Origin of the sequence: Variovorax sp. OV700, from assembly GCF_900099805.1 — a bacterium.
GTDB lineage: Bacteria > Pseudomonadota > Gammaproteobacteria > Burkholderiales > Burkholderiaceae_C > Variovorax.
This window is the reverse complement of sequence record NZ_FNDR01000008.1, coordinates 169,217-224,142: the sequence shown is the minus strand read 5'-3', so window position 1 is coordinate 224,142 and position 54,926 is coordinate 169,217. Positions and strand designations below refer to the sequence as shown.

At 65.1% G+C, this 54,926-nt stretch carries 58 protein-coding genes (2 of these 58 running past the window's edge); 8 read left to right on the top strand and 50 right to left on the bottom strand.

Annotated elements, in window-relative coordinates; genetic code table 11:
- The 3 genes in view from pdxA to BLR24_RS19770 are tightly spaced (each overlapping or abutting the next) and all read right to left on the bottom strand, a layout consistent with a single transcriptional unit that may run on beyond the window.
- Positions 1–115, bottom strand: partial view of a 4-hydroxythreonine-4-phosphate dehydrogenase PdxA gene (pdxA, locus tag BLR24_RS19780; RefSeq protein WP_093019986.1) — the 5' portion only. The gene continues 950 nt to the left of window position 1, outside the view; 115 of the gene's 1,065 nt are visible here — the first part of the coding sequence; its start codon is at positions 113–115; its stop codon lies beyond the left edge, outside the window.
- Positions 112–885, bottom strand: a complete 774-nt coding sequence (locus BLR24_RS19775; protein WP_093019984.1) for a Nif3-like dinuclear metal center hexameric protein — start codon at positions 883–885, stop codon at positions 112–114. The genes pdxA and BLR24_RS19775 overlap by 4 nt, the downstream gene beginning before the upstream one ends.
- Complete coding sequence (locus BLR24_RS19770) at positions 882–2,225, bottom strand: MFS transporter (protein WP_093019982.1); 1,344 nt, start codon at positions 2,223–2,225, stop codon at positions 882–884. The genes BLR24_RS19775 and BLR24_RS19770 overlap by 4 nt, the downstream gene beginning before the upstream one ends.
- 282 nt (positions 2,226–2,507) lie before the next feature.
- Between BLR24_RS19770 and BLR24_RS19765 the strand changes: the two genes are divergently transcribed.
- Positions 2,508–3,668 carry a trypsin-like peptidase domain-containing protein gene (locus BLR24_RS19765; RefSeq protein WP_093019980.1) on the top strand — a complete coding sequence of 387 codons (1,161 nt, stop codon included), beginning with the start codon at positions 2,508–2,510 and terminating at the stop codon, positions 3,666–3,668.
- A 4-nt stretch (positions 3,669–3,672) separates the two neighbouring features.
- On the opposite strand, the gene tatC is transcribed toward BLR24_RS19765, so the two are convergent.
- The 9 genes from tatC to BLR24_RS19720 all read right to left on the bottom strand — a co-directional run bounded on the left by tatC (position 3,673) and on the right by BLR24_RS19720 (position 8,541).
- Positions 3,673–4,482: a twin-arginine translocase subunit TatC gene (gene tatC / locus BLR24_RS19760; RefSeq protein ID WP_093019978.1), complete on the bottom strand. Its 810-nt coding sequence runs from the start codon at positions 4,480–4,482 to the stop codon at positions 3,673–3,675.
- 78 nt (positions 4,483–4,560) lie between these two features.
- Positions 4,561–5,019 carry a Sec-independent protein translocase protein TatB gene (tatB, locus tag BLR24_RS19755; protein ID WP_093019976.1) on the bottom strand — a complete coding sequence of 153 codons (459 nt, stop codon included), beginning with the start codon at positions 5,017–5,019 and terminating at the stop codon, positions 4,561–4,563.
- A 13-nt stretch (positions 5,020–5,032) separates the two neighbouring features.
- On the bottom strand, positions 5,033–5,284 hold the full coding sequence (gene tatA / locus BLR24_RS19750) for a Sec-independent protein translocase subunit TatA (protein WP_093019974.1): 252 nt from the start codon (positions 5,282–5,284) through the stop codon (positions 5,033–5,035).
- Positions 5,285–5,346: 62 nt separating this feature from the next.
- Positions 5,347–5,706 (bottom strand): histidine triad nucleotide-binding protein, encoded by a 360-nt coding sequence (locus tag BLR24_RS19745; RefSeq protein ID WP_093019972.1) that lies wholly within the window; start codon positions 5,704–5,706, stop codon positions 5,347–5,349.
- Positions 5,696–6,085, bottom strand: coding sequence for a DUF4870 family protein (locus BLR24_RS19740; RefSeq protein ID WP_093019970.1), 390 nt, complete (start codon positions 6,083–6,085; stop codon positions 5,696–5,698). Before BLR24_RS19740 ends, BLR24_RS19745 begins: the two co-directional genes overlap by 11 nt.
- Before the next feature lie 11 nt (positions 6,086–6,096).
- Positions 6,097–6,477 carry a phosphoribosyl-ATP diphosphatase gene (locus tag BLR24_RS19735; protein ID WP_093019968.1) on the bottom strand — a complete coding sequence of 127 codons (381 nt, stop codon included), beginning with the start codon at positions 6,475–6,477 and terminating at the stop codon, positions 6,097–6,099.
- Positions 6,474–6,863, bottom strand: a complete 390-nt coding sequence (hisI, locus tag BLR24_RS19730) for a phosphoribosyl-AMP cyclohydrolase (RefSeq protein ID WP_093019966.1) — start codon at positions 6,861–6,863, stop codon at positions 6,474–6,476. The genes BLR24_RS19735 and hisI overlap by 4 nt, the downstream gene beginning before the upstream one ends.
- A gap of 31 nt (positions 6,864–6,894) precedes the next feature.
- Positions 6,895–7,680: an imidazole glycerol phosphate synthase subunit HisF gene (gene hisF, locus BLR24_RS19725; RefSeq protein ID WP_093019964.1), complete on the bottom strand. Its 786-nt coding sequence runs from the start codon at positions 7,678–7,680 to the stop codon at positions 6,895–6,897.
- A 24-nt stretch (positions 7,681–7,704) separates the two neighbouring features.
- Positions 7,705–8,541 (bottom strand): D-hexose-6-phosphate mutarotase, encoded by an 837-nt coding sequence (locus tag BLR24_RS19720; RefSeq protein WP_093019962.1) that lies wholly within the window; start codon positions 8,539–8,541, stop codon positions 7,705–7,707.
- A gap of 190 nt (positions 8,542–8,731) precedes the next feature.
- Here BLR24_RS19720 and BLR24_RS19715 point away from each other — a divergent pair, with 190 nt between their 5' ends.
- Positions 8,732–10,039 (top strand): dicarboxylate/amino acid:cation symporter, encoded by a 1,308-nt coding sequence (locus tag BLR24_RS19715; protein ID WP_093019960.1) that lies wholly within the window; start codon positions 8,732–8,734, stop codon positions 10,037–10,039.
- Positions 10,040–10,047: 8 nt separating this feature from the next.
- Positions 10,048–10,968, top strand: coding sequence for an amino acid ABC transporter substrate-binding protein (locus tag BLR24_RS19710; RefSeq protein WP_093019958.1), 921 nt, complete (start codon positions 10,048–10,050; stop codon positions 10,966–10,968).
- 19 nt (positions 10,969–10,987) lie between these two features.
- Here BLR24_RS19710 and hisA read toward each other — a convergent pair whose 3' ends face one another.
- The 32 genes from hisA to BLR24_RS19550 form a co-directional block, all read right to left on the bottom strand.
- Positions 10,988–11,731 carry a 1-(5-phosphoribosyl)-5-[(5-phosphoribosylamino)methylideneamino]imidazole-4-carboxamide isomerase gene (gene hisA, locus BLR24_RS19705; RefSeq protein WP_093019956.1) on the bottom strand — a complete coding sequence of 248 codons (744 nt, stop codon included), beginning with the start codon at positions 11,729–11,731 and terminating at the stop codon, positions 10,988–10,990.
- A gap of 63 nt (positions 11,732–11,794) precedes the next feature.
- Positions 11,795–12,451, bottom strand: coding sequence for an imidazole glycerol phosphate synthase subunit HisH (hisH, locus tag BLR24_RS19700; protein ID WP_093019954.1), 657 nt, complete (start codon positions 12,449–12,451; stop codon positions 11,795–11,797).
- Between the two features lie 19 nt (positions 12,452–12,470).
- Entirely contained in the window at positions 12,471–13,094 is a 624-nt protein-coding gene (gene hisB / locus BLR24_RS19695; RefSeq protein ID WP_093019953.1) for an imidazoleglycerol-phosphate dehydratase HisB, read from the bottom strand.
- Positions 13,091–14,179, bottom strand: a complete 1,089-nt coding sequence (hisC, locus tag BLR24_RS19690; protein ID WP_093019951.1) for a histidinol-phosphate transaminase — start codon at positions 14,177–14,179, stop codon at positions 13,091–13,093. Before hisC ends, hisB begins: the two co-directional genes overlap by 4 nt.
- Complete coding sequence (locus BLR24_RS19685) at positions 14,176–14,547, bottom strand: hypothetical protein (RefSeq protein WP_093019949.1); 372 nt, start codon at positions 14,545–14,547, stop codon at positions 14,176–14,178. Before BLR24_RS19685 ends, hisC begins: the two co-directional genes overlap by 4 nt.
- 4 nt (positions 14,548–14,551) lie before the next feature.
- Positions 14,552–15,376, bottom strand: a complete 825-nt coding sequence (locus BLR24_RS19680) for a hypothetical protein (RefSeq protein WP_093019947.1) — start codon at positions 15,374–15,376, stop codon at positions 14,552–14,554.
- Between the two features lie 37 nt (positions 15,377–15,413).
- Complete coding sequence (gene hisD, locus BLR24_RS19675; protein ID WP_093019945.1) at positions 15,414–16,736, bottom strand: histidinol dehydrogenase; 1,323 nt, start codon at positions 16,734–16,736, stop codon at positions 15,414–15,416.
- Positions 16,737–16,754: 18 nt separating this feature from the next.
- A complete protein-coding gene (gene hisG / locus BLR24_RS19670; protein WP_093019943.1) occupies positions 16,755–17,405 on the bottom strand; it encodes an ATP phosphoribosyltransferase in 651 nt (216 codons plus the stop codon).
- The gene (gene murA, locus BLR24_RS19665; protein WP_093019941.1) at positions 17,402–18,691 is read right to left on the bottom strand and encodes a UDP-N-acetylglucosamine 1-carboxyvinyltransferase; all 1,290 of its coding nucleotides are present in this window, start codon (positions 18,689–18,691) and stop codon (positions 17,402–17,404) included. Before murA ends, hisG begins: the two co-directional genes overlap by 4 nt.
- A gap of 43 nt (positions 18,692–18,734) precedes the next feature.
- Positions 18,735–18,977, bottom strand: coding sequence for a BolA family protein (locus BLR24_RS19660; protein ID WP_055803616.1), 243 nt, complete (start codon positions 18,975–18,977; stop codon positions 18,735–18,737).
- A gap of 17 nt (positions 18,978–18,994) precedes the next feature.
- On the bottom strand, positions 18,995–19,750 hold the full coding sequence (locus BLR24_RS19655; protein WP_093020184.1) for an ABC transporter permease: 756 nt from the start codon (positions 19,748–19,750) through the stop codon (positions 18,995–18,997).
- A 5-nt stretch (positions 19,751–19,755) separates the two neighbouring features.
- Positions 19,756–20,703 (bottom strand): ABC transporter ATP-binding protein, encoded by a 948-nt coding sequence (locus BLR24_RS19650; RefSeq protein ID WP_093019939.1) that lies wholly within the window; start codon positions 20,701–20,703, stop codon positions 19,756–19,758.
- Positions 20,704–20,791: 88 nt separating this feature from the next.
- A complete protein-coding gene (locus BLR24_RS19645) occupies positions 20,792–21,064 on the bottom strand; it encodes an STAS domain-containing protein (protein ID WP_093019937.1) in 273 nt (90 codons plus the stop codon).
- A gap of 4 nt (positions 21,065–21,068) precedes the next feature.
- Positions 21,069–21,728 (bottom strand): MlaC/ttg2D family ABC transporter substrate-binding protein, encoded by a 660-nt coding sequence (locus BLR24_RS19640; protein ID WP_093019935.1) that lies wholly within the window; start codon positions 21,726–21,728, stop codon positions 21,069–21,071.
- 173 nt (positions 21,729–21,901) lie between these two features.
- On the bottom strand, positions 21,902–22,648 hold the full coding sequence (locus BLR24_RS19635) for an MlaA family lipoprotein (protein ID WP_093019933.1): 747 nt from the start codon (positions 22,646–22,648) through the stop codon (positions 21,902–21,904).
- On the bottom strand, positions 22,645–23,142 hold the full coding sequence (gene mlaD / locus BLR24_RS19630; RefSeq protein ID WP_093019931.1) for an outer membrane lipid asymmetry maintenance protein MlaD: 498 nt from the start codon (positions 23,140–23,142) through the stop codon (positions 22,645–22,647). The genes BLR24_RS19635 and mlaD overlap by 4 nt, the downstream gene beginning before the upstream one ends.
- A 37-nt stretch (positions 23,143–23,179) precedes the next feature.
- Positions 23,180–23,962, bottom strand: coding sequence for a lipid asymmetry maintenance ABC transporter permease subunit MlaE (mlaE, locus tag BLR24_RS19625; RefSeq protein WP_093019929.1), 783 nt, complete (start codon positions 23,960–23,962; stop codon positions 23,180–23,182).
- On the bottom strand, positions 23,959–24,816 hold the full coding sequence (locus tag BLR24_RS19620) for an ABC transporter ATP-binding protein (RefSeq protein ID WP_093019927.1): 858 nt from the start codon (positions 24,814–24,816) through the stop codon (positions 23,959–23,961). The genes mlaE and BLR24_RS19620 overlap by 4 nt, the downstream gene beginning before the upstream one ends.
- A 65-nt stretch (positions 24,817–24,881) precedes the next feature.
- On the bottom strand, positions 24,882–26,360 hold the full coding sequence (locus BLR24_RS19615) for a glutamate synthase subunit beta (protein ID WP_093019925.1): 1,479 nt from the start codon (positions 26,358–26,360) through the stop codon (positions 24,882–24,884).
- Positions 26,361–26,397: 37 nt separating this feature from the next.
- Entirely contained in the window at positions 26,398–31,164 is a 4,767-nt protein-coding gene (locus tag BLR24_RS19610; RefSeq protein WP_093019922.1) for a glutamate synthase-related protein, read from the bottom strand.
- A 182-nt stretch (positions 31,165–31,346) separates the two neighbouring features.
- The gene (locus BLR24_RS19605; RefSeq protein WP_093019920.1) at positions 31,347–32,042 is read right to left on the bottom strand and encodes a transposase; all 696 of its coding nucleotides are present in this window, start codon (positions 32,040–32,042) and stop codon (positions 31,347–31,349) included.
- Between the two features lie 33 nt (positions 32,043–32,075).
- Positions 32,076–32,960, bottom strand: a complete 885-nt coding sequence (locus BLR24_RS19600) for a class I SAM-dependent methyltransferase (protein WP_093019918.1) — start codon at positions 32,958–32,960, stop codon at positions 32,076–32,078.
- Complete coding sequence (locus BLR24_RS19595) at positions 32,957–33,532, bottom strand: DUF1415 domain-containing protein (protein ID WP_093019916.1); 576 nt, start codon at positions 33,530–33,532, stop codon at positions 32,957–32,959. Before BLR24_RS19595 ends, BLR24_RS19600 begins: the two co-directional genes overlap by 4 nt.
- The gene (locus BLR24_RS19590; RefSeq protein ID WP_093019914.1) at positions 33,529–34,794 is read right to left on the bottom strand and encodes an MFS transporter; all 1,266 of its coding nucleotides are present in this window, start codon (positions 34,792–34,794) and stop codon (positions 33,529–33,531) included. The genes BLR24_RS19595 and BLR24_RS19590 overlap by 4 nt, the downstream gene beginning before the upstream one ends.
- 61 nt (positions 34,795–34,855) lie before the next feature.
- Positions 34,856–35,986, bottom strand: a complete 1,131-nt coding sequence (locus BLR24_RS19585) for a deoxyguanosinetriphosphate triphosphohydrolase (protein WP_093019912.1) — start codon at positions 35,984–35,986, stop codon at positions 34,856–34,858.
- Between the two features lie 22 nt (positions 35,987–36,008).
- Complete coding sequence (gene aroB, locus BLR24_RS19580; RefSeq protein WP_093019910.1) at positions 36,009–37,121, bottom strand: 3-dehydroquinate synthase; 1,113 nt, start codon at positions 37,119–37,121, stop codon at positions 36,009–36,011.
- Between the two features lie 33 nt (positions 37,122–37,154).
- Positions 37,155–37,703 carry a shikimate kinase gene (locus BLR24_RS19575; RefSeq protein ID WP_093019908.1) on the bottom strand — a complete coding sequence of 183 codons (549 nt, stop codon included), beginning with the start codon at positions 37,701–37,703 and terminating at the stop codon, positions 37,155–37,157.
- Between the two features lie 23 nt (positions 37,704–37,726).
- Positions 37,727–39,871 (bottom strand): type IV pilus secretin PilQ, encoded by a 2,145-nt coding sequence (gene pilQ / locus BLR24_RS19570; protein WP_093019905.1) that lies wholly within the window; start codon positions 39,869–39,871, stop codon positions 37,727–37,729.
- Positions 39,868–40,413 carry a pilus assembly protein PilP gene (locus BLR24_RS19565; protein ID WP_093019903.1) on the bottom strand — a complete coding sequence of 182 codons (546 nt, stop codon included), beginning with the start codon at positions 40,411–40,413 and terminating at the stop codon, positions 39,868–39,870. Before BLR24_RS19565 ends, pilQ begins: the two co-directional genes overlap by 4 nt.
- Positions 40,410–41,090 carry a type IV pilus inner membrane component PilO gene (locus tag BLR24_RS19560; protein ID WP_093019901.1) on the bottom strand — a complete coding sequence of 227 codons (681 nt, stop codon included), beginning with the start codon at positions 41,088–41,090 and terminating at the stop codon, positions 40,410–40,412. Before BLR24_RS19560 ends, BLR24_RS19565 begins: the two co-directional genes overlap by 4 nt.
- 6 nt (positions 41,091–41,096) lie before the next feature.
- Positions 41,097–41,717, bottom strand: coding sequence for a PilN domain-containing protein (locus BLR24_RS19555; protein ID WP_093019899.1), 621 nt, complete (start codon positions 41,715–41,717; stop codon positions 41,097–41,099).
- On the bottom strand, positions 41,714–42,793 hold the full coding sequence (locus tag BLR24_RS19550) for a pilus assembly protein PilM (protein WP_093019897.1): 1,080 nt from the start codon (positions 42,791–42,793) through the stop codon (positions 41,714–41,716). Before BLR24_RS19550 ends, BLR24_RS19555 begins: the two co-directional genes overlap by 4 nt.
- A gap of 238 nt (positions 42,794–43,031) precedes the next feature.
- On the opposite strand from BLR24_RS19550, the gene BLR24_RS19545 reads away from it, so the two are divergent.
- Positions 43,032–45,440, top strand: coding sequence for a penicillin-binding protein 1A (locus tag BLR24_RS19545; protein ID WP_093019895.1), 2,409 nt, complete (start codon positions 43,032–43,034; stop codon positions 45,438–45,440).
- 11 nt (positions 45,441–45,451) lie between these two features.
- Here the strand turns inward: BLR24_RS19545 and cyaY are convergent, their stop codons facing one another.
- Complete coding sequence (gene cyaY, locus BLR24_RS19540; protein ID WP_093019893.1) at positions 45,452–45,784, bottom strand: iron donor protein CyaY; 333 nt, start codon at positions 45,782–45,784, stop codon at positions 45,452–45,454.
- Positions 45,785–45,847: 63 nt separating this feature from the next.
- On the opposite strand from cyaY, the gene BLR24_RS19535 reads away from it, so the two are divergent.
- Both BLR24_RS19535 and lysA read left to right on the top strand, forming a co-directional pair.
- Positions 45,848–46,087, top strand: coding sequence for an LPS translocon maturation chaperone LptM (locus BLR24_RS19535; RefSeq protein ID WP_093019891.1), 240 nt, complete (start codon positions 45,848–45,850; stop codon positions 46,085–46,087).
- Positions 46,084–47,361: a diaminopimelate decarboxylase gene (lysA, locus tag BLR24_RS19530; RefSeq protein ID WP_093019889.1), complete on the top strand. Its 1,278-nt coding sequence runs from the start codon at positions 46,084–46,086 to the stop codon at positions 47,359–47,361. The genes BLR24_RS19535 and lysA overlap by 4 nt, the downstream gene beginning before the upstream one ends.
- 10 nt (positions 47,362–47,371) lie before the next feature.
- On the opposite strand, the gene BLR24_RS19525 is transcribed toward lysA, so the two are convergent.
- From BLR24_RS19525 to BLR24_RS19505, 5 genes are all read right to left on the bottom strand, one after another.
- Entirely contained in the window at positions 47,372–48,031 is a 660-nt protein-coding gene (locus tag BLR24_RS19525; protein ID WP_093019887.1) for a protein-methionine-sulfoxide reductase heme-binding subunit MsrQ, read from the bottom strand.
- Between the two features lie 28 nt (positions 48,032–48,059).
- A complete protein-coding gene (msrP, locus tag BLR24_RS19520) occupies positions 48,060–49,070 on the bottom strand; it encodes a protein-methionine-sulfoxide reductase catalytic subunit MsrP (protein ID WP_093019885.1) in 1,011 nt (336 codons plus the stop codon).
- A 117-nt stretch (positions 49,071–49,187) separates the two neighbouring features.
- A complete protein-coding gene (ccsB, locus tag BLR24_RS19515; RefSeq protein ID WP_093019883.1) occupies positions 49,188–50,504 on the bottom strand; it encodes a c-type cytochrome biogenesis protein CcsB in 1,317 nt (438 codons plus the stop codon).
- Entirely contained in the window at positions 50,501–52,678 is a 2,178-nt protein-coding gene (locus BLR24_RS19510; RefSeq protein WP_093019881.1) for a cytochrome c biogenesis protein ResB, read from the bottom strand. Before BLR24_RS19510 ends, ccsB begins: the two co-directional genes overlap by 4 nt.
- Before the next feature lie 117 nt (positions 52,679–52,795).
- Positions 52,796–53,464, bottom strand: a complete 669-nt coding sequence (locus BLR24_RS19505) for a c-type cytochrome (protein ID WP_093019879.1) — start codon at positions 53,462–53,464, stop codon at positions 52,796–52,798.
- A gap of 70 nt (positions 53,465–53,534) precedes the next feature.
- Here BLR24_RS19505 and yihA point away from each other — a divergent pair, with 70 nt between their 5' ends.
- Complete coding sequence (gene yihA / locus BLR24_RS19500) at positions 53,535–54,284, top strand: ribosome biogenesis GTP-binding protein YihA/YsxC (RefSeq protein WP_093019877.1); 750 nt, start codon at positions 53,535–53,537, stop codon at positions 54,282–54,284.
- A 79-nt stretch (positions 54,285–54,363) separates the two neighbouring features.
- Positions 54,364–54,926 carry the 5' portion of an alpha/beta fold hydrolase gene (locus tag BLR24_RS19495; RefSeq protein ID WP_093019875.1) on the top strand. The gene runs 349 nt beyond the window's last position, so the window shows 563 of its 912 coding nt (coding positions 1–563); the start codon lies at positions 54,364–54,366; its stop codon lies off the right edge, out of view.

Here is a 54,926-nt window from a genome sequence, read left to right as displayed (position 1 = left end):
TGGCGTCGGGTGCCTCGCGGAAGGCCTTGGCAATGATTTCCGGCCCGATGCCCGCGGGATCGCCGAGCGTGATGGCGACGGGAGCGGCGGGAGCGATGGAAGCCTGTCCGGTCATGCGGGATTGTCGATGTCGATGAACTCGTGCTTCAGCCCGAGCTGCGCCGCCACGTGCCCGGCCACCGCCTGGGCGCCGTAGCGCTCGGTGGCATGGTGCCCGCACGCGAGGAAAGCGACGCCCATCTCGCGGGCATAGTGGGCCTGCGGCTCGGAGATCTCCCCGGTGATGAAGGCATCGGCACCAGCGGCGATGGCAGCCTCGAAGTAGCCTTGGGCGCCGCCCGTGCACCACGCGATGTTCTTGATGGGGCGATGCGCCGTGTCCACGAGGGTGACGGGCCGCTTAAGAATCTTTTCCGCGTGTGCGGCCAGTTCCCTGGCACTGGCAAAGCTTTCTCCGTTGTCGCGCGCGCCAAGAAAACCGAGCTCCTGGTCGCCGAAGCGCCCGGTCGACCCGGCATGCGCGAGCAACCCGAGTTGCAGCCCGAGCTGCGCGTTGTTGCCGAGTTCGGGGTGCGCATCGAGCGGCAGGTGATAAGCGAACAGGTTAACGTCGTCGCCCAGCAGCAAGCCCAGGCGCTGCTTCATCCAGCCAGTGACGCAGCCGTCCTGGCCGCGCCAGAACAGGCCATGGTGGACAAAGATTGCATCGGCCTCCGCATGAATGGCGGCCTCGATCAGCGCGCGGCTCGCGGTGACGCCGGAAACGATCTTCCGCACCACGGTGCGGCCCTCGACCTGCAGGCCGTTCGGTCCGTAGTCCTTGAAGCGCGAGGGCGCAAGAAGCAGGTCGAAGGCATGCAGCAATTCATGGCGGGTGGTGCTCATCGCGACATTGTCGCGCTCCCATCTGCGTTGCGCATGGCATGGCCGCGTGCCGCGAGTGGCCACAGGGCCAACAGGAATCCCAGCCCCGCCAGCACGGCGACGTAATGCGCCGGCGCCATCGTGTCATGCTGCAGCCAGAGCGTGAGGATGACGGGCGTGAGGCCGCCGAACACGGCATACGACATGTTGTAGGCAAACGAGAGCCCGGTGAAGCGCACCGGCGCCGGGAACGCGCGCACGCCGGCGATCGGCACCGTGGCAATGGTGCCCACGAAGAGCCCCACCAGGCCGTAGTGCCAGAACAGCGTGGCCGGCGTGCCGGGCAGCCCTGTGTAGAAGAGGTAGGCCGTCGCGAACAGCCCGCCCCAGCCGATGAGCATCACCGCGCGCGTGCCGATGCGGTCGCTGGCCCAGCCGACCAGCACGCAGCCGATGGTCAGGGTCAGCGTGGCGAGCGCATTGGCTTCCAGCGCCAGGGCCGCCGGAATGTGGTGCACCTTCTGCAGGTAGGTGGGCGTGTACAGCACCACCACCACGATGGCGGCCGACAGCACCCAGGTCAGCAGCGCCACGTAGACGCTGGCCGCGCGGTGCTCGCGCAGCACGGTGCGCAGCGGCAGCTCGCGCGCCACCGCCTTGCGGCCCGCCAGTTCCCTGAAAACCGGCGTCTCGTGCAGGAAGCGGCGCAGGTACACCGAGACGAGGCCGAACACGCCGCCCAGCACGAAGGGAATGCGCCAGGCAAAACCGCTCACCTCCGCCGGCGAATAGTGGCGGTTGATGGCCACGGCCACGAGCGATCCCAGCAGGATGCCGCCGGTGATGCCCGAGGTCAGCGCGCCGATGCCGAAACCGTAGCGCGGCGCGGGCACGTGCTCGCCGACGAACACCCACGCGCCGGGCATTTCGCCGCCGATGGCCGCGCCCTGCAACACGCGCATGGCCAGCAGCAAAAGCGGCGCCGCAATGCCGATGCTGGCGTAGGTCGGCAAGAGGCCGATGACCAGCGTGGGCGCCGCCATCAGGAAGATCGACAGCGTGAACATGCGCTTGCGCCCGAGCAGGTCGCCGAAATGCGCAATGACGATGCCGCCCACCGGCCGGGCCAGGTAGCCGGCGGCAAAAATGCCGAAAGTCTGGAGCTGCCGAAGCCAGTCGGGCATGTCGGCGGGAAAGAACAGTGCGCCCAGCACCGTGGCAAAGAACACGTAGATGACGAAGTCGTAGAACTCCAGCGTTCCGCCGAGCGCGGAGAGGCCCAATGTCTTGTAGTCGCGCGCATCGAGCGCGCGGGCCGGCATCGGCTGGGCACCGTCCGGGGAAATTGCGTGAGAAGTCATGGCTGGCAGGAAGGTCGTTGCCGCACGCCGGCCGCAGAAGGATCGATGCGGAAGGCGGCGTGCCGGCGAAACACCTGGCCGCGTGAGCCGGGTAGGCGATGCGGAAGGCCGGAGTTCGGAGCCGTGTGGGCTTGCAAAGCGATGCTAAGGGTTATCCCTTATTGGCGCTGGCGACCTTTGCCAATCTCGACCGCGTCGCGCGGTTTATGGCAATTTGCGGTTGAGGGACAATGGGCCGTGGCGCCGCGTGGGCGGCGTGTCCTCTTCGTTCAATCTAGTTTCATGAAACGCACCTGGCTGCTCTTTGCCCAAGCCGTGACCGTCCTGCTGGCGGCCTACTTCGTCGTTGCAACACTCAAGCCCGAATGGATCAACCGGCGGGCCAGCTCCTTGGGCGGCGTGGTGTCGATCGTCGAGGCACCGCCCGGCGCCTCGTCCGTACCGGTCGCCGGCAGCCTGAGCGCGGCGGCCAAGAAAGCGTCGCCGGCAGTGGTGAGCATCAACACCAGCAAGGCCGCGCAACGCCATCCGCGCAGCAATGACCCGTGGTTCCGGTTCTTCTTCGGCGACCAGGGCGACCAGCCCCAGGTCGGCTTGGGCAGCGGCGTGATCGTGAGCGCCGAGGGCTACGTGCTCACCAACAACCACGTGGTCGAAGGCGCAGACGAGATCGAGGTCACGCTCAACGACAGCCGCCACACGCGCGGCAAGGTGATCGGCACCGACCCGGACACCGACCTGGCCGTGCTCAAGATCGAAATGGACAAGCTGCCCGCGATCGTGCTGGGCAATTCGGACGAGCTTCAGGTGGGCGACCAGGTTCTGGCCATCGGCAACCCCTTCGGCGTGGGCCAGACGGTCACCAGCGGCATCGTCTCGGCACTGGGGCGCAACCAGCTCGGCATCAACAATTTCGAGAACTTCATCCAGACCGACGCGGCCATCAACCCCGGCAATTCGGGCGGCGCGCTGATCGACGTCAACGGCAACCTGCAGGGCATCAATACGGCCATTTACTCCCGTTCGGGTGGCAGCATGGGCATCGGCTTCGCGATTCCAGTCTCGATGGCCAAGATCGTGCTCGAAGGCATCGTGAAAGAAGGCCAGGTGCGCCGCGGATGGATCGGCGTGGAGCCAAACGAACTCTCGCCGGAGCTGGCCGAGACCTTCGGCGTGAAGGCGAATGCCGGGGTCATCATCACTGGCGTTCTGCAGAACGGCCCCGCAGCCAAGGCCGGCATCCGGCCGGGCGACGTGATCACCTCGGTCGGCGACAAGAAGACCGACAGCGTGCAGGCCCTGCTGACTGCCGTAGCCGGCCTGAAGCCCGGCAGCTCCGCGCGTTTCGCGCTGCAGCGCGGCACCGACAAGATGGAACTGGACGTGACCCCGGGCCTTCGGCCCAGGAGCCCGGTGCGGCAGATGCCGAACCAGCCCGAATGATCGATCAGGAAGACGCCGAGGAATCGGCGCTTTCTTCCTCTTCCGTTTTCTTGCTGCTGGCGAAGTAGCGAGCACCGATGATCCCGACCTCGTAGAGCAGGCACATCGGAATCGCCAGCGCGAGCTGCGACACCACGTCGGGCGGCGTGAGCACCGCGGCCACCACGAAGGCCACCACGATGAAGTACCCGCGGAAGGACTTCAGCTTCTCGATGGTCACCATTTCGAAGCGCACCAACAGCATCACGACGATCGGCACCTGGAAGGCGACCCCGAACGCGATGTAGAGCGAGAGAATGGCCTCGACGTACGAGGAAATGTCGGGCGTGGCCGCCACCGCGGCGGGCGTGAACTTCTGGATGAAGCTGAACATCTTGTCCAGCACGAAGAACTGCACGAAGGCGATGCCGGCATAGGCCAACAGGCTGCCGAAGAAGATCAGCGGCAGCGCAAAGCGCTTTTCATGGCTGTAGAGCCCCGGCGCAATGAACATCCAGGCCTGGTACATGAGCCATGGCAGCGCCAGCAGCACCGCGGTCATCATGAGCACCTTGAGCGGCACGAAGAACGGCGAGAACACGCCGATGGCGATGAGCTTGGCGTCCGCCGGCATGTGCGCGCGGATGGGCATGGCGATCAGATCGATCAGCCCGCCCGGGCCGGGCCAGATGGCCAGCAGCACGCCCGCGATCACCAGGCCATAGACGCAATAGAGCAACCGGTCGCGGAGTTCGACCAGATGCTGCACGAACGGTTGTTCGGTGCCCGCCAACTCGTCTTCTGCGTCTTTGTTCTTGTTGTCGGAATCGGCCATTGGGAGGGAAAAAGAGCAGGGGAAAGCGTGGCTTCGGCCGGCGTGCGGCGCACGAGGAACGCGAGGGAGTGAAAGCCGCTAGTTGATCTTGTGGGGGCGGAAACGCGCAACCCGCGCGGCACCCGACAACGCCTTGGTGCGCACGCCGTTGCGCGCCTTGTACCACTGCGGTGTGGCGCCCTGCTTCAGGCGCCAGTTCTTGCGGGGATGCCGGTACTCCGGCACCGAGGGCTCGGGTTCGGCCAGGGCCGAAAGCGTTTCGCCCGAGCCGGAAAACTGCTTCTCGAGATCGCTCGCGCCGCTCTGGATGCTGTGCTCGACGTCGCGCGCCGCATCCTCCACGGTGCTTTTCATCTTGCGCAGTTCGTCCAGCTCCATCGAGCGATTGACTTCGGCCTTGACGTCGTTCACGTAACGCTGCGCCTTGCCCAGCAGGGTGCCGACCGTGCGCGCCACGCGCGGCAGCTTTTCCGGCCCGATCACGATCAACGCCACGACGCCGATCAGCGCCAGCTTCTCAATGCCAAGGTCGAGCACTTATGACCCGCGCTCAGGACTTCTGACGCGCTTCGACGTCGATCGCCGACTTGTCGCTGTTGGCAGCCGGCTGGCCGGTGACTTGGGCAGCAGGGGCCGACGAAGCGGCAGGCGCATCGGTGGTGCTTCCGTCCTTCATGCCGTCCTTGAAGCCCTTCACGGCGCCACCAAGGTCGGAACCCATGTTCCGCAGCTTCTTGGTGCCGAAGATCATGACCACGACGAGCAGCACGATCAGCCAGTGCCAGATTGAAAATGAACCCATGGAAGACTCCTAAGAATGTGTCCGATTTTAGTCGGGCGGAATGTGACAGTTTGGCCTAATGTTCAGCCACGAAGCCAGGGCCGGGGACCGCCCATGACATGGACATGGAGATGGTGAACTTCCTGTCCGCCCTCGGCGCCAGTGTTGACCAACACACGGTATCCGCCCTCCGGATAGGGCCTGCAGCCCAGCTCCAGCGCGAGCTTGGGCGCCAGCGTCATGATCTTGCCCATCAGCGCGGCGTCTTCGGGGGTGAGCTGCGCCATGGAGGCGATGTGCCGCTTGGGCACCAGCATGAAATGCACCGGCGCCCAGGGCGCGATGTCGTGAAAACCGAACAGTTCGTCGTCTTCGTAGACCTTGCGCGAGGGGATCTTGCCTTCGATGATTTTGCAGAAGACGCAGTTCGGATCAGATGACATCTTTGGGTTCCATGGGGCGGTTGTCTTTCATGCGGATCATGCCCTTCACGATCCGGTAGAGAAACCACAGCGAAATCAGGCTCCAGGCAATCCAGCCCGGCACGAGAAACAGCAGCCAGAGCCACGAAGTGACCAGGTACAGCAGGCCGGCCCACAGCACCGACCGGATGCGCCAGCTGAAGTGCGTGGCCTGCCAGGTCCCGGCGGCATCGTCGCGCTTGACGAAGTCGATCACCAGCGCCACCAGCAAAAGGACCACCGAGGCCTGCGCCCCTGGCAGCACGGCGCCAATGGCCACGATCAGGTGCAGGATATAGCTGACCCAGCCCCAGGTCTTGAGGGAGTCGTCGGGTTCCACGTTCACGATGTCGTTGGCCATTGAATGTCCTTTCAATCGTTGGATGCTTCGCGGGCCTGCGCCTTGCGCAGGGCTTTTTCCTCGATTCCGCTGGTGCCTTCGCGACGCTCCAGCTCCGCGATCACCTCTGCCGGCGAGAAGCCGTAGTGGGCCAGCGCCACCATGGTGTGGAACCACAGATCGGCCACTTCGTTCACTATTTTCGAGCGGTCGCCGCCGTGGTCGGCGTCCTTGGCGGCCATCACGACCTCGGTGGCTTCCTCGCCGATCTTCTTGAGGAAGGCGTCGGGGCCTTTATGGAGCAGGCGCGCCACGTAGCTCTTTTCAGCATCGCCGCCGCGCGCGGGCAGGCGGCTTTCGATGACCGCGGCAAGGCGTGCAAGGGCGTCCGAGGTGTTCACTGAGGCCGTCATTTGTAGATCGACTCCGGGTCTTTCAAGACCGGCTCGACCGCGGTCCATTGGCCGTTGTCGTACTTGCTGAAAAAGCAGCTGTGGCGGCCGGTGTGGCAGGCAATGCCGGGCTCGTGGCCAAGTTGGGTGACCTTGAGCAGCACCACGTCGTTGTCGCAGTCCAGGCGGATCTCGTGCACCGTCTGCACGTGGCCCGATTCCTCGCCCTTGAACCAGAGCTTGTTGCGCGAGCGGCTGAAATACACGGCGCGGCCCAGCTCGGCAGTCTTTTCGAGCGCCTCGCGGTTCATCCAGGCAAACATCAGGACGTCGTTGCTGCCCTGCTCCTGCGCGATCACGGGCACCAGGCCGTTCGCGTCCCACTTCACTTCATCGAGCCAATTCATCGCGATATTGTCGGGGATAGGCAAAGACCCCTCAGGAGTCGATTCGCACCGGGATTCCCCGCGCGGCCATGCGGGCTTTCGCCTCGCCAACCGTGTGTTCGCCGTAGTGGAAGATGCTGGCAGCCAGCACCGCGTCGGCGCCACCCGTCTGGATGCCGTCGGCCAGATCGTCCAGGCTGCCGACGCCGCCCGAGGCGATCACCGGCACGTTGACCGCATCGCTCACCGCGCGGGTGAGCGCCAGATCGAAGCCGCTCTTGGTGCCGTCGCGGTCCATGCTCGTGAGCAGGATTTCGCCGGCACCGCGGCGCACCATCTCGGTCGCCCATTCGACGGCGTCCAGGCCGGTGTTCTTGCGGCCGCCATGGCTGTACACATCCCAGCCCGCGCCGCGCGTGGCGGCTTCCTCGGGGCTGCGGCGCTTGGCATCGATCGCCACCACGATGCATTGCGAACCGTATTTCTGCGATGCGTCGTTGATCACCTGCGGATCAGCGATGGCCGCGGAGTTGAAACTGGTCTTGTCGGCGCCGGCATTGAGCAGCCGGCGCACGTCGGCCACGGTGCGAACGCCGCCGCCCACCGTCAACGGAATGAAGACCTGCGACGCCACCGCCTCGATGATCGGCAGGATGAGGTCGCGCCCGTCGCTGGTGGCCGTGATGTCGAGAAAGGTGAGCTCGTCGGCGCCCTGCGCGTTGTAACGGGCCGCAATTTCGACCGGATCGCCGGCATCGCGCAGCTCGAGAAAATTGACGCCCTTGACGACGCGGCCGCCGGTGACGTCAAGACAGGGAATGATGCGTTTTGCGAGCATGGTCGGTGGTAAGGAAAAGTTCATTCAGAGAACGCGCAGCTGCTGCCAGCCCTGCCATTGGGCACCCGGCAGGAGCAGCACCTGCTCGTCGATGCGCGCGGCCTCGACGCACAGCATGTGCCGATACCCATCTTCGGGCATGTCTGCGAGTTTCGCACCGAGCACCGCGCCGGGGTTCCACACCACGGTTTCGCTGCAGCTCGCACTCTGCGTGATCTCGAGCGTGCCGCTCGGCTGCACCAGCCGCATCGGCTTGGCGGGAGCGGTATAGACGCTGTCGAACTCGGCATCGAAGCGCAGTGCGGGCGCCGTCTCCACATGCCGGTCGTCGCGCAGCGAATCCCAACGGTTGGCACCCTGGAGGCCTTCCAGCCGCACTTCGGCGATATCGTCGACGCGCAGGTAGGTGTGCAATGCCGCCGCAAAGCTGAACGGCGCATGATCCACATTGAGCAGCGTCAGCGTGGTGCGCAGTCGGCCGGGGCCCATGCCGATGTGCAAGCGCGCCTCGAAAGAGTGCGGCCAGAGCTTGCGGGTGGCCGGGTTGTCGCGCAGCCGCAGGACCAATTCGCCCGAAGTGGCGTCCAGACCCCGGTTTTCCCAAGGCAGATTGCGCATGAATCCATGCTTGGGCAGCATGCCGCGCTGGTTGAACTGGGGGCAGCAAATGGGCACGCCGCCGCGGATTGCAGCCTGCCCGTCGAACACCGCGCGAGGGCTCAGATAGAGGCGCTCCGCGCTGTCGGACGTGGTCCAGGAAAGCAGCTGCGCCCCCTGCAGCGAGACGACGAAAGCACTTCCGTCGGCCCCGGCGGCACGAAGCGCGGGCTGGCCGCGAAAGTCGATCGAACTGATATCCATTGGAGAATTGTAGGCAGCGAAATCCCGTGGCACGGAATTGGCATTGGGCACTTAAGGCTTCATCGCCGATGCGCCCGCACCGGTTGCGCGCAAGGGACCTTCTTGGATACCCTTCGCCTGCCGCACGAGAAGAGGCTGCCGGCCGATGCGTCCGCGCCCCGGAACCACACATACGTCAAAGGGACAAAACATGAGAAAGAAACTGCCCGCCGCGGCCTGGATCCTGATTGCCATGGTGCTCGGCATTCTTGTCGGCTACATGATCTTCACGAGCTTTCCCGACAAGAAGGCCGCCGCGCAGATCGCGGGCTACGTGTCGATCATTTCGGACGTGTTCCTGCGCCTCATCAAGATGCTGATCGGTCCCCTGGTGTTCTCCACCCTGGTGGTGGGCATCGCGCACATGGGTGATGCCAAGTCGGTGGGCCGCGTGTTCGGCAAGTCGCTCGGCTGGTTCTTTACCGCTTCGCTCATTTCGCTGGTCATCGGCCTGGTGATGGCCAATGTCCTGAAGCCCGGCGAGAACCTGGGGCTTCCACTGCCGGACATTGGCTCTTCGGCCAACCTTGCCACCGCGAAGTTCACGCTCAAGGACTTCGTGAGCCACATGGTGCCCAAGTCTTTTGCGGAGGCAATGGCCAACAACGAGATTCTCCAGATCGTGGTGTTCTCGATGTTCTTTGGCGTGGCACTCGCCTCGCTCGGTGACAAGGCCAAGACGCTGGTGGCCGCCATCGACGAGCTCTCGCACGCCATGCTCAAGATCACCGGCTACGTGATGAAACTGGCGCCGCTTGCGGTGATGGCCGCCATGGCCGCCACCGTCGCTGTCAACGGCCTGGGCATCCTGCTCAAGTTCGCCGTGTTCATGGGCGACTTCTACCTGGGCCTCTTCGTGCTGTGGGGCGTGCTGATCTTCGCTGGCTTTTCGTTTTTGGGGCCGCGAGTGTTCAAGCTGCTGGTGCTCATCAAGGAAGCCTTCCTGCTTTCGTTTGCCACCGCCAGCTCCGAAGCGGCATACCCGAAGATCCTGCAAGCGCTCGACCGTTTTGGCGTGAAGCGCAAGATCTCGAGCTTCGTGATGCCGATGGGCTATTCGTTCAACCTCGACGGCTCGATGATGTACTGCACCTTTGCCGTGCTGTTCATCGCGCAGGCCTACAACATCCACATGCCGCTCAGCACGCAGATCACGATGCTGCTGATCCTGATGCTCACCTCCAAGGGCATGGCCGGCGTGCCGCGCGCTTCGCTGGTGGTGATTGCCGCCACGCTCAACCACTTCGACATTCCCGAAGCCGGCCTGCTGCTGATCCTGGGCGTCGACACCTTCCTGGACATGGGCCGCTCGGCCACCAATGCGGTGGGCAACTCCATCGCCACGGCCGTGGTTGCCAAGTGGGAGGGCGAGCTGCTTTCCGAAAGCGACGCGGCGGTCAATGCCAAGACGCTGGACGCCGAGGCTGCAGCCACCCTCGCCCATCCAGCGCACGCGTGAGGCCAACCGTGAAGCCCAAGGCCACGCTGTCGGTTTTCCTGGCCGGCCTGCTGGCAGCCGCCACGCTGGTTTCCGCTGTGCCTGCGCTGGCACAGCCGCAGGCCCCCGAGACATTGACCGGTACCCTCGCCAAGGTGCGGGAGACCGGCGCCATCACCATCGGCTATCGCGAATCGTCGGTGCCGTTTTCCTTTCTCAACGCGCGCAAGGAACCCATCGGCTACTCGATCGAAATTTGCCGCGCGCTGGTCACGGCCATCGAAGACGCGGTGAACAAGAGCCTCACGATCAAGTGGGCACCCGTGACCTCCGATTCGCGCATCGAAGCGGTCGAGAGCGGCGCGGTCGATCTCGAGTGCGGCTCGACCACCAACAACATCGAGCGGCAAAAGCGCGTGAGTTTTTCGCCCACCATCTTCGTCTCGGGCACCAAGGTGCTGGTGAAGAAGGGTTCACCGATCAAGTCGTTCCGCAACCTGGCCGGCAAGCGGGTGGCGGTGACCGCCGGCACCACCAACGAAAAGACGCTGCGCGAGCTTTCGCAGAAGTTCAAGCTCGGCATCAACCTGCTGGTGGCGCGCGACCACGCCGATTCCTTCGGGCTCGTGAAGAGCGGCCAGGCCGACGCCTTTGCCACGGACGACGTGTTGCTCTACGGCCTGATCGCCCGGGACGCCGCCAAGGCCGAGTACGAAGTGGTCGGCGACTACCTCTCCTACGACCCCTACGGGATCATGTACCGCAAGGGGGATGCGCAGCTTCGCAAGGTGATCAACGACAGCTTCCAGGTGCTGGCCGAGGACGGCGAGATCGAGCGCCAGTACAAGCGCTGGTTTTTGCGCAAGCTGCCCACGGGGGAAAGCATCAACCTGCCAATGAGCGCGCAGCTGGAAGCGATCATCCAGACGATGGCGGTGAAGGCTGAGTAGCCTTCACCTTGGCAACGCCTCAGGCGCCGGCGAGTTCGTCGGCGCGGGCTTGCGCGGCGGCGAAATCGAGGTCGCCCGAATAGATGGCGCGGCCGCAGATCACGCCTTCGACGCCTTCGGTCTCGACGGCGCAGAGCTGATCGATGTCGGCCATGTTCGACAGGCCGCCCGAAGCGATGACCGGAATGGACAGCGCCTGCGCAAGCTTGACGGTGGCATCGATGTTGATGCCCGAGAGCATGCCGTCGCGGCCGATGTCGGTGTAGATGATCGATTCGACGCCGTAGTCCTCGAACTTCTTGCCCAGGTCGGCCACCTCGTGGCCCGTGAGCTTGCTCCAGCCGTCGGTGGCCACCTTGCCGTCCTTGGCGTCGAGGCCCACGATGATGTGGCCGCCAAAGGCCACGCAGGCGTCTTTCAGGAAGCCGGGGTTCTTGACCGCGGCGGTGCCGATGATCACGTAGCGCAGGCCGTCGTCGATGTAGCGCTCGATGGTGTCGAGGTCGCGGATGCCGCCGCCCAGCTGCACGGGAATGTCGTCGCCCACCTCGCGCAGGATCGCCTTGATGGCCGCGTGGTTCTGCGGCTTGCCGGCGAACGCGCCATTCAGATCGACCAGATGGAGCCGCCGAGCACCCGCCTCGACCCATTTGCGGGCCATGGCGGCGGGGTCTTCGCTGAAGATGGTGGACTGGTCCATGTCGCCCTGTTTGAGGCGAACGCAGTGGCCGTCTTTGAGATCAATGGCGGGAATGAGGAGCATGGAAGTGACGCGAGTGTGCGGAATCCGGGCTGAGGAAGGTTCGGCCCAGGCGAAAAATTAAGGTCAGGGATTCCAGTGGAGGAAATTTCGGTAGAGCTGCAACCCATGGTCCGCACTCTTCTCCGGGTGGAACTGGGTGGCAAAAATGTTATCGCGTGCAATGGCTGCGGTAAAGCTCGCACCGTAATCTGCTTCGCCCACGCTGTGCCGGGCGTCGGCCGGCCGCGCATAGAAGCTGTGAACGAAATAGAAATAGCTCATGTCCGGCACGCCCGCCCACACGGCATGCGGCTGGGCCTGGCGCACCTGGTTCCAGCCCATCTGGGGCACCTTGAAGCGGCTGCCATCGGGCTGCAGCCGGCCGGCCAGTTCGAACTTGACGACCTCGCCCGGAATGAGGCCCAGGCCGTCCGTCGGTCCTTCGTCGCTGCGAGAGAGCAGCATCTGCATACCGACGCACACGCCGAAGAGCGGCTTGTTCGCCGCGGCTTCGAGCACTGATTCCTGGAGGCCGGAGTCGCGCAGTTCGCGCATGCAGTCGGGCATGGCACCCTGCCCCGGCAACACCACGCGGGTGGCCTTGCGCACCACCTCGGGGTCGGAGGTGACGAAGACCTCCACGCCCACCTGGTCGGCCGCATGTTGCACAGCCTGCGAGACGGAGCGGAGATTGCCCATGCCGTAGTCGACGACCGCGACGGTATTTGCTACAGATTTCATAGCTGTTCGCTGGAGGAATTCAGAGCGAACCCTTGGTCGAGGGAATGACGCCCACGGAGCGTGGGTCGAGTTCGAGCGCGCCGCGCAGCGCGCGTGCAAAAGCCTTGAACACCGTTTCGCACTGGTGGTGCGCATTGACGCCCTTGAGGTTGTCGATGTGCAGCGTAACGAATGCGTGGTTGGCGAAGCCCTGGAAGAATTCGTAAGTGAGCTGGCTGTCGAAGGTGCCGATCATGCCGCTCGTGAATGGCACGTGCATCTCCAGGCCCGGACGGCCCGAGAAATCGATGACAACGCGGCTCAGGGCCTCGTCGAGCGGCACGTAGGCATGGCCGTAGCGGCGGATGCCCTTCTTGTCGCCCACGGCCTTGGCAACCGCCTGGCCGAGGGTGATGCCTACGTCTTCCACGGTGTGGTGACCGTCGATGTGCAGGTCGCCCTGGCAATCGATCTCCAGGTCGATCAGCCCGTGGCGGGCGATCTGGTCGAGCATGTGGTCGAAAAAGCCGATGCCGGTCGAGAGTTTGGCGCGGCCCGTGCCGTCGAGATTGACGCTGACGGTGATCTTCGTTTCGGCGGTGTTGCGAGTGACCGACGCGGTGCGCGCGGCGGTGCCCGTGTCGGCTGTTTGGGGGGTGGTCATAGTGAGGCTTCGAGTGCCGCGAACATCCGCGCATTCTCGTCGGCCGTTCCGACGGTGAGGCGCAGGCAATTTGCCAGCAGTTCGTGCATTTTAGAAACGTTCTTCACCAGTATGCCGCTGGCCTTCATGCCTTCGAAGGTCTTGGCGGCATCGGGAACGCGCACGAGGATCATGTTGGCATCGCTCGGCCAGACCTTGACCCCCGAAAGGCGGCCCAGGCCCATCATGAGGCGATGGCGCTCCTCGCGGATCTGTTTTGCCTGGGCCTCGAACACCTCGGCGTGCTCGAGCGCGAAGAGCGCGCATTCGCAGTTGAGCACACTGACGTTGTAGGGCGGGCGCACCTTGTCGATCTGCGCGATCAGCGCGGCCGGGCCCATGAGATAGCCAAGGCGAATGCCGGCCAGGCCGAACTTGCTGAGCGTGCGCATCAGGAGCACATGGCCGTGCCGTGCGATGCGGTCGACATAGCTCTTGGCGGCGAAGGGCTGATAGGCCTCGTCCATCACCACCAGGCCGCCCTGCTCGGCCTGGGCCTGCACGATCTTTTCGATGGCGGCGTCGTCCCAGAGGTTGGCGGTGGGATTGTTCGGATAGGCCAGGTAAACGATGGCCGGTTTCTCGCGCGCGATGGCGGCAAGCATGGCGCCCTCGTCGAGTTCAAAGTCGGCGGTGAGCGGCACGCCGATGAAGCGCAGGCCCTGCAACTTTGCGCTCATGGCGTACATCACGAAGCCGGGCACGGGCGCGAGCACGGTGGCGCCAGGCACGTCGCAGGCAATGGCCAGGAGCGAGATCAGTTCGTCGGAGCCGTTGCCCAGCATCAGCCCAAAACCTTCGGGCATGCGCGCATGCGCGGCCAGCGCGCGCTGCAGATCGCCGCCCCGCTCGCCCGGATAGCGGTTGAGCGCCAGCGCGCCGAGCCGGGCGCCAAGCTCGGCCTGCAGCGCGGGCGGCAGGCCGAAAGGGTTCTCCATGGCGTCGAGCTTGACGAACCCGCGTGCATCCTGCACCGCATAGGCATGCATGGATTGCACGTCGGAGCGGATGCGATCGATCGGGCGGGCGGTGGAAGAAGTTGTCATCGGGTGCAGCGGAAGCTGTTTTTAAGGGCGCCGGACATGACCAGTTGAACGGGCATGTCTGCTTCATAGCTGTCGGCGTTGCGCGTCAGCTCGGTTTGATAGAGGGAGCGCGCCATCGAGGGCTCCAGGCGTCGGCCTTCGATGCAGAAGACTGGCTTTTGGCCATTGCGCTGCGACGCTTCCACGCCTTCGCGCAAGCCCTCGAGCACGCCGACGAGGTAGTAGCTTGCGTACGCCTTGCCGTCCTTCTCATTGGTTTCGAGCATGCGCAGTTCGCGGATGCTCATCGCCTCTGCACCGGCACCGGCCGCCAGTGCGAGCAACAGCACCGGCAGGCGCAGCAGCAGCAGGACGGCAGCACGGCTCATGGCGTCACTTGCGATAGCGCGGCGGCGGCGCGTACGAGGCGTCGGCCGGGAAGGCATTGGGCTGCGGCGGCGTGGCGTCGCGGCGCGCGCGTCGCGCAGCCTCGGGCTGCTCGAGCTCGAACAATGCAGCGCCGATCACGCCGATGTTGCGCACGTCGCCGGCTTCGGTGTTCGCCGCATAGGCACGGCCCGGTGCGGCGAAGCGAAAGGCGGCGACTTCGCTCTGGCTTTTGCGGAACCCCTCGATGTCGAGGGTCTGCAGCGGACGCAGCACATAGCCGCCATTGCGCAGGCTACCGGCCTTGCCATTCAGCACGTCGAGGCCATCGACGGTGGCAATCACTTCGTAGCTTCGATCGCTGAGGTTGCGAAAGCGCAGCGTGTAGCGCGCGCCTTCGATGCCGGCGAGGCGGAACATGTCACTGCTGCGGCGTGCGCGCTGCAGCGGCAGGGGGCGTTCGTTCTCGTCGAGTACCGACCATTCGACGTCGCCCTGGGCCAGTTGCAGATTGAGGCGGCGTTCGGGATTGTTGCCCGCGTCGCGGCGCACGGCGGACGCTTCGTTGTAGCCCAGCGAGGCCACTTCGTCTGGCTGTGCGGACAGCCGTTTGGCGACGACCGAGCGGGTCTTCGACTCGATGCCCTCGCCCCACTGGGTGCCGAGCTGTGCCGGTGCGGGCGCGGCGGCGGCGCTGGGCGTTGCGGACAAGGCGGCCGACTCGTTGCGCGGCGCTTGCGGCATCTGGCTGCAGGCAGCGAGCAAGGCTGCGCCTGCAATGAGCCCTGTGGTGAATCTGAAAAAACGCGACCTGTATAGCTGGTGAATCATCTGGCTGGCTCCTCCCCGAAGCGGTTTTTGTAAAGTCTCAGATCTTATGCAGGCGCATTCGTGCCGCTTCGGCGTGCGCCTGCAGGCCTTCGCCTTCGGCCAGCGTCACCGCGATGGGCCCCAGCACCTGCGCGCCGGCTTCGCTTACTTCAATGAGGCTCGAACGCTTCTGGAAGTCGTAGACGCCCAGCGGGCTCGAAAAGCGCGCCGTGCCGCTGGTCGGCAGCACGTGATTCGGCCCGGCACAGTAATCGCCGAGGCTTTCGCTGGTGAAGGCGCCGAGAAAGATCGCGCCGGCGTGGCGCAGCAAGGGCTCCCAGCGCTGCGGCTCGCTGCTGCTCACCTCGAGGTGCTCGGGCGCGATGCGGTTGCTGATCTCGCAGGCCTCTTCCATGCTCTTCGTGTGGATCAGCGCGCCGCGGCCGTTGAGCGAAGCCGCGATGATCTCGGCGCGAGGCATGGTGGGCAGCAGGCGGTCGATCTCGGCCTGCACGCGATCGATATACGCTGCGTCGGGGCACAGCAGAATGCTTTGAGCGAGCTCGTCGTGCTCGGCCTGGCTGAACAGGTCCATCGCCACCCACTCGGGGGGCGTGGTGCCGTCGGCGAGGACGAGGATTTCGCTCGGTCCCGCGATCATGTCGATGCCCACCGTGCCGAACACGCGGCGCTTGGCGGCCGCAACGTAGGCGTTGCCGGGGCCGGTGATCTTGTCCACCGCGGGGATGGTGGCGGTGCCGTAGGCCAGTGCGGCCACGGCCTGCGCGCCGCCGATGGTGAAGGCGCGGGTGACGCCGGCCACGTAGGCGGCTGCGAGCACGAGCGGGTTCTTCTCCCCCTTCGGCGTGGGCACGACCATGATGATTTCGCCGACGCCTGCGACATGCGCCGGGATCGCGTTCATCAGCACGCTCGACGGATAGGCCGCCTTGCCGCCCGGCACGTAGATGCCGACACGGTCGAGCGGTGTGACTTTTTGGCCGAGCAGCGTGCCGTCGGCATCGCGGTAGCTCCAGCTCTCGCCGCTCGCCTTCTTCTGGGCTTCGTGATAGCTGCGCACACGGCGGGCCGCAGATTGGAGCGCATCGCGCTGCACAGCGGGCAGCGAATCGAACGCTGCCTTCAGTTCGGCCTGCGTGAGTTCGAGTTCGGGCAAGGTGGCGGCACCCAACTGATCGAAGCGGTTCGTGTATTCCAGCACCGCATCGTCGCCCCGCTTCTGCACGTCGGCCAGAATGTCGGCCACCACTTTCTCGATGGCCGCATCCGCATCGGCGGACCAATGCAGCCGCGCCTTGAATTCAGCGTCGAAGTTGGCTGAAGCGGTGGAGAGGCGGACGGGTGCTGCTTTCAGTGTCATGGCGCTGCGGTGAATATCTCAGGGCGTGGCTGCCGCGGGAATGGCGGAGGCGAAGGCATCGATGATGCGGCGGATCGGCTCGCGCTTGAGCTTGAGTGCGGCCTGGTTGACCACGAGGCGCGCGCTGATGTCCATGATCCGCTCCACCTCGACCAGGTGATTGGCCCTGAGCGTGTTGCCGGTCGAGACCAGGTCGACGATGGCGTCGGCCAGACCCGTGAGCGGTGCGAGCTCCATGCTGCCGTAGAGCTTGATCAGGTCGACGTGCACGCCCTTGCTCGCGAAAAACTCACGCGCCAGGCCCACGTACTTGGTCGCGACCCTGAGGCGCGAGCCCTGCTTCACGGCCGACGCGTAGTCGTAGTCGGCACGCACGGCCACGCTGAGGCGGCAGGCTGCAATGCGCAGGTCGAGCGGCTGGTAAAGACCCTGGTTGCCGTGCTCGAGCAGCACGTCGGAGCCGGTCACGCCGAGATCGGCGCCGCCATATTGCACATAGGTGGGCACATCGGAGGCGCGCACCAGCACCACGCGCACGTCAGGCCGCGTGGTCGCGAGGATCAGCTTGCGCGATTTTTCGGGGTCTTCGGTGACCTCGATGCCGGCCGCAGCCAGCAGGGGCATCGTCTCTTCGAAGATGCGCCCTTTGGACAGAGCAAGCGTGATCATGCGGCGGCTCCGGCCACGCGCTCGATGTCGGCCCCGAGGCCGCGCAGCTTGGCTTCCATGCGGTCGTAGCCGCGGTCCAGGTGGTAGATGCGATCGACCAGCGTCTCGCCATCGGCCACGAGCCCGGCGATGACGAGGCTGGCTGAGGCGCGCAGGTCAGTGGCCATCACGGTGGCGCCCGACAGCTGCTGGACGCCCTCGACCATCGCCACCTTGCCCTCGACATGGATCGTCGCACCCAGGCGCACCATCTCGTTCACGTGCATGAAGCGGTTCTCGAAGATGGTTTCGGTCACCATGGAAGCACCGCGCGCGATCACGTTCAGCGCCATGAACTGGGCCTGCATGTCGGTGGGGAAGCCGGGGTATTCGGTGGTGCTGAAGCTCTGCGCCTTGAGGTGTTCGCAGGCCGGGGCCTTGGAGCTGATGCGCACGCCGCCTTCTTCCGGCGAGATCGTGCAGCCGGCATCGCGCAGCTTGTCGATCACCGCGTCCATGTGGTCGGCGCGGGCGTGGCGCAGGAACACGTCGCCGCCCGTGGCCGCCACGGCGCACAGGAAGGTGCCGGCCTCAATGCGATCGGCCACCACGGCGTGTTCGCAGCCGTGCAATTTTTCGACGCCCTGGATGCGGATGTGGCTGGTGCCGTGGCCCTGGATCTTCGCGCCCATGCGGATCAGCATCTCGGCCAGGTCGACGATCTCGGGCTCCTGCGCGGCGTTTTCGAGCAGCGTTTCGCCCTCGGCCAGCGCAGCGGCCATCAGGAAGTTTTCGGTGCCGGTGACGGTGACCATGTCTGTCAGGATGCGCGCGCCCTTCAGCCGGGTGCGGCCGGCCGGCAGGCTGGCGATCATGTAGCCGTGCTCCACCACGATCTCGGCCCCCATGGCCTGCAGGCCCTTGATGTGCTGGTCGACCGGCCGCGAGCCGATGGCGCAGCCGCCCGGCAGCGACACCTTGGCATGGCCGAAGCGCGCCAGCAGCGGACCCAGCGCCAGCACCGAGGCGCGCATGGTCTTCACCAGCTCGTAGGGCGCCTCGGGATTGCTGAGGTCGCCGGCATTGAGCTGCACCATGCCGTTGTGATCGCGCTCGGCGGTCACGCCCATGTTGCGCACCAGCTTGAGCATGGTCGACACGTCCTGCAGGCGGGGGACGTTGTGCAGCGTCACGGGCTGGTCGGTGAGCAGCGCGGCGCACAGCTCGGGCAGGGCGGCATTCTTGGCGCCGGAAATGAGTACCTCGCCGCGAAGCTGGCGCCCGCCGCGAATCAGAAGTTTGTCCATCAGGAATCCAGCGAATTTAGGGGCCGCTTCGGCCGCCAGTTACTTACTTGTCGATCGCCGCCCATTCGGCGGGTGTGTAGGTTTTCATCGAGAGCGCATGCACCTCGTCGGTATGCATTTTCGCACCCAGGGTGGCATAGACCCGCTGATGGCGCTGAATGGCGCGCTTTCCCTCGAATTCGGCCGAGACGATGGTCGCGTACCAGTGTCGGCCGTCGCCCTCCAGCGAGATGTGCTCGCATGGGAGGTGGGATTGGATCAGGGCCTGGAGTTCTTCGGCGGTCATGGGATTTGAAGGGCCTTTCAGCCTCTGATTTTGTAGCCGATTTTCAGCAGATGGACGGCGATGGCGCTCACCGCCAACCACGCCGCGCCGACGATGCCCAGGCTGAGCCAGGGCGAGGCGTCGCTCACGCCGAAGAAGCCGTAGCGGAAGCCGTCGATCATGTAGAAGAAGGGGTTCAGGTGGCTCACGCCCTGCCAGAACGGCGGCAGCGAGCCGATCGAATAGAACACGCCCGACAGGAAAGTCATGGGCATGATCAGGAAATTCTGGAACACGGCCATCTGATCGAACTTCTCGGCCCAGAGACCGGCGATGAGGCCCAGCGTACCCAGCATCGCCGCGCCCAACAGCGCGAACACGACGATCCAGACCGGTGCCACGAAATTGGGCATCGCGAAGAAGATGGTGACCACGAACACCCCGAGCCCCACGGCCAGCCCGCGGATGATCGACGAGCCCACGTAGGCGAAGAACCAGCCCCAGTGCGACAGCGGCGTGAGCAGCACGAACACCAGGTTGCCCATGATCTTGCTCTGGATGATCGACGAAGAGCTGTTGGCAAAGGCGTTCTGCAGCACGCTCATCATCACCAGGCCCGGCACGAGGAAGGCCGTGTAGCCGACTGTGCCGTACACCTTCACATGGTCTTCGAGCACATGGCCAAACACCATCAGGTACAGCAGCGCGGTGAGCACCGGCGCGCCGACGGTCTGGAAACCGACCTTCCAGAAGCGCAGCGTTTCTTTATAGAGCAGCGCGCGCCAACCGGTCACAGCCATCATCTTGCAACCTCCAGCGGCGTCTGCTCACCCGCCATCAGGTCGATGAACACGTCTTCGAGATCGGCCTTGCGCATTTCCACGTCTTCCACCGCGACGCCGGCTTCGCGGATCGCGGCCAGCAATTGTTCGACTTCATGGGCGTTCTGCGCCGGCAGCTGCACGATGCGCCCGGTGATGCGCGCATGCTGGGCAATGGCCCACGGCAGCATGGCGTCGGTCTTGAAGCGCAGCACGTTGCTGGTGGCCGATTTCAGCAGTTCGCTGGTGCGGTCCAGCGCAATCACGCGGCCCTGCTTGAGCATCGCGATGCGGCTGCACAGCGCCTCGGCTTCCTCGAGGTAATGCGTGGTGAGCAACACCGTACTGCCCTCTTTGTTGAGCCTGGCGACGAATTGCCAGAGCGTCTGGCGCAGTTCGACATCGACCCCGGCGGTCGGCTCGTCGAGCACGATGACCGGCGGCTTGTGGACCAGTGCCTGAGCCACGAGCACACGGCGCTTCATACCGCCCGAGAGCTGGCGCATGTTGGCCGTGGCCTTGTCGGCCAGGCCGAGGCTTTGCAGCAGCTCGTCGATCCAGGCCTCGTTGTTCTTGATGCCGAAGTAGCCCGACTGGATGCGCAGCGATTCGCGCACATTGAAGAAGGGGTCGAAAACCAGCTCCTGCGGCACGATGCCGAGCTGGCGCCGGGCCTCGGCATAGTCGCGCTGCACGTCGAAGCCATGGACGCTGATGGCCCCGGCGGTGGGACGGGACAGGCCGGCCAGCATGCTGATGAGCGTGGTCTTGCCCGCGCCATTGGGGCCGAGCAAGCCGAAGAACTCGCCCGGCTCGATCTGGAAGCTGACCTCGTCGACGGCGCGCAGGCCCTGCTTGCCTTGGGCCCGCTGCTGTCTGGAGGGAGGGTAGGTCTTGGAGACCGATTGGAATGAGATCGCGGGCATGGGAGCCGGCGATTTTACGGGCCCGCGTTACAAGCCGCTGGGCGGCGCCGGGATGCCCTGACGCCGCGCCCGCCGAGGCCGCCAGACCTCAGGGTGCGGCCGGCAAGAGACCAGCGATGCCGTAGAGGGCGGCGAGTTCGCGCAGCCGGGGGGAAAGCCCTTTCACGGCAAAGCCGCGGCCGAGCGCGCTCGATTCGCGCCGGCACTCCAGCAACACGGCCAGCGCCGAGGAGTCGAACTGCGTCAGGGCGCTGGCGTCCACCACGGTGGAGGTGTCGGTCTGCCCCTTCAGCCCCTGCTGCAGCATGCGCATGCAGGCCGGGGCATCGTCGTGGGTGAGTTTGGTCGGCAGCACCAGCATGGCGTCAGCTCTTGCCGTTGTTGCCCTTGTTGCGCGCGGCCAGCGCGGCAATCAGCCCGTCGATGCCGCGAGCGTTGATTTCCTGCGCGAACTGCGTGCGGTAGGTGTCGACCAGCCAGACGCCCAGCACATTGAGGTTGTAGACCTTCCAGCCGCCGCCCTGGCCGGGCGTCTTCTCGAGGCGGTAGTCGAGCTGGACCGGGTCGCCGCGGCCCTTGACCTCGGTGCGCACCAGCACTTCGGTGTCTTCAGGCGAGCCGCGGAACGGACGGACCGTGACGGTCTGGTCGCTCACCTGGTCGAGCGCGCCGGCATAGGTGCGCACCAGCAGGGTCTTGAATTCTTCTTGCAGCTTCTTTTGCTGTTCGGGTGTGGCCTGGCGCCATGCCGGGCCCACGGCGGAAGCCGTCATGCGCTGGAAGTTGACGTTGGGCATGATCTTGCTGTCGACCAGCACCATGATCTTGCTGACGTCTCCCGACTTGATGGAGGTGTCGGCCTTGATGGTTTCGAGCACATCGGTCGACAGACGCTTCACCAGCGCGTCAGGCGCTTCGTCGGCCGCGAGGGCCGGGCGCACGAAAGCGGTGGCAGCGCCGAAAAGGAGTGCGCTGGCCAGTACCAGGCGGCCAAAGCCGCGGCGTTGCAGGATGTTGTTGTTCATGGCAATTCCCTAAAATTTTGAAATCTTCAGCAGAAACGCAGTGATCGGCGCGCCTCCTGCAATGAAACGTGTTCGACGACTCTCAGGCCGACCGGGTTCCTGAAGCGCAGGTGAAGCCTTGAAACCGGATGCAAGCGGATGTCCTCCCGCCGTCATCACCCGCTCCTTGGCCTCTACTTGCCGTTTTCGTCGTCCGGCGGGTTGCCGTCGTATACGTCGTTGCGGCGGTGCTGGAGGAAGGCATCTCGGGTGAAGGTGTATTTGTCGAGCGCCGCGTCGTCGAGCAGCCGGCCGGCACGCAGGTATTTCGCGCGCGTATCGACAGCGTCCAGGAACGACAGCGAATTGCGCCAGGCCACGTCGTGCATGTTCGAGACAATGCCGCCGGCACGGTCCACCGGCAATGCCGCGGTGTCGCGCAGGGTCGAGGGGCCAAAAATAGGCAGCACGACGTACGGGCCGGCGCCTACGCCCCAGCGGCCGAGCGTCTGGCCGAAATCTTCCTCGTGGCGATCGATGCCGGCTTCGGTGGCCACGTCGAGCAGGCCACCCAGCCCGAAGAAGGTGTTCACGTTGACCCGCATGAAGGTCTCGGCACTGTTCTGCAGCTTGAGCTGGGCCACGCTGTTGGCAAAGCTCCAGACGTCGCCCAGGTTGCCGAAGAAGTTACTCACGCCGGTGCGCACCATGGAGGGCAGCACGCGCACGTACGCGGTGGCCACGGGCACCAGCACCGCTTCGTCGACCGTGTCGTTGAAGCGCGTGACGCCGCGGTTGAAGGGCTCGAACGGGTCGGCCGGATTGGCGTGGGGGCCGCTCGCGCAGCCCGCAAGCAGCACAAAAGTTGCTGCAGCACCCACCACGCGGGCGGAGTTTGCTACCTTCTTGATAGCGGTGGACGAAAAAAGGCGTGTTTTCATTTCTTGTTGGCTGTTCCTGGCGTCGAAGGCGTATTGCTTCCTTCGGCTGCCTTGCTATAGAGGAACTGGCTGATCAGGTTTTCCAGCACCACGGCCGATTGGGTCGCGGTGATGGTGTCACCGGCTTGCAGATTCTTCTCCTCGGCACCCGGCTCGATCCCGATGTATTGCTCGCCGAGCAAACCACTGGTCAAGATCTTGAGCGAGCTGTCCTTGGGAAAACTGTAACGGTTTTGCAAAGCCAGCGTCACGCGGGCCTGAAAGGATTTGTCGTCAAACGAGATGGATTCCACACGTCCTACCACCACGCCGGCGCTCTTGACTGCGGTTTGCGGCTTGAGTCCGCCGATATTGTCGAAGCGCGCGGTGACGTTGTAGGTCTTCTGGAAGCTCAGGCTCAGCAGGTTGGCCGACTGCAGCGCGAGGAACAGTAGTGCCGCGCCGCCGATCAGGACGAACAGGCCGACCCAGATGTCGCTATTGGAACGTTGCATGGTTTGCACTCTCTAGAACGATTGGAGCGGAGCTCCTTCAAATACTGAACATCATGGCGGTCAACAGGAAGTCGAGCCCGAGCACCGACAGCGACGCCATCACCACGGTGCGCGTGGTGGCACGCGACACGCCTTCGGGGGTCGGCTGCGCCACGTAGCCCTGCAGCAACGCAATGAAGGTCACGGTAAAACCGAACACGATGCTCTTGATCACGCCGTTGCCCACGTCGCGCCACACATCGACACCGCCCTGCATCTGGCCCCAGAACGCGCCAGGGTCCACACCCAGCATCAGCACGCCGACCACGTAGCCGCCCATGATGCCCACGGCGCTGAACACCGCCGCCAGCAGCGGCATGGTGATCACGCCGGCCCAGAAACGCGGCGCCAGAATGCGCTGCACCGGGTCGACCGCCATCATCTCCATGGCACTGAGCTGCTCGCCGGCCTTCATGAGCCCGATCTCCGCAGTCAGGGACGTGCCCGCGCGCCCGGTGAAGAGCAAGGCGGCCACGACCGGCCCTAGCTCCCGCACCAGGCTCAAGGCGACCAGCAGGCCGAGCGCCTCGGAGGAACCATAGCGCTGCAGCGCGTAATACATCTGCAGACCCAGCACGAAACCGACGAAAAGCCCCGACACCGCGATGATGGCGAGTGAGTAGTTGCCCAGGAAATGGATCTGGTCGCGTACGAGGCCGAAGCGACGCAAGCTTTGTGCCCCCTGCACCAGGAGGCGCAGGAACAGCTTGGCGCCATAGCCCAGGTCGGCCAGCTTGCTGCGCGCAGCGAAGCCGGCATCGGCAGGCTTCCACCAGCTCATGTCCGCCCCCCTTCATTGCCGAAATCTTCTTCGATGCCGACGCCCGGGTAATGGAAATGAACCGGCCCGTCGGGCAGCGCGTTCACGAACTGATGCACCAGCGGATCGGCGCTTTCGCGTACCTCGCTCGGCGTGCCCTGTGCGGCGATGCCGCCGTTGGCCAGGATGATCACGTGGTCGGCGATGCGGAACGTTTCTTCGAGGTCGTGAGACACCACGATGCTGGTCAGCCCGAGCGTGTCGTTCAGCTGGCGAATCAGCCGTGCCGCCGTGCCCAGGGAAATCGGGTCCAGGCCGGCAAAAGGCTCGTCGTACATGACGAGATCGGGATCGAGCGCAATGGCGCGTGCCAAGGCGACGCGGCGTGCCATGCCGCCCGAGACTTCGCTGGGCATCAGGTCGCGCGCGCCGCGCAAGCCGACTGCGTCGAGCTTCATGAGCACGATGTCCCGCACCAGCGCTTCCGAGAGCTGCGTGTGCTCGCGCAAAGGAAAGGCGACGTTGTCGAACACGCTCATGTCGGTGAACAAGGCACCGAACTGGAACAGCATGCCCATGCGACGCCGCGCCAGATACAAGCCTGCGGCGTCGAGTTTGCCGACATCCCGGCCGTCGAAAAGAACCTCGCCGCGCTGCGCCCGCTGCTGCCCGCCGATGAGCCGCAGCACGGTGGTCTTGCCGCCGCCCGAAGCGCCCATCAACGCAGTGACCTTGCCGCGCGGCACGGCAAACGACACCCGGTCGAGGATCGCGCGCGCACCGTAGCCGAACGAAACGTCGCGGAACTCTACAAAAGGGTGTGGCAGTGCGGCTGGGTCCATCTCAATAAAAAAGCCGGGCGCCTTCTCAGGCATCCCGGCATGCGGTTTCCGCGAATGATAGCGGGGCCGCAAGGGGCCCCGCAAAACTGAAACAAAAATCAGCGCGGTAAGTCGCTAAATCCCATCAAAAATTCATCCACCGAGCGCGCGGCTTGCCGGCCCTCGCGAATCGCCCAAACGACGAGCGACTGGCCGCGGCGAATGTCACCTGCGGCAAACACCTTGGGCACATTGGTAGCATAGCCGCCGATGAAGTCGACGGTGGCCTTGGCATTGCCGCGCGCATCCTTCTCGACACCAAAAGCATCGAGCATGGTGGCCACGGGGCTGACGAAGCCCATGGCCAGCAGCACGAGGTCGGCCTTGAGGATCTGCTCGCTGCCGGCCACTTCCTGCATCCTGCCGTCCTTCCACTCCACGCGGACGGTCTTGAGGCCGGTGACCTTGCCCTTTTCGCCGATGAATTCCTTGGTGGAGATGGCGAACTCGCGCTCGCAGCCTTCTTCATGGCTGGAGCTGGTGCGCAGCTTGATCGGCCAGTAGGGCCAGGTCAGCGGACGGTTTTCTTCCTCGGGCGGCTGCGGCATCAGTTCGAACTGCGTGACGCTGGCTGCGCCATGGCGGTTGCTGGTGCCCACGCAGTCGGAGCCGGTGTCGCCGCCGCCGATGACGATGACGTGCTTGCCGTCGGCGCGCAGTTGGCCCTTGACCTTGTCGCCCGCGTTGACGCGGTTCTGCTGCGGCAGGAACTCCATGGCAAAGTGAATGCCGTCGAGGTCGCGCCCCGGCACCGGCAGGTCACGCGACTGCTCGGCGCCGCCCGTGAGCACCACGGCATCGAACTCCTTGTCCAGTTGCTCGGGCGTGACGGTTTCCTTGGCGAGGTTGGTCACCTTGGAGCCCTTGCCCAGCGGATCTTTCGCAGCGCCGACGATCACGCCGGTGCGGAAGGTGACGCCCTCGGCCTTCATCTGCTCGACGCGGCGATCGATGTGCGTCTTCTCCATCTTGAAGTCTGGGATGCCGTAGCGCAGCAGGCCGCCAATGCGGTCGTTCTTCTCGAACAGCGTCACGTCGTGGCCGGCACGCGCGAGTTGCTGCGCCGCGGCCATGCCGGCCGGGCCCGAACCCACCACGGCCACCTTCTTGCCGGTCTTGTGCTTGGCGACGCGCGGCGCCACCCAGCCTTCGTCCCAGGCGCGATCGATGATCGCGTGTTCCAGCGACTTGATGCCGACCGGGTCGTCGTTCACGTTGAGCACGCAGGCCGCTTCGCAGGGCGCGGGGCAGATGCGGCCGGTGAATTCCGGGAAGTTGTTGGTCGAGTCGAGCACCGCGAAGGCGTTCTGCCAGTCGTTGCGGTACACGAGGTCGTTGAAGTCCGGAATGATGTTGTTGACCGGGCAGCCGCTGTTGCAGAACGGCGTGCCGCAATCCATGCAGCGTGCGCCCTGCACCTCGGCCTGCTCGACCGTCAGGCCGACAACGAATTCCTTGTAGTGCTTGACGCGCTCGGAGGCGGGCTTGTAGCCCTCTTCGACGCGCTCATGCTCCATGAAGCCGGTGATCTTTCCCATCGTGATGTCCTTTTTCTCTCTGCGTTCTCGTGGGCGCTCAGACCGAAGCCGGCGACGTCTGCGGTGCGGGAGCCAGCGCGTGCGGCTCAAGGCCCACGTGCGCGTTGTTGCCGCTGCTCGTGAGTTCGACCTTGCGGTCGTGCAGCTCGGCGAGCGCGCGCTTGTATTCGTTCGGGAACACCTTGACGAACTTGGTGCGCGACACGGCCCAGTTGTCGAGCAGTTCGCGCGCGCGCTTGCTGCCGGTCCAGCGGTGATGCTCTTCGAGCAGCTTCTTGAGCTGGGCCTCGTCGGTTTCGCCGCCGTGCCAGATCTTGCGATGCACGCTTGCCAGCTGCTCGGCCGAGGTCAGCACCTTGTCGAGCGACACCATCGAGAGATTGCAGCGCGTGGCGAACTGGCCGTCTTCGTCGTAGACGAAAGCCACGCCGCCGCTCATGCCGGCCGCGAAGTTGCGTCCCGTCTTGCCGAGCACCGCCACCGTACCGCCGGTCATGTATTCGCAGCCGTGGTCGCCCGTGCCTTCGATGACGGCCGTGGCACCCGACAGGCGTACCGCGAAGCGTTCACCGGCCACGCCGCAAAGATACGCCTCGCCGGTGGTCGCGCCGTAAAGCGCCGTATTGCCGACGATGGTGTTGCGCGCCGCTTCTCCGCGGAAGTCGAGGCTCGGGCGCACCACCACGCGGCCGCCCGAGAGGCCCTTGCCGGTGTAGTCGTTGGCATCGCCGATCAGGTAGAGCGTGATGCCGCGCGCCAGGAAGGCGCCGAACGACTGGCCGCCCGTGCCTTCGAGCTGGATGCGGATCGAGTCGTCGGGCAGGCCTTGCGGATGCACTTTGGTCAGCGCGCCCGACAGCATGGCGCCCACCGAGCGGTTGACGTTGCGTGCCACCTCGATGAACTGCACCTTCTCGCCGCGCTCGATGGCCGGGCGCGACTTCTCGATGAGCTTGACGTCGAGCGCACGCTCGAGACCATGGTCCTGGTTCTCGACGTGGTAGCGCGGCACGTCGGCCGGCACGATCGGCAGCGCGAACAGGCGGCTGAAGTCCAGGCCGGAAGCCTTCCAGTGCTCGATGCCCTTGCGCATGTCGAGCAGGTCCGCGCGGCCGATCAGGTCGTCGAACTTGCGGATACCGAGCTGGGCCATGATCTGGCGCACTTCTTCCGCAACAAAGAAGAAGTAGTTGACGACGTGCTCGGGCTTGCCCGAGAACTTCTTGCGCAGGATCGGGTCTTGCGTGGCCACGCCCACCGGACAGGTGTTGAGGTGGCACTTGCGCATCATGATGCAGCCTTCGACCACCAGCGGCGCGGTGGCAAAGCCGAATTCGTCAGCGCCCAGCAGCGCGCCGATGGCGACATCGCGGCCGGTCTTCATCTGGCCGTCGGCCTGCACGCGGATGCGGCTGCGCAGGCGGTTGAGCACCAGCGTCTGCTGCGTTTCGGCCAGGCCGATTTCCCATGGGCTGCCCGCATGCTTGATCGACGACCAGGGCGATGCGCCCGTGCCGCCGTCATGGCCCGCGATCACCACGTGGTCGCTCTTGCACTTGGCCACGCCGGCCGCGATGGTGCCCACGCCGATTTCGCTCACCAGCTTGACGCTGATGCTGGCATGCGGGGCGGCGTTCTTCAGATCGTGAATCAGCTGCGCCAAGTCTTCGATCGAGTAGATGTCGTGGTGCGGCGGCGGCGAGATCAGGCCGACGCCCGGCACGGCATAACGCTGCTTGCCGATGTATTCGGTGACCTTGCCGCCGGGCAGCTGGCCGCCTTCGCCCGGCTTGGCCCCTTGCGCCATCTTGATCTGGATCTGGTCGGCCGAATACAGGTACTCGGCCGTGACGCCGAAGCGGCCCGAAGCCACCTGCTTGATGCGCGAACGCAGCGAGTCGCCGTCCTTGAGCGGCAGGTCGACCTCGACGTTGGCCGCGCCGATCACGCTCTTGAGCGTGTCGCCCTGCTTGATCGGGATGCCCTTGAGCTCGTTGCGGTAGCGCGCCGGGTCTTCGCCGCCCTCGCCCGTGTTGCTCTTGCCGCCGATGCGGTTCATGGCAATGGCGAGCGTGGCGTGCGCCTCGGTGCTGATCGAGCCGAGCGACATCGCGCCGGTGGCGAAGCGCTTGACGATTTCGGCAGCGGACTCGACCTCGTCGACCGGAATGGCCTTGGCCGGATCGATCTTGAACTCGAACAGGCCGCGCAGCGTGAGGTGACGGCGGTTCTGGTCGTTGATGAGCTGCGCGTACTCCTTGTACGTGTTCCAGTTGTTCGAGCGCGTGCTGTGCTGCAGCTTGGCGATGGCATCGGGCGTCCACATGTGCTCTTCGCCGCGGGTGCGCCAGGCGTATTCGCCGCCGGCATCGAGCATGTTGGAAAGAATCGGATCGTCGCCGAATGCCGCCTTGTGCATGCGGATGGCTTCCTCGGCAATCTCGAACACGCCGATGCCCTCTACGCGGCTCGCGGTGCCGGTGAAGTACTTGTTCACCGTCTCGGTGTTGAGGCCGATGGCTTCGAACAGCTGGGCGCCGCAATAGCTCATGTAGGTGCTGACACCCATCTTCGACATGATCTTCGACAGGCCCTTGCCGATGGCCTTGACGTAGTTGTAGACCGCCTTCTCGGCGCTCATGTCGCCCGGCAGGTCGGCATGCATGGCCGCCAGCGTTTCCATGGCGAGGTAGGGGTGCACGGCTTCGGCGCCGTAGCCCGCCAGCACGCCGAAGTGATGCACCTCGCGCGCCGAGCCGGTTTCAACCACCAGGCCGGCCGTGGTGCGCAGGCCCTCACGCACCAGGTACTGGTGCACGGCCGACAGCGCCAGCACGGCGGGGATCGCGACCTGCGTGGGGCTCACGCCGCGGTCGCTCACGATCAGGATGTTGTGGCCGCCCTTGATCGCGTCCACCGCTTCAGCGCACAGCGAGGCCAGCTTGGCCTCGACGCCTTCGTCGCCCCAGGCAAGCGGGTAAGTAATGTCGAGCGCGTAGCTCTTGAACTTGCCCTGGGTGTACTTGCCGATGTCGCGCAGCTTGGCCATGTCGGCAAAGTCGAGGATCGGCTGGCTCACTTCGAGCCGCATCGGCGGGTTGACCTGGTTGATGTCGAGCAGGTTGGGCTTGGGGCCGATGAAGGAAACCAGCGACATCACGATCGCTTCGCGGATCGGATCGATCGGCGGGTTGGTCACTTGCGCGAACAACTGCTTGAAGTAGTTGTAGAGCGGCTTGTTCTTGTTGGAGAGCACGGCCAGCGGGCTGTCGTTGCCCATGGAGCCGATGCCCTCTTCGCCGGCCTGCGCCATCGGGCTCATCAGGAACTTGATGTCTTCCTGGGTGTAGCCGAAGGCCTGCTGGCGGTCGAGCAGCGCCACCTGGCTCACCGGCGCCTTGATCGTCGAGGCGGCGGGCTCGGCCTTGACGCTGTCGAGCTTGATGCGCAGGTTCTCGATCCACTGCTTGTAGGGCTTGCTGTTGGCGAGGGTGGCCTTGACCTCCTCGTCGTCGATCATGCGGCCCTGCTCCAGGTCGATGAGGAACATCTTGCCGGGCTGCAGGCGCCACTTGCGAACGATCTTCTGCTCGGGCACGGGCAGCACGCCCGATTCCGAAGCCATGATGACCAGGTCGTCGTCGGTCACGCAGTAGCGCGAGGGGCGCAGGCCGTTGCGGTCGAGCGTGGCGCCGATCTGGCGGCCGTCGGTAAACACGATGGAGGCCGGCCCGTCCCACGGCTCGAGCATGGCGGCGTGGTACTCATAGAAGGCGCGGCGACGCGGGTCCATGGTGGCGTGCTGTTCCCAGGGCTCGGGAATCATCATCATCACGGCCTGGCTGATGGGGTAGCCGGCCATCGTCAAGAGCTCGAGGCAGTTGTCGAAGGTCGCGGTGTCGGACTGGCTGGCAAAGCTGATGGGATAGAGCTTTTGCAGGTCGGCGCCCAGCACGGGCGAGGACATCACGCCTTCGCGTGCCTTCATCCAGTTGTAGTTGCCCTTGACCGTGTTGATTTCGCCGTTGTGCGCGACATAGCGGTACGGGTGGGCCAGCGGCCACTCGGGAAAGGTGTTGGTCGAGAAGCGCTGGTGCACGAGGCCCAGGGCGGAGATGCAGCGCTTGTCCTGCAGATCGAGGTAATAGGTACCGACCTGGTCGGCGAGCAGCAGGCCCTTGTAGACCACGGTGCGGCTCGACATGCTCGGAACATAGTATTCCTTGCTGTGCTTGAGCTTCAGGCGCTGGATGTTGGCGCTGGCGGTCTTGCGGATCACGTAGAGCTTGCGCTCCAGCGCGTCCTGCACGATCACGTCGTTGCCGCGGCCGATGAACACCTGGCGCAGCAGCGGCTCCTTGGCGCGCACGGTAGGCGACATCGGCATGTCGCGGTTCACCGGCACGTCGCGCCAGCCCAGCAGCACCTGGCCTTCGGCCTTGATGGCGCGTTCCATTTCCTGCTCGCAGGCTTCGCGCGAGGCGTGTTCCTTGGGCAGGAAGATCATGCCGACGCCGTATTCGCCGGGCGGCGGCAGCGTGACGCCTTGCTTGGCCATTTCTTCGCGGTACAGATGGTCCGGCAGCTGGATCAGGATGCCCGCGCCGTCGCCCATCAGCTTGTCAGCGCCCACTGCGCCGCGATGGTCCAGGTTTTCGAGGATCTTGAGGCCCTGCAGCACGATGGCATGGCTCTTCTCGCCCTTGATGTGCGCCACGAAGCCGACGCCGCAGGCATCGTGCTCGTCGGCACCGGAATACAGACCGTGTTGTTGGAGATGTTCGATCTCGGCAGCCGTCGTCATGGCGCACTCCTTCAGTTTTCGCAGGGATGTGAAGGATATTGCGATGCACAAAGAATGCCAAACACTTTATTGGGGGTCAGATTCCCATTAAATCTTGAGTTTTCTTGTCAGAATTAAATTAGGGACACATCAAAGAAGGTAGCGAAACTCCCAGCCACGGCTGTGGCAAAGGACGCATCAGATCAGGAACGAGGAGCCGACGGCGGACGCCCGGCCTTGGTCTTGGCCACGCGGCGTTCGGTAAATTTCTGAAGCGACGCAAGAAAGTCTGCATCGCCAGCTGCCCATCCCCGCAAAGTGGCCTCGGTGAGGGTGCCTTGGTCGGCGGGCCGCACACCGGCACGCACCAACTCCGCGTATGCCGCTTCGCGGGCGAAGGGCGTGTTGCCGAGCTCCCAGTACAGCGGGTGCGGCGTCAGCAGCTTGTCGTGCCGCAGCCCCGCGTAGTGCCCGTGGCTGGACCACGGAAAGTCGCGTGCGTCGGACACCAGCCCGGCCCGCACGGGGTTGAGATCGATGTACGCCATGCAGGTCAGCAGATAGCGGTCGGTCTGGATCAGCGTCGATCTGTAGCGCCCTTCCCAGAGGGTACCGCTGCGGCCGTGGCGGTCGTTGAAATAGCGCACATAGCTGCGCCCTACCGCCTGCATGAACTGCGGCAGCCCGGTAGTGGTGCTGGGAGTCGCCAACAGATGGAAATGGTTGTCCATCAGCACATAGGCATGCAGTGCCACGCCAAAGCGCGCGGCCGCGTCCGCCAGCAGGCCGAGCAGCCGCTCGTGATCCGCGCGGTCGACAAAGATCACCTGGCGGTTGTTGCCGCGCTGGATCACGTGGTGCGGCATGTCGGCGAGCGTGAGGCGGGGCAGGCGGGCCATGGCGTCAATCGAACGAACGCGCTCTCGCGGGTTTCAGGACAGGCGAAACCGCGTATCGCCCAAGGCATCGAGTCCGAATTGCGACAGCAGCTCGCCGAGCCGCGCCGCCGCGGCGGCTTTCCGCTGCCCGGTGTGGCGTGCCAGGATCAGTTCGTTCTTCATGCTGTGCTCCCAGCCCACCAGCTCGGTGACGGTGACGCTGTAGCCATTGGCTTCGAGATAGAGGCAGCGCAGCACGTTGGTGAGCTGGCTGCCGATCTCGCGCGTGTGCAGCGGATGGCGCCAGAGTTCGGCCAAAGGCGTTCGCGACAGGGCCAGCGCCTTGGTTTCGCGCAGGCACGCCGCCACCTCGGCCTGGCAGCAGGGCACCAGCACCATGCAGCGCGCCTTCTTGGCGAGCCCGAAGGCGATGGCGTCGTCGGTTGCGGTGTCGCAGGCGTGCAGCGCGGTGACCACGTCGATCCGCTCCGGCAGCTCGCTCGCCTGGGCCGATTCGGCCACCGTGAGGTTCAGGAACGACATGCGGTCGAAGCCGAGCTGCCGTGCCAATGCCCGCGACTTCTCGACCAGCTCGCTTCGAGTCTCGATGCCATAGACGTGGCCGCCTGGGCGCGACCGGAAGAACAGGTCGTAGATGATGAAGCCGAGGTACGACTTGCCCGCGCCATGGTCGGCCAACGTGGCTTCGGCACCGCCTTCCGGCAGTTCGCGCAGCAATTGCTCGATGAACTGGAACAGGTGGTAGACCTGCTTGAGCTTGCGCCGCGAATCCTGGTTGAGACGGCCCTCGCGCGTGAGGATGTGCAGCTCCTTGAGCAGCTCGATGGACTGCCCCGGACGCAGGACCTCCGCCAGCTCGGCCTCGGCCTTGGAGGCCTTGGCGGTCTTCACCGCCTTGGTCGCTTGTACATTCGTCATGATCGGGCGCTCCCTGGGCCCACGTCGAGCGCGGCCCAGCCAGCGGGGCCCAGTGCTTCGAGCGTTTCGATGTTGCGTTCGAAGATGGCTTCGGCCTCTGGAAACGCCTCGACCGCGCGGCTCACGCTGTCTTCGCGCAGCAGGTGCAGCGTGGGGTACGGCGCGCGGTTGGTTGCGTTCGTGATGTCGTCGCTTTCCGCTCCCGCAAATTGAAACTGCGGATGAAAGCTCGCGAGTTGGAACACGCCGTCGAAACCCGCCCGGGCGAGCTTGCGTTCGGCGCGCGCGGTGAAATCGTTGAAGTCCAGAAAATCCGTCAAGGTGTTGGGTGCTATCAGCAAGGTGGTGTCGCGCACGGAGGCATCGAGCGCAGCGAGTTCATCGGCCTCTGCCAACAGAGCGTCGATCAGCGCGGCGTCGTCGGCAGGCAGGTACACGGCATAGTGGATCTGCGCCTTTACATGCACCGCCTTCGCGAACGGGCACAGGTTGAGCCCGATCACCGCGCGCTCGAGCCAGCGCCGGGTATCGGCTTCGGCCTGAATGACGTCGATTGTCGCCGCGCCTGTCATGCCACCTCCGCCGCCAGGCGTATTCGGCCCAGCCGCCGCGCAAGGGCCATGCCGGCGAGTGAGCATGCCAGCGTGGCCGCCCACGTCCAGTGCCAGCCGCCGACACGGTGAGCCACCCACGCGACCGCGGGCGGCGCCAGGAATTGCCCCAGGGACGAGGCCTGCTGCATGAGCCCGACCGTCGTGGAAACGGTCGTGGGCCCCGGCGCCAGGCGAACCCCGAGCAGGAACAGGGTGGCGGGCACCATGCCTCCGCCCAGCGAAAAAGCGCAGACCGCGGCATAGCGCAGCGCCGGCGGCAGGCCGATTGCATCGGCCCCCTGCCCCACCTGCGCGAAGGCGGCCACGCCGCCCATCGCCATCGCCAGGAAGCCCCATTGCAGCAGGCGCTCCGGCGCAACGCCGCGCTGCAGCCAGCGTCCGCCCGCGAGGTTGCCGACGATGTTCATCGCGGCCGCAATGGCAGTGAGTACCGCGTTCCAGCCGGCCGGCACGCCGGCGCCGGCGTAGATGGCTGGCAGGAAACCGATCACGGCCATCCATTGCGCCGAATACACCGCGAAGCTCGACGCGACCATCCAGGGTGCGCGGGCGCCGACGGTGGCACGCAGGCGCAATGACCATCCGCTCGGCATGCCGCTGCCTTCCGTACGGGAACGAAGTCCGTCTGCGGGCACGGCCATCCACAGCCAAAGCGCCGCGGCGGCCGAAACGGCGGACAGCGCCCACCACCAGTCGCCCCACCCACCCCAGGCAATCAAAGCCGGCCCCAGCAGCAGCCCAAGCGCCACGCCCAGCGGCATGTATGCGCCCCACACGCCCAGCGCCGCCTTGTCGGCGCCCGGCGGAGTCAACGCGCGGATCAGCCCCGGTCCCGGCATGACCGCCAGAAGAAAGCCGATGCCTTCGACGGCGCGCAAGAGCAGCAGCCATTGCACTGCGTGTGCATCGCCGAAGAGGCCCGCACCGACGCCGCCGCCCAGAAGGCTCGCAGCCGTCAACACCACGAGTCCCGTCAGCATGCTGCGGCGCAAGCCGATGGTGTCGGCAGCCAGCCCGGCCGCCAGCCCCAGCGTCATGCTCGCCACCTGCACCAGCGAGAGCAGAAAACCCGCCTCGACGAGGCCGATGCCGAGCGAAACCTGCAGCGCCGGCACCGCGGGCGGCAGCTTCCCTAGGTGAAGCGCCGCGCTGACGCCGCCCAGCACCACGGCAAACGCAGCGGCGGGAACGCGCGCGGATGCCACGACCGTCGCGCTCATCGGAGGGCCTTCGCCCTGTCGGGCTGCCGTGCGCGCCCTTTCGGAATGGCCGGACGGGGGCTCATGCGATGCCCCGCCGGCCGGTCAGCCTTTCGTGCTCGCGCATGGCGAAGCGGTCGGTCATGCCGGCGATGTAGTCGGCCACGGCGCGGTGCCGGTCGCGGCGCTCGGCATAGGAGACCGGCATTTCGGAAGGGCGACCGAGGTAGGCCTCGAACAGCTCCCGCACCACCTGCTGCGCCTGGTCGGTGGTCTGCGCGACCTGCGGATGCCGGTAGAGGTTGCGGAACAGAAAGCGCTTGAGCTCGTTGGACTGCGCCTGCATGGCGTCGCTGAACGCGACCAGCGGCGGGGAGTTCCGCACCCCGTCCGCATCGGCAGGCTTGGCCGTTTCGATTGCCGAGCGGGTGGCATCGATCACGTCGTAGACCTGGGCGCTCAGCATGCGGCGAATCGTCTCGTAGAGCACGCGCCGCCCCTCCAGTTGGGGATATTCGGTGAGCGCCTCACGGCGGTAGCGCTCGAACAGCTCCACCTCGCCGAGCTGCTCGACGCTGATAAGCCCCGAACGCACGCCGTCGTCGATGTCGTGGGCGTTGTAGGCGATCGCGTCCGCCAGGTTGCACAGCTGCGCTTCGAGTCCCGGCTGCGTGCGGTCCAGGAAGCGCCGCGCCACGCCGTTGGGTTCGGCGGCCTCAAGGCGCTCCGCATTGGCGCGCGAGCAATGTTTGAGGATGCCTTCGCGGGTTTCGAAGCTGAGGTTCAGGCCGTCGTATTGCGGGTAGCGGAGTTCCAGGGCGTCCACCACGCGCAGGCTTTGAAGGTTGTGCTCGAAGCCCCCATGGGCTTCCATGCAGGCATTGAGGGTGTCTTGTCCTGCGTGGCCGAACGGCGTGTGGCCGAGATCGTGAGCGAGCGCAATCGCTTCGACCAGGTCTTCGTTGATGCGCAACGCCCGCGCGATCGAACGGCCCAGCTGCGCCACCTCGAGCGAATGCGTGAGGCGCGTGCGAAACAGGTCGCCTTCATGGTTCAGGAAAACCTGGGTCTTGTAGACCAGCCGCCGAAACGCGGTGGAATGCACGATCCGGTCGCGGTCGCGCTGGAAGGCGTCGCGCGTGGGCGCCGGCGGCTCGGCATGCCGCCTCCCACGCGACCGCGCAGGGTGACAGGCATACGCCGCGAGGTTCATGGCTGCACCCTTGGCGCTGCGCTCATTCCGCGTGGCAGCACTGCGCGAGCACTTCGCGCACGAGCGCATCGGGCGCGGTGCTGACCGCGGCCGAGCCCGGCTTGTCGATCACCACGAAGCGAATCTCGCCGGCTTCGGATTTCTTGTCGACCCGCATCAATTGGAGGTATCGGTCCGCACCCAGCGCGGGGCCGACGGTGGGCAGGCCGGCGCGCTCGATCAGCCGCGTGAGCCGCTGCACGAATGCCGCGTCGACGCCGCCGAGCCGCTGCGACAGATGCGCCGCCATGACCATGCCGCAGCCGACCGCTTCGCCGTGCAGCCATTCGCCGTACCCGAGGCCCGACTCGATGGCGTGGCCGAAGGTATGGCCAAAATTGAGAATCGCGCGCAAGCCGGTCTCGCGCTCGTCCTCTCCGACGACCAGCGCCTTGATCTCGCAGCTGCGCTTGACCGCGTGCGCGAGCGCGGCCGGGTCGCGGGCCACCAGTGCATCGACATTCGCCTCGATCCAGTCGAAAAACGCCATGTCGTAGATGGGGCCGTACTTGATGACTTCGGCCAGGCCCGCGCTCAGCTCCCGCGGCGGCAGTGTCTGCAGCGTGCCCAAATCGCACACCACGAGCTGCGGCTGGTAGAAGGCGCCGATCATGTTCTTGCCGAGCGGGTGGTTGATGGCGGTCTTGCCCCCCACCGACGAATCGACTTGCGCCAGCAGCGTGGTCGGCACCTGCACGAAGGGCACGCCGCGCATGTAGCTGGCGGCGGCAAAGCCGGTCATGTCGCCCACCACGCCGCCGCCCAGCGCAAAAAGCACCGTCTTGCGATCGCTGCCGTGGCCCAGCAGGGCATCGAAGATCAAGTTGAGGGTCTGCAGGTTCTTGTGCACCTCGCCGTCGGGCAACTCGAGCATGTGCACCGTGCGGAAACGCCCGGCCAGCGCGGTGCGCAAGGCGCTGGCGTAGATCGGAGCCACGGTGGTGTTGCTCACGATCAGCGCGCTGGCGGCCGCGGGCACCGCGGCAAAGCTCTGGGGATCGTCCAGCAGGCCGGGGCCGATGAGGATGGGATAGCTGCGCTCGCCGAGCTGGATATCGACGCGTTCGGGCGAGGCGGAGGGTGCGGACAATGACATGGCAGCGAGTTTAGGCGCTGCGGCGGGACCAGTTCAGCCCGTGGGCTCTTCGGGCCGGGTTCCCGGCGCGACGATGCCGGCAAGCTCGAGCTGCATCACGATGATGTTCACCAGCATGGCGATCGTCGGGCGGCCGGTGTCGACCACGTCGTGGGCCGTCTCGCGGTAGAGCGGATCGCGCGCATCGTGCAGCTCGCGCAACCGCCCGAGCGGATCGGCCACCTGCAGAAGGGGCCGCTTCACGTCGTGGCGCAGGCGCCGAAACAGGTCTTCGGGGGAAGAGCGCAGGTAGATCACGTGGAAGTGATCTCGCAGCTGCTTGCGATTGGCCTCTCGCAGAACCGCGCCGCCGCCCGTGGCCAGCACGCCATGGGGGTCGGCGGCCAGGTCGGCGATGACGGTTTGCTCGAGGTCGCGGAAGACGGCTTCGCCTTCGCGGTCGAAGTAATCGCGGATCGAGCAGCCGATACGCTGCTCGATGACATGGTCGGTATCGACGAACGGAAGGTCCAGGCGCGCACCCAAGCGCCGGCCCACTGCGGATTTGCCGGCGCCGGGCAACCCGACGAGTGCGACCGCCACGCGGTGGCTGCTACGCCCGCGCGTCAGCGCGCGGCGTTGCGGTCGGTAATCATCTTCGGAGTGATAAAGACGAGCATTTCGGTCTTGTTGGCAACGCGTTCGCGCTTGCGGAACAGTGCACCCAGGTAGGGCACTTCACCCAGCACCGGCACGCGCGATTCGTCATTGGTTTCGGTGAGTTCGAAGATACCACCGATGACGACCGTGCCGCCGTTCTCGACCAGCACTTCTGTCTGCACATGCTTGGTGTTGATGGCCGGACCTGCCGAAGTATTGACGCCGCGGGCATCCTTGCTCACGTCCAGCGTGAGGATGATGTTGCCTTCAGGCGTGATTTGCGGCGTGACTTCGAGCTTCAGAACCGCCTTGCGGAACGAAATCGACGTTGCGCCGCTGGACGTGGCCTGCTGGTAGGGGATTTCTTCGCCCTGCTCGATCAGCGCCTTGGTCTGGTCGGCCGTGATGACGCGCGGGCTGGACACCAGCTTGCCCTTGCCGTCCGCTTCGAGCGCCGAGATTTCGAGGTTCAGCATGCGCGAGAAACTCGAATTGAAGAGCGAGATCGCGAAGGCGCCCGCGGTATTGCCTGTACCGCCAGCATCGCCTGCGGGCAGGTTGATGAAGTTGGAGTTGGTCCAGGTGGTGGTGGCGGTGTTGCCGCTCGTACCCGAGGTCACCGTCGGCATCATGCCCAGGTTGGCAAAGGCGCGATTCCCCGACGACGAAGCGAAGCGCTCGCCGGCAATGCCGCCGCCGAGCCGCACGCCGAGCGACTTGCCGAAGGTGTCGGACGCTTCCACGATCCGGGCTTCGATCAGCACCTGGCGAACCGGAATGTCGAGCTTCTGGATCAGGTCGGCCACTTGTGCCAGGCGCGACGGGATGTCCGACACGAACAGCTGGTTGGTGCGCGACTCCGCGATCACGCTGCCGCGCGGGCTCAGGATGCGCGTGGTGGTGCCGGAGCCGCCACCGCCGCCCGACGAAGCGCCGGTCCCGGTCAGGCCTTGCGCAATCGCAATCGCCTTGGTGTAGTTGAGCTGGAACGACTGGGTGCGCACCGGCTCCAGGTTCTCGATCGTGGCCTTGGCCTCGAACTCGAGCTTTTCCTTGGCGTTGATTTCGTCCTTGGGCGCAATCCACAGGACGCTGCCGTTCTTGCGCATGCCCAGGTTCTTCGCCTGCATGATGATGTCGAGCGCCTGGTCCCAGGGCACGTCCTTCAGTCGCAGCGTCAGCGCGCCGGTAACCGAATCGGAAGTCACGATGTTGAAGTTCGTGAAGTCGGCGATCACCTGCAGCAGCGAGCGGATTTCGATGTTCTGGAAGTTCAGCGAGAGCTTCTCGCCGTTGTAGCCGACGCCCTGCGTCAGCTTGCCCGGGTCCACCTTGCGGGCGCGGACTTCAACCACGAACTGGTTTTCGCTCTGGTAGGCGCTGTGCTCCCAGTCGCCCTTGGCCTCGATCGTCATGCGGACGCGGTCGCCCGACTGCTGCGAAGTGATCAGTTGGACCGGCGTATTGAAGTCGGCCACGTCGAGGCGGCGGCGAAGCCCTTCCGGCAGGGTCGACTTGGTGAACTCCACGACGAGATTCTTGCCCTGCTGCTTGACATCGACACCCACTTGATTGTTCGGCAAATCGACGATCACGCGGCCCGTGTTGTCCGAGCCCAGGCGGAAGTCGACATCGCGCAGCGGCAGCGTGTCGCGGTTGCGGTTTTCCGCAAAGACGGTGGGCGTGGACGACGCCAGCGCCGTACCGGCCACGGGCTCGAGAATCACCAGCAGCGACTTGCCCTGGATCTCGGCCTTGTAAGCGGTTGCCTGCTTGAGGTTCAGCACCACGCGGCTGCGTTCGCCGGCTTGGACCACGTTGACGGAACGCAGGTTGCCCTGGTTCACCTCGATGGCGGAGCGGCCGATGGCGTTCGTCACGCCGGGGAAATCAAGCGCGATGCGCGCCGGCGTCTGAACGGCAAAACCGGTTGGCACGGCCGTGAGCGGCTGCGCAAGGTCGATGCGGATCACTTCGGCGCCGGATTGCGTCGAACTGGTCACCGCTTCGATGGCGTTTTGCGCGTGGGCAATCGCGAACGCGCCAAATGCCAAGAGACCCAGCCCGGCGGCTCGCAGCCGCTGTGCCATCGTTGATTTTTTGTGATTCATTTCTTCGCACTCTCTTGCAGCTGCAATGTCGCCACGCGTTCGATCCATTCACCGGCGGCGTCTTGCACGATTTCACGCAAGGCGACTTCGGTTTCGTTGATACGGGTGATGCGCCCGTAGTTGAGCCCCAGGTACTCGCCGACCCGGACCTTGTAGAGCAGCTTGTCGACCCGAACCAGCGCCACCGGCTGGCCGTTGCGGTTCATGCTGCCCACCATGGCCATCGAATCGAGCGGGAAAGCTTCGAGCGCCTCCTTGCGGCGCACCAGTTCAGGGGCGATCAGTTCCGACGTGCTGGGCTGGTTCGAATCCCGGCGCAGCGCCTGGGTCAGCTTCAGCAGGTTGAACGGCTCGAACGCCGCCCCTTCGGTGTAGGCCTGGGGCGTGAACTTCTTGGGCTCGGTGATCGGCGGCACGTTGGGCTTCACCTGGGCGCGCTGCTCCACCATCCAGCGGCGCAGGTCTTCCTGTTCCGAATCGGCGCAGGCGCTCAGGCCCAGGGCTGCCATGACCAGCCACAGGAGTTTGGCGGTCGTCCTCATTTCTTGGCCTTTGGCGCCGCGGCGCGTTTCTGGGCCGCCCGCTCTTCGTCATCGAGGTAGCGGTAGGTACGAGCCGTGGCATCCATCGTCAGAGTGCCGTCCTTGTCTTTTTGGGGAGCGATCGTGAGGTTGTTCAGCGTCACGATGCGCGACAGGCTCGCCACGTCGGCGGCAAAAGAGCCGATGTCGTGGTACCGGCCAGTCACGCGCACTGCGATCGGCAGTTCGGCGTAGTAGTCCTTCACCGAAACCTGTCCCGGGCGGAACAGTTCGAACTGCAGGCTGCGCCCGAGGCCGGCCTGGTTGATGTCGGACAGCAATGCATCCATTTCAGCCTTGCTGGGGAGCTGCTTTTCGAGCAGCGTCACATATTGCTGCACCTGCTCGCGCTGCTTCTTCAGCAGGTCGAGATTGGCGGCCAGGGCCACCTTCTTCTGGTAGTCGGCGCGGAGCGTGACTTCCTTGCCGCGCTCGGTCTCGAGCTCGTCGTTCGAATTGGTCAACCACACGAACCACAGTCCGACCAGTACCAGCGCGGTCACCGCCAGGCACAGGACGTAGCGCGGCACCGGCGGCCAACTGGCCGGGTCGTTCGCGTTCAGGTTACGAAACTGGTCGCCGAAACCACGCAGTGCCGCGCCGACGTCGACTTTTTGGGAGGGGCTGTTGCTTGCCATGATCCGTTACCCCTTGACTTGCGCCGCTGCGGCCAGGGCCTTGTCGGCCGCGGCCTTCTGCGCGTCGGTCGGCCGCTTGAGGCCGATGCGCATCGTGAAGTTCGCCACCCGGCGCTGATCGCGCTGGCTCAGGCTCACCGTCGCAGAAGTAATTTCGACCAGCTCGGGCTTGACCAGCCAGGGGCTGTTGTTGCCCAGGTTGCGCAGCAACTCCGACACGCGCTCGTTCGACTGCGCCATGCCCTGCAGCGTGACGGTCTGGTTGTCCTGCTTCATGCTGGTGAGATAGACACCATCGGGCAGCTGCCGGACCAGCTCGTTGAGCAGATGCACCGGCAGGTTGCGGTCGCCCTGAAGATCTTCAACGGCCTGCTGGCGTGCGCGCAGGGCTGCGATTTCCTGCTGCAGCGTCGAGATCTCCTTGATTTCGGCGTCGAGCTTGGTGATCTCGGTCTTCAGGAAAGTGTTCTTGGCTTGCTGGGCCGAGATTTGCGCCTCGAACCAGAGAAAGGCCAGGCCGGCGATCAGCACGCCCAGGACAGCGGCTGCGCCGAGCGTGCCGTAGAAGGCCTCGCGACGCCGCTTTCGCGCGGCCTCGCGGTGCGGAAGCAAGTTGATGAGGATCACTGCACGAACCTCCGCATGGCCAGACCGCAGGAAGTCAGATAGGAAGGCGCTTCACGCCGAACCTTCTTCTCGCGGATGTTTGAGCTCAGTTCCATGCCATCGAACGGGTTCACGAGCGAACAGGCGAACGAGGTCTGGCGCGTGACGGCGCTGGTCAGGCTGGGCAGCGAAGCCGATCCGCCTGCGAGCAGGACGTAGTCCACGCGGTTGTGGGGCGTGCTGGTGAAGAAGAACTGCAGCGCGCGGGCGATTTCCTGCGCGATGCTTTCCACGAAAGGCTTCAAAACGCCCGAGCCGTAGTCGTCGGGCAGGTCGCCGCTGCGCTTCTTGGCTTCGGCCTCTTCGGCGGAAAAACCATACTGGCGCACGATCAACTGGGTCAGCTGGGCGCCGCCGAAGGCCTGGTCGCGGTCGTACAGCACCTCCTGGTTGCGCAACACCTGCATGCTGGTGGTGAAGGCGCCCACCTCAAAAAGCGCCACGACGGCATCGACGCCCTTGCCCGGCAGTTGCTCAATCAGCCGAGCGGTCGCAAGGCGGGAGGCATAAGACTCGACGTCGAGGATCACCGCCTTCAGGCCGGCTGCTTCGGCCAGGCCTTCGCGATCCTGGACCTTTTCCTTGCGCGACGCGGCAATCAGCACTTCGACATCGCCGGCGGAGGCGGTGCTCTGTCCGGTCACGCAAAAGTCGAGGCTGACTTCGTCGAGCGAAAAGGGAATGTATTGGTTGGCTTCGGACTCGACCTGGATTTCGAGTTCCTGCTCGCTCATGCCACCAGGAAGAATGATCTTCTTGGTAATGACGGCCGAAGGGGGCAGCGCGAGCGCGACGTTGCGCGTTCGGGTGCCGCTCTTGCGCACCACCCGGCGAACGGCTTCGGCCACTTCGTCGAACTTCTCGACGTTGCCGTCAGTGATCCAACCCCGTTCCAGGGGTTCGATCGCGCAGCGCTCCAGAACCAGCTTGCCGCTGGCTTCACGGCCGAGCTCGACCAGCTTGACACTGGACGAGCTGACGTCCAGGCCGAGCATGGGAGCGTTCTGACGGCGAAACAATGATCCGAAAGCAGCCAAGTTAGGTCCCTTTACCCCTGCATTTGTAACTATTGGAAAAAAGTGCGTTCGGTTGCATGCTAGCAGCAGGCGTTGCGGCAACCAAGCAACCCGAGCCGGCAAACCCGGGGAACGTTGTCAAAAGCTGACGTTGAAGCCACATTCAGTAACTTTTGGTTTAGGCCGCAACGATGCACCTAAGTTCGGCTCCCGGCAAGAGGGCGGCTTTTTATAATGTGCGGTGACTCTCCGGGCCCACATGCAAGAAACTTCACGCCCCAAAGGGCCAGCCAAGACCCCTCCACCCGCACGACCAGCCTGGCTGAAATGGCTGCTGCGTTTCACAGTGTGGGGATTCGGCATCGTCGCAGCCAGCGTTTTAGCGGTCCTGTGCGTCATTGCGGTTGCCCTTGCCGTTGCCTACCCCAACCTTCCGGACATCTCGGAACTGTCGGACTATCGTCCGAAGCTGCCGCTGCGGGTGTTCTCCGCCGAAGGCATCCTGATTGGAGAATTCGGCGAAGAGCGCCGCAATCTAACCCCGATCGCGGCAATCCCCAAGCTGGTGAAGGAAGCGGTGTTGGCCGCTGAAGACACCCGCTTCTATGACCACGGCGGTGTCGACTACAAGGGCATGGTGCGCGCGGGCCTGGCCAACATGAACCGCGTGAAGAGCCAGGGCGCGTCGACTATCACCATGCAGGTGGCGCGCAATGTGTACCTGAGTTCCGAAAAAACGCTGACCCGCAAGATCTACGAGGTGCTGCTCACTTTCAAGCTGGAGCACCTGCTCACCAAGGACCAGATCTTCGAGATCTACCTGAACCAGATCTACCTGGGCAATCGCGCCTATGGCTTTGCCGCCGCCTCCGAGGCGTATTTCGGCAAGCCGCTGCAGGAGCTTTCCATTGCGCAGGCAGCGATGCTGGCGGGCCTGCCAAAGGCACCCGGCGCAAACAACCCGGTCAACAATCCGCAGCGCGCGCGCGGACGACAGTTCTACGTGATCGACCGCATGCAGGACGCGGGCTTCATCACCGCCGAGCAGGCGGCCGAGGCCAAGAAGGAAGAATTGCACCTGCGCGACGCGGCCGACCCGAACCGGCTGCACGCCGAGTACGTGGCCGAGACCGTGCGCCAGCTGATGTACGCGCAATACGGCGACAGCACCTACACCCGCGGGCTCAAGGTCTACACCTCGCTGGTGGCCGCCGACCAGGCTGCTGCATACAAGGCGCTGCGCAAGGGCATCATGGACTACGAGCGGCGCCAGATCTACCGCGGTCCCGAGAAGTTCGTCGACCTGCCCAACGATCCCAAGGAACTCGACGAAGCGGTGGACGACGCACTGACCGACCATCCCGACAACGGCGACGTGATGGCGGCCGTGGTGCTCAAGGCCAACGCCAAGGAAATCACGGCCGTGCGTGGCAATGGCGACCCGGTGCAGATCACGGGCGACGGCCTCAAGCCCGCCCAGTCCGGCCTCTCCGACAAGGCGCCGCCCAACATCAAGATTCGCCGCGGTGCGGTGATCCGCGTGGTCAAGACGCCCAAGAACACCTGGGAAATCACCCAGCTGCCCGAGGTGGAAGGCGCGTTTGTCGCCATGGACCCGCGCGATGGCGCCATCAAGGCCCTGGTGGGGGGCTTCGATTTCGGCAAAAACAAGTTCAACCATGTCACGCAGGCCTGGCGCCAGCCGGGGTCGAGCTTCAAGCCCTTCATCTACTCGGCCGCACTTGAAAAGGGCTTCACGCCGTCCACGGTCATCAACGACGGGCCGCTCTTCTTCGATGCCGGCACCACCGGCGGCCAGCCCTGGGAGCCCAAGAACTACGGCGGCGGCTACGACGGCCCGATGTCGATGCGCACCGCGCTGATGAAGTCGAAGAACCTGGTGTCGATCCGCATCCTGCAATCGATCGGCACGCGCTACGCGCAAGACTGGATCACCAACTTCGGCTTCGACAAGGACAAGCACCCGGCCTACCTGCCAATGGCGCTGGGTGCCGGCTCGGTCACGCCAATGCAGATGGCCGTGGGCTATTCGGTGTTCGCCAACGGCGGCTATCGCGTCAATCCTTACCTCGTGACCCGCATCACCGATCACAAGGACAAGGTGCTGGTCGACAAGCAGCCGCCGCTCCTCAACGAGACGATCCGCGCCATTCCCCAGCGCAATGCGTTCATCATGGACACGCTGCTGCAATCCGTGACGCGCGCCGGCACCGCGGCCAAGGCGCAGGCCATGCTGAAGCGCACCGACCTCTACGGCAAGACCGGCACCACCAACGACTCGCTCGACGCCTGGTTCGCCGGCTTCCAGCCCACGATGACGGCCATCTCGTGGATCGGCTACGACACGCCACGCAACCTGGGCGACCGCGAGACCGGCGGCGGCCTGAGCCTGCCGATCTGGATCAACTACATGGAGACCGCGATCAAGGGCGTGCCCGTGACCGAGCTGTCAGCGACGCCTCCGCAGGGCATCGTGAGCGTGGGCGGCGAGTGGTACTACGACGACTACGCACCGGGCCGCGGCGTTGCCAGCCTGGGTGTGGACAGCGCGGCCACGCCGCCTGCGGAGTCTCTGAGCGGGGTTCCGGTGAGCCCGCCACCGCCACCGGAAGAACGCAATCGCATCCTCGATCTCTTCAGGAACTGAAGCCGGCGGTTTCAGGGGGCCGCAAACTCCAGCGGCTGCCCGGCCTGCAAGCTCGCTTCGCGCGACAGGTTGCCAAAGAATTCTTCCCCGGTCTTGGTGTCGACCCAGGCCTTGCCGTCGTACCGGTAGTGATACCCACCGGAACGCGCGGCAAGCCATATCTCCTGCAGGGGCTTCTGCAGATTCACGATCAGCTGACTGCCGTTCTTGAATGAAATCGTGATCATCCCGCCCACGCGCTGGTTGTCGATATCGGCATCGGTCGCGTCGTTGATACGGTCGCAGCCTTGCTCGATGGCGGCGAGCGCGGCTTCGGCGCGGTCCATGTATTCGGAGTCGGTCATTACAATTTCGCTATGTTGAATGTTCGTCAAATTCTAGTGAGCGCCCCCAGCCGCGCTGCGCTCATGGTCTGCCTCGCTGTTGCAGCGGGTGGTTTGGCTGCTTGCGGGCAGCGTGGGCCGCTTTTTCTTCCAACCGATCCGGCAGCCGCCCAGCGCGCCACCTTGCCGCAGCTGCTCACGCCGGGCGGGCCGCGCGCCACCACCCCCGACGCCGACGCAGCAGCGCCCAAGCCTGCCGCGGCCAGCAGTGCACCGGCGCCGGCCCCCGGCGCCACCACCGGCACGGGAGCGCCCAAGCAATGACGAACGCTTCTCTCCCCGGACATCCGCATATTGCGCACCGCGACGACTCGCTCCATGTCGAAGGGCTGAGCCTGGATGCGCTGGCGCGCGAACACGGCACGCCCCTGTTCGTCTACTCGAAGCAATGGATGCTGGACGCGCTGGCCGCCTACCAGCGCGGATTCGAGGGCCGCGACGCCCTCGTCTGCTATGCGATGAAGGCGAATTCATCGCTGGGCGTGCTGCGCGTATTTGCCGAGGCCGGCTGCGGCTTCGACATCGTGTCGGGCGGCGAACTGGCGCGCGTGCTGGCGGTGGGTGCGGATCCGGCGAAGATCATTTTTTCGGGCGTGGGCAAGACCCGCGCCGAAATGCGGCAGGCGCTCGCGGCGGGCATTGCCTGCTTCAATGTCGAGAGCGAAGCCGAACTCGACGTGCTCAATGAAGTGGCATTGGCCGAAGGGCGCCGTGCGCCCATCAGCATCCGCATCAATCCGAACGTCGATCCGAAGACGCACCCCTACATCTCCACCGGCCTCAAGGGCAACAAGTTCGGCATCGCCCATGACCGTGCGGTCGAGGCCTATCGCCATGCAGCCAGGCTGCCGGGCCTCGAGGTGGTCGGCATCGACTGCCACATCGGCTCGCAGATCACCGAAGCCTCGCCCTACCTGGACGCGTGCGACCGGATACTCGATTTGGTCGAGGCCATCGAGGCGGCCGGCGTGCCGATCCATCACCTGGACTTCGGCGGCGGCCTGGGCATCGACTACAACGGCGAAGTGCCCCCCAAGGCCGATGCGCTCTGGCAGCAGTTGCTCGCACGGCTCGATGCGCGCGGCTTCGGGCAGCGCAAGCTCGTGATCGAACCCGGCCGTTCACTGGTCGGCAACGCAGGCGTGTGCGTGACCGAGGTGCTCTACACCAAGCCAGGCGAAGACAAGAATTTCTGCATCGTCGACGCGGCCATGAACGACCTGCCCCGGCCGGCGATGTACCAGGCGTTCCAAAAGATCGTGCCGCTGCGCATCCGCGCCGGCAGCGCAACCACCTACGACGTGGTCGGACCGGTCTGCGAAAGCGGCGACTGGATCGGCCGCGACCGTGCGCTCAACGTGGTCGCCGGCGACCTGCTGGCCGTGCTGTCCGCCGGTGCGTACTGCATGAGCATGTCCAGCAACTACAACACGCGCGGCCGTGCCGCCGAAGTGCTGGTGAGCGGCCAGCGCGCCACGCTGATCCGTCGCCGGGAGACGATGGAAGACCAGCTGCGCAGCGAGCAGATCGAGAGCTGATCCGCGCCGGTCAGCCGGTGCTGCGCAGCGACTTCTCGTTACTGCCGCGCACACCTGCGGATGGCTTCGGCTTGCGCTTGCTCGCGTAGTTCCACACGCGCCAGCCGAGCAGCACCGCGATGATCCCGGCGTAGACGAACACCTCGGCAAAGTTGTTCTTGCCTGCGCGCATCCAGAAAAAGTGCAGTAGCCCAAGGCCTGAAATCAGGTAGACCAGCTTGTGGAGCATCTGCCAGCGCTTGGCACCCAGTGCCTTGATGGCGCGATTGAACGAGGTGGCAGCCAGCGGCGTCAGCAGCACGAAGGCCGAGAACCCCACCAGGATGAACGGCCGCTTGGCGATGTCCTTGGCGATATCGCCCCACTCGAAGCCCATGTCGAACCAGCTGTAGCACAGCAGGTGCACCACCACGTAGAAGTACGCGAACAGCCCCAGCATGCGGCGAAAGCGCGCGAGCGCGTTGGCCTTGGCGATCACGCGCAGCGGCGTCACGGCCAGCACGATGCAGATGAAGCGCAAGGTCCAGTCGCCGGTGGCGCGAATCAGGAATTCGGCCGGATTGGCGCCCAGCCCGTCGGTGAATGCGCCATAGGTCAGCCGCGCGAACGGCAGCAGGCACAGCAGAAAAATGACCGGCTTGGCCGCCGGATGCATGAGCAGCTTGTTCATGGGGCAAGGGCCGGATGGCGGTGCGGGCTCAGTAGTTCTTCTTCAGGTCCATGCCTGCATAGAGCTGGCCGACCTGGGCTTCATAGCCGTTGAACATCAGCGTCTTGTTGCGCTTGGCAAACAGGCCGCCGCCGTCGCCGATGCGGCGCTCGGTCGCCTGGCTCCAGCGGGGATGGTCGACGTTGGGGTTGACGTTCGAATAGAAGCCGTACTCCTGCGCCGCGGCCTTGTTCCATGCCGTGCTCGGCTCCTTTTCGACGAAGCGGATCTTCACGATCGACTTGGCCGACTTGAAACCGTACTTCCAGGGCACCACGAGGCGCACCGGCGCGCCGTTCTGGTTGGGCAGCACTTCGCCATACATGCCGAAAGCCAGCAGCGTGAGCGGATGCATGGCTTCGTCCATGCGCAAGCCTTCGGTGTAGGGCCAGTCGAGCACGCGCGAACCCACGAAGGGCATGGTCTTGGGATCGGCCAGGGTCACGAATTCCACGTACTTGGCGTTGCCCTGCGGCTCGACCTTCTTGATGAGTTCGGCCAGCGAGTAGCCCACCCACGGGATGACCATGGACCAGCCTTCGACGCAGCGCAGGCGGTAGATGCGCTCTTCCTGCGCACTGAGCTTCAGCAGGTCTTCGATGCCGTACTTGCCGGGCTTCTTGACCAGGCCCTCGACTTCGACGGTCCATGGGCGCGTCTTGAGCGTGCCGGCGTTCTTGACCGGATCGCCCTTGTCGGTGCCGAACTCGTAGAAGTTGTTGTAGCTCGTCGCGTCCTTGTACTCGGTGAGCTTTTCCATGGTTTGCGCGCCCGGCACGGCAGATTTGGCGCCCGGAAGCAACGCCAGCTTGTGCGGGCCCGTGGCCTGGGCAAAGGCCTCCCGGCCGGCAAAACTTGCCAGGGCAGCGCCCGCCGCACCGCCGGCCATCAGCTTCAGCAGGTCGCGCCGGCCCTCGTAGACGGCGCGCGGCGTGATCTCGCTCGAAAGCGGATGAATGAAACCGCTGCTGCGACCTTGCGGACGGGAATGGAACGACATGGTGATGGCCTTTCGCGTGAATCGTTGTGCTCAGGGTAGTTCGTGGAATCCCCTGCTTCGGTTACGCGCAATTGCAGCGCGTGGTTTCAATTCTTCGCGAAAAGGCGGCCGCCCGCACTACAAGGTACCGTAGCTATGCAGCCCGCTCAGGAACATGTTCACACCCAGGAACGCAAAGGTGGTCACGGCCAGGCCGCCCAGCGCCCACCATGCGGCCACCGTGCCGCGGAGGCCCTTGACCAGCCGCATATGCAGCCAGGCCGCGTAGTTGAGCCAGACGATCAGGGCCCAGGTTTCCTTCGGGTCCCAACTCCAGTAGCCGCCCCAGGCATCGGCCGCCCACAGGGCGCCAAGCACGGTGGCAATGGTGAAGAACGCGAAACCGACCGTGATCGACTTGTACATCACGTCGTCGAGCACCTCGTTGGCGGGCAGCCTGGCGGCAATGCGCTTGCGCCCCAGCAGGATGCCCGCGGCGATGAGCGCGGAGATGCCGGCATAGATCACCCAGTAGCTGCCGCCGGCCTCCTGCACGCGCTGGCGGAATGCCACCGGCACGAAGCACAGCGCCACGCCCAGCAGCCATATCGGCGTGAGCTTGTACCAGCGCGTTTCTTCTGCCTGCTCCTTGATGAGGTAGGCGAACGCCACCATGGCCGCGAGCGCGAAGGTGCCGTAGCCGATGAAATTGGCCGGCACGTGAAGCTTCATCCACCAGCTCTGCAGCGCCGGCACCAGCGGCTGTATCTCGTGCGCATTGCGCACCAGCGTGTACCAGAGCAAAAAGCCGACCGCCGCGCTCACCACCAGCATGACGAATGCGCCGAGCGTGCGCGTGCCGTAGCGCGATTCGAAGTAAAGGTAGAAGGCCGTCGTGAGCCAGCAGAACAGCACGAAGACCTCGTACAGGTTGCTCACGGGGATATGGCCGATGTCCGGCCCCAGCAAATGGCTCTCGTACCAGCGCACCATGGTGCCAATCAGCGCCATGGCAACGGCGGCCCAGGCGAGGCGGGAGCCGATCAGGTCGAAGGTGTCGCCCTGCTTGCCTCCGAAGAAACCGAACCAGTAGAACAGCGTGCTCATGAAGAACAGCACGCTCATCCAGAGAATGGCCGACTGGCTGGACAGGAAGTACTTGAGCCAGAACACCGTGTCCGCGCGCGCCAGGTCGCCCTGGTAGGACACGATGGCCAGCAGCGAGGCCGCGGCGACCACGATGGCCAGCACCCGCAGCGGTCGCCAGAACCAGCCGATGGCGACGATCGAGATCATGGCGGCGCCAAGGATGGGTTTCTCGTAATAGTCCATCGAGCCCGCATACCGGGCAAAGGCAAACAGGCCGCCTGCCAGCACCAGTGCCGCAAAAACCCAGTCGAAAAGATTGCGGCGCGAAAACCAGCTTTCGTGGAGCGTGAGGGTGGTGGTGTTCATGGCGTGGCCTGTCCTTCTTTCTTGAGCGCAAGCAGCTTGTGCTTGAGGTGCTCGAACTCGCGATCGCTGTCCATGGTCTTGCGATTGACCGAGAAAGCCATCGTCGCGGCAGTGGTGTTGTCTCCGTCGCCTCCGTCGCTCTGGCCACTGGGTGCAAGCCATACCCAGAGCCGGCGTTCGCGCACGTACAGCATGGCAAAAATACCGACGATCAGCAACAGGCAGCCCAGATAGACCACGTTCTTGCCGGGCGCGCGCGCTACCTGGAACACGCTGGCCTGCACCTGGGTGAAATCGGTCATCATCATGGCGACCGGCGCAGGGTAGAAGTACGCGTCGCTGATGGCCAGCACGGCCTGGGTCAGAAAGGCCTGCGACTTCTGGTCGCTCGGCAAGGCCGCCAGGCCGGCGCCCTCGCGGCTCAGGTTGAGCACTTCGAACAGCACGTCGTTCAGGATGCGCACCAGCACCGCGCCGGCACGTTCGCGCTCGGTTTCGGGCACGTTGGCTTCCATGAATTCCGCGATCGCCTGCCAACCGCCCTTGGTGGCGGCGTCGGCCTTGGCGCGCTCGCTGCCGGCAAACAAGGCCAGCGCGCGTGCGGCCGATACGCGCAATTGCTCGGCCATTTCGGGCCGCTTCGGGTCCACGGCCTTGGCGATGTAGCGTTCGACGGCCCGGGTGCGGGTATCGGCATCGGCCAGCGCGGTGCGCATGCGCACGAAGCTGTCCATGGAGCCTTGGTCGTCGGCCGGCACGCGCAGGTAGCGGAACGGCTCCTCGGGCTTCTCGCGCATACCGAGCAGGAACACCGGCTGGCCGTCGCCGGTGTCGACCGGCACCATGTAGTTTTGATACTCGCGCGCCTGGCCCGCCGCATCGCGCAGCTTGTAGCCGATGCTCGGGCCGATGTTGCGCAGCACTTTCGGCTTGCTGGTCTTGTTGGCGGCGCCCAGGCGCGATTCGATGTCGTGGCGCAGGTCGACCTTGCGCACGTCGGCGCCGCTGCCCATGGCGCCGCCGTCGGCAAAGTTCTCGACGTTGATCACCCGCAGCGCGGCATATTCGAGCGTGAGCTTTTCCTTGCCGTTGGTAATTTCAGTGCTCGGCCCGCCGATGACGCCCTCGACGTCGAAGGGCTTGGCCGCGGCCGCCATCGGCACTGCCTTGAGCTTCACCTTGGAGCCGCCGTCGTCGAAGCTGGACTGGTAGATTTCCACGCCCTTGTAGCTTGCCGGGTGGTTGACCTCGATGCGCGCCGGCACCTGCGCGCCGGTCTCGCGGTCATGCAGCACCACCTCGCTCGCAAAGAGCTTGGGCATGCCGGTCGAGTAGTAGTCGACGATGAATTTCTTGAGTTCGATCGAGAACGGCAGCTCCTGCAGCAGCACGCCGTCGGATTGCTGCAGGATGGCGACGCTGCCCTGCGCGCCTTCGGGCACCAGGATGTTGCCGCGGAAGGTCGGGTTGCGGGGCGACAGCCGGTGCTGGGGCGGCACGTCGGCAATCATGCCGCCGCCGGTGAACACGCTCTTGCCGTTGAACCAGGTCTGGGCGCGCACCACCAGGTCGCCGTCGAGCAGTCCGCCGATGCACACCAGCACGATGGCGCTGTGGGCGGCGATGTAGCCGAGCTTGTGGGCGCCGCCCGCGCGCGCGGCGACCATCCAGCCCGCGTCTGCATGGCCGTGCGCGGCTTCGCGCTGCTGCAGCTTGACCTTCCAGCCGCCGCTCACCAGCAGCTGACCGATGCGGTTGGCAGCCGCGGCGGGCGCTTCGTCGAGCCGGGTCTCTGCGCGCTGGCCGAAGGCCTTGAGGCTCTGCGCCCGAATGCCCTCCTTGAAAGTCTTCAGGTCGACGAAGATGCGCGGCGTGTTTCGCGCAATGCAAAGCGAAGTGCTGATCACCAGGAACAGCAGGATCAGCAGGAACCACCAGGCGCTGTAGACCGAATCGAGCTTGGCCGCGCGGAACAGCTCGGCCCAGAACGGCCCGAACTGGTTGACGTAGTTGTTGATCGACTCGTGCTGCTTGAGCACGGTGCCGATGATGGATGCGATGCAGATGACGGTGAGCAGCGCAATCGCGAACCGCATCGACGAAAACAGCTCCACCGCGGCGCGAAGCGCTTGCGGGCCGCGATGGACGCGAAGGCCATGGGTGGAGACAGACATCGGCGGGCGGAAAGAAAGGAATAGGGGAAAAAGCAAAGGGCGGGCCATCCAGCTGGATCGGCCCGCCCTTTGTTTGGGGTTTTTGTCGGCGGTTAGTTCACGCTGAAGGGCGTGGCGTCAGCGCAGGCCGGCGATGTAGTCTGCGACAGCCTTGATTTCGCGGTCGTTGAGCTTGGCCGCAACACCGGTCATGGGCGCGCTGTTCTGGCGCACGTTGTCCCGGAAGGCAACAAGCTGTGCCACCGTGTACTCGGCGTGCTGGCCGCCCAGGCGCGGGTATTGCGCGGGCATGCCGGCGCCGTTGGGGCTGTGGCAGCCGGCGCAGGCCGGGATCTGGCGATCGGCAATGCCGCCGCGGTAGATCTTTTCGCCCAGCACCACGAGGTCCTTCTCCTTGGAGAAGCCGGTCTTGACCTTCTTGGAACCCACGAACCAGGCGATGTTGCGCATGTCCTCGTCGGACAGCTTGGCGGCCATGGGCTGCATGATGGGGCTCTTGCGCTTGCCGGACTTGAAGTCTTGAAGCTGCTTCAGGATGTACTCGGGGTGCTGCTGCGCCAGCTTGGGATTTGCCGCAATGGCCGAGTTGCCGTCCGCGTTGTGGCAGGACGCACAGGCCTGGGCGGCCGAGTTGAACACCGCGTCGCCCTTGGCGGGATCGGGCTTGGCCGGCTTGGCCGCCGCGGGTGCAGCAGCCGGTGCGGCGGCATGATCGTCAGCCGCAAGGCTCGCGCTGGCTGCGACACCCATGAGGGCTGCAAGCAGAAAATTGGCAAACAACTTCATATCGGGGGCTCGATTTATTGGCGCAAAACCCCGCGATTCTACAATGGCAGCCCGTTCCGAAAGCTCATTGATGACCTCCCCGTCGCGCAAGCACGCTGCTCCCCCTTCCCGCGCGACCCCTGCCGTGGACCCTCTTGTCGCCGAGCGCGAGCGCACAGCGCTCGGCTGGATGCACACCGCGCACTTCCTGACCAGTGCCCCGCAACTGGAGCATTTGCCTCCGCTCGATCTGCCCGAGATCGCCTTCGTCGGTCGTTCGAACGCGGGCAAGTCGACCGCGATCAACACGCTCACCCAGCAGACGCGCCTGGCCTTCGCCTCCAAGACGCCCGGCCGCACCCAGCACATCAACCTGTTCGGCGTCGGCAAGCAGAAGGTCGACGACGCCGTGCTGGCCGACCTGCCGGGCTACGGCTATGCCGCGGTGCCCAGGGAAGCCAAGCTGCGCTGGCAGCGCGTTATGGGCAATTACCTGATGACGCGCGAAAACCTGCGCGGCGTGGTGTTGATGTGCGACCCCCGCCACGGCCTCACCGAGCTCGACGAGATCCTGCTCGACGTGATTCGTCCGCGCGTGCAGCAGGGGCTCAAGTTCCTGGTGCTGCTGACCAAGTCCGACAAGCTCACCCGAAGCGAAGGCGCCAAGGTGCTGTCCATTACGCGACTGCAAGCCGGCGGCGGCGAGGTGAAACTGTTTTCCGCCCTCAAGAAACAGGGCGTGGGCGAAGCCGCCGAGCTGCTCTGGCGCTGGGCGCATCCGACCGAAGACGAAAAGGCCGAAGCACCGCAGGCGGGACCGCCGGCTCCGGAAGACACCTAGGGAAAACCGGCTCGCCATCGTTTCATCTGCGTGATCCACTATCAAAACAATAGCAACGGAAATTGAAGGAGACAAAAGCATGATCGAGACGTTCCAGCGCAGCCTGCCCAACGGAACCACCCTGAGCTGCCGCGCAACCGGCACGCCTGGCCGGCCGCTGATGGTGTTCCTGCATGGCTTTCCGGAGGCCGCGTTCATCTGGGACGAGCTGCTCGAATACTTTGCCGACCCCGCGCACGGCGGCTACCGCTGTGTCGCGCCCAATCTTCGCGGCTTCGAGAAGTCGAGCGCGCCGACCGACGTGGCCGCGTACAAGGCCCATCTGCTGATCCAGGACATCCAGCAGCTGGTGACCACCGAAAGCGAAGGCGGCACCATGGCCGCGCTGGTGGCGCACGACTGGGGCGGCGCCTTCGCCTGGGGCTATGCCAACGCCTTTCCCGAGCAGGTCGGTCGGCTGGTCATCATCAATTCGCCGCACCCCGGCACTTTTACGCGCGAACTGCGCAATAGCCCGGCGCAGCAGCAAGCCAGCGCCTACATGAACTTTCTTGCAAGGCCCGATGCCGAGGCCCTGCTCTCGGCCGACGACTTCAAGCGCATGTGGCCCTTCTTCACCTTGATGAAGGCCGGGCCCGAAGG

What these genes read in the sequence shown, in the direction of transcription:
- BLR24_RS19775 (WP_093019984.1), bottom strand. Translation starts at nt 885, where the DNA reads ATGAGCACCACCCGCCATGAATTGCTGCATGCCTTCGACCTGCTTCTT.
- BLR24_RS19770 (WP_093019982.1), bottom strand. Translation starts at nt 2,225, where the DNA reads ATGACTTCTCACGCAATTTCCCCGGACGGTGCCCAGCCGATGCCGGCC.
- BLR24_RS19765 (WP_093019980.1), top strand. Translation starts at nt 2,508, where the DNA reads ATGAAACGCACCTGGCTGCTCTTTGCCCAAGCCGTGACCGTCCTGCTG.
- tatC (WP_093019978.1), bottom strand. Translation starts at nt 4,482, where the DNA reads ATGGCCGATTCCGACAACAAGAACAAAGACGCAGAAGACGAGTTGGCG.
- tatA (WP_093019974.1), bottom strand. Translation starts at nt 5,284, where the DNA reads ATGGGTTCATTTTCAATCTGGCACTGGCTGATCGTGCTGCTCGTCGTG.
- BLR24_RS19745 (WP_093019972.1), bottom strand. Translation starts at nt 5,706, where the DNA reads ATGTCATCTGATCCGAACTGCGTCTTCTGCAAAATCATCGAAGGCAAG.
- BLR24_RS19740 (WP_093019970.1), bottom strand. Translation starts at nt 6,085, where the DNA reads ATGGCCAACGACATCGTGAACGTGGAACCCGACGACTCCCTCAAGACC.
- BLR24_RS19735 (WP_093019968.1), bottom strand. Translation starts at nt 6,477, where the DNA reads ATGACGGCCTCAGTGAACACCTCGGACGCCCTTGCACGCCTTGCCGCG.
- hisI (WP_093019966.1), bottom strand. Translation starts at nt 6,863, where the DNA reads ATGAATTGGCTCGATGAAGTGAAGTGGGACGCGAACGGCCTGGTGCCC.
- hisF (WP_093019964.1), bottom strand. Translation starts at nt 7,680, where the DNA reads ATGCTCGCAAAACGCATCATTCCCTGTCTTGACGTCACCGGCGGCCGC.
- BLR24_RS19720 (WP_093019962.1), bottom strand. Translation starts at nt 8,541, where the DNA reads ATGGATATCAGTTCGATCGACTTTCGCGGCCAGCCCGCGCTTCGTGCC.
- BLR24_RS19715 (WP_093019960.1), top strand. Translation starts at nt 8,732, where the DNA reads ATGAGAAAGAAACTGCCCGCCGCGGCCTGGATCCTGATTGCCATGGTG.
- hisA (WP_093019956.1), bottom strand. Translation starts at nt 11,731, where the DNA reads ATGCTCCTCATTCCCGCCATTGATCTCAAAGACGGCCACTGCGTTCGC.
- hisH (WP_093019954.1), bottom strand. Translation starts at nt 12,451, where the DNA reads ATGAAATCTGTAGCAAATACCGTCGCGGTCGTCGACTACGGCATGGGC.
- hisB (WP_093019953.1), bottom strand. Translation starts at nt 13,094, where the DNA reads ATGACCACCCCCCAAACAGCCGACACGGGCACCGCCGCGCGCACCGCG.
- hisC (WP_093019951.1), bottom strand. Translation starts at nt 14,179, where the DNA reads ATGACAACTTCTTCCACCGCCCGCCCGATCGATCGCATCCGCTCCGAC.
- BLR24_RS19685 (WP_093019949.1), bottom strand. Translation starts at nt 14,547, where the DNA reads ATGAGCCGTGCTGCCGTCCTGCTGCTGCTGCGCCTGCCGGTGCTGTTG.
- BLR24_RS19680 (WP_093019947.1), bottom strand. Translation starts at nt 15,376, where the DNA reads ATGATTCACCAGCTATACAGGTCGCGTTTTTTCAGATTCACCACAGGG.
- hisD (WP_093019945.1), bottom strand. Translation starts at nt 16,736, where the DNA reads ATGACACTGAAAGCAGCACCCGTCCGCCTCTCCACCGCTTCAGCCAAC.
- hisG (WP_093019943.1), bottom strand. Translation starts at nt 17,405, where the DNA reads ATGATCACGCTTGCTCTGTCCAAAGGGCGCATCTTCGAAGAGACGATG.
- murA (WP_093019941.1), bottom strand. Translation starts at nt 18,691, where the DNA reads ATGGACAAACTTCTGATTCGCGGCGGGCGCCAGCTTCGCGGCGAGGTA.
- BLR24_RS19660 (WP_055803616.1), bottom strand. Translation starts at nt 18,977, where the DNA reads ATGACCGCCGAAGAACTCCAGGCCCTGATCCAATCCCACCTCCCATGC.
- BLR24_RS19650 (WP_093019939.1), bottom strand. Translation starts at nt 20,703, where the DNA reads ATGCCCGCGATCTCATTCCAATCGGTCTCCAAGACCTACCCTCCCTCC.
- BLR24_RS19645 (WP_093019937.1), bottom strand. Translation starts at nt 21,064, where the DNA reads ATGCTGGTGCTGCCGACCAAACTCACCCACGACGATGCCCCGGCCTGC.
- BLR24_RS19640 (WP_093019935.1), bottom strand. Translation starts at nt 21,728, where the DNA reads ATGAACAACAACATCCTGCAACGCCGCGGCTTTGGCCGCCTGGTACTG.
- BLR24_RS19635 (WP_093019933.1), bottom strand. Translation starts at nt 22,648, where the DNA reads ATGAAAACACGCCTTTTTTCGTCCACCGCTATCAAGAAGGTAGCAAAC.
- mlaD (WP_093019931.1), bottom strand. Translation starts at nt 23,142, where the DNA reads ATGCAACGTTCCAATAGCGACATCTGGGTCGGCCTGTTCGTCCTGATC.
- mlaE (WP_093019929.1), bottom strand. Translation starts at nt 23,962, where the DNA reads ATGAGCTGGTGGAAGCCTGCCGATGCCGGCTTCGCTGCGCGCAGCAAG.
- BLR24_RS19620 (WP_093019927.1), bottom strand. Translation starts at nt 24,816, where the DNA reads ATGCCTGAGAAGGCGCCCGGCTTTTTTATTGAGATGGACCCAGCCGCA.
- BLR24_RS19615 (WP_093019925.1), bottom strand. Translation starts at nt 26,360, where the DNA reads ATGGGAAAGATCACCGGCTTCATGGAGCATGAGCGCGTCGAAGAGGGC.
- BLR24_RS19610 (WP_093019922.1), bottom strand. Translation starts at nt 31,164, where the DNA reads ATGACGACGGCTGCCGAGATCGAACATCTCCAACAACACGGTCTGTAT.
- BLR24_RS19605 (WP_093019920.1), bottom strand. Translation starts at nt 32,042, where the DNA reads ATGGCCCGCCTGCCCCGCCTCACGCTCGCCGACATGCCGCACCACGTG.
- BLR24_RS19600 (WP_093019918.1), bottom strand. Translation starts at nt 32,960, where the DNA reads ATGACGAATGTACAAGCGACCAAGGCGGTGAAGACCGCCAAGGCCTCC.
- BLR24_RS19595 (WP_093019916.1), bottom strand. Translation starts at nt 33,532, where the DNA reads ATGACAGGCGCGGCGACAATCGACGTCATTCAGGCCGAAGCCGATACC.
- BLR24_RS19590 (WP_093019914.1), bottom strand. Translation starts at nt 34,794, where the DNA reads ATGAGCGCGACGGTCGTGGCATCCGCGCGCGTTCCCGCCGCTGCGTTT.
- BLR24_RS19585 (WP_093019912.1), bottom strand. Translation starts at nt 35,986, where the DNA reads ATGAACCTCGCGGCGTATGCCTGTCACCCTGCGCGGTCGCGTGGGAGG.
- aroB (WP_093019910.1), bottom strand. Translation starts at nt 37,121, where the DNA reads ATGTCATTGTCCGCACCCTCCGCCTCGCCCGAACGCGTCGATATCCAG.
- pilQ (WP_093019905.1), bottom strand. Translation starts at nt 39,871, where the DNA reads ATGAATCACAAAAAATCAACGATGGCACAGCGGCTGCGAGCCGCCGGG.
- BLR24_RS19565 (WP_093019903.1), bottom strand. Translation starts at nt 40,413, where the DNA reads ATGAGGACGACCGCCAAACTCCTGTGGCTGGTCATGGCAGCCCTGGGC.
- BLR24_RS19560 (WP_093019901.1), bottom strand. Translation starts at nt 41,090, where the DNA reads ATGGCAAGCAACAGCCCCTCCCAAAAAGTCGACGTCGGCGCGGCACTG.
- BLR24_RS19545 (WP_093019895.1), top strand. Translation starts at nt 43,032, where the DNA reads ATGCAAGAAACTTCACGCCCCAAAGGGCCAGCCAAGACCCCTCCACCC.
- cyaY (WP_093019893.1), bottom strand. Translation starts at nt 45,784, where the DNA reads ATGACCGACTCCGAATACATGGACCGCGCCGAAGCCGCGCTCGCCGCC.
- BLR24_RS19535 (WP_093019891.1), top strand. Translation starts at nt 45,848, where the DNA reads ATGGTCTGCCTCGCTGTTGCAGCGGGTGGTTTGGCTGCTTGCGGGCAG.
- lysA (WP_093019889.1), top strand. Translation starts at nt 46,084, where the DNA reads ATGACGAACGCTTCTCTCCCCGGACATCCGCATATTGCGCACCGCGAC.
- BLR24_RS19525 (WP_093019887.1), bottom strand. Translation starts at nt 48,031, where the DNA reads ATGAACAAGCTGCTCATGCATCCGGCGGCCAAGCCGGTCATTTTTCTG.
- msrP (WP_093019885.1), bottom strand. Translation starts at nt 49,070, where the DNA reads ATGTCGTTCCATTCCCGTCCGCAAGGTCGCAGCAGCGGTTTCATTCAT.
- ccsB (WP_093019883.1), bottom strand. Translation starts at nt 50,504, where the DNA reads ATGAACACCACCACCCTCACGCTCCACGAAAGCTGGTTTTCGCGCCGC.
- BLR24_RS19510 (WP_093019881.1), bottom strand. Translation starts at nt 52,678, where the DNA reads ATGTCTGTCTCCACCCATGGCCTTCGCGTCCATCGCGGCCCGCAAGCG.
- BLR24_RS19505 (WP_093019879.1), bottom strand. Translation starts at nt 53,464, where the DNA reads ATGAAGTTGTTTGCCAATTTTCTGCTTGCAGCCCTCATGGGTGTCGCA.
- yihA (WP_093019877.1), top strand. Translation starts at nt 53,535, where the DNA reads ATGACCTCCCCGTCGCGCAAGCACGCTGCTCCCCCTTCCCGCGCGACC.